51 protein-coding genes and 1 other RNA gene (2 of these 52 running past the window's edge) are annotated in these 56,890 nt (G+C 62.1%); 19 read left to right on the plus strand and 33 right to left on the minus strand.

Translation table 11 applies throughout. From position 1 onward, the window contains the following. The 17 genes from murB to C5J22_RS11345 form a co-directional block, all read right to left on the minus strand. Positions 1-782, minus strand: the 5' portion of a protein-coding gene (murB, locus tag C5J22_RS11265; RefSeq protein ID WP_105438296.1) for a UDP-N-acetylmuramate dehydrogenase. Its footprint begins 193 nt before the window's first position; only the first 782 of its 975 coding nucleotides appear in the window; its start codon is at positions 780-782; the stop codon falls past the left edge of the window. A gap of 3 nt (positions 783-785) precedes the next feature. Then, complete coding sequence (murC, locus tag C5J22_RS11270; RefSeq protein ID WP_046633525.1) at positions 786-2,195, minus strand: UDP-N-acetylmuramate--L-alanine ligase; 1,410 nt, start codon at positions 2,193-2,195, stop codon at positions 786-788. Next, positions 2,192-3,316: an undecaprenyldiphospho-muramoylpentapeptide beta-N-acetylglucosaminyltransferase gene (gene murG, locus C5J22_RS11275; protein ID WP_105438297.1), complete on the minus strand. Its 1,125-nt coding sequence runs from the start codon at positions 3,314-3,316 to the stop codon at positions 2,192-2,194. The genes murC and murG overlap by 4 nt, the downstream gene beginning before the upstream one ends. Before the next feature lie 7 nt (positions 3,317-3,323). Then, a complete protein-coding gene (gene ftsW / locus C5J22_RS11280) occupies positions 3,324-4,478 on the minus strand; it encodes a putative lipid II flippase FtsW (RefSeq protein WP_105438298.1) in 1,155 nt (384 codons plus the stop codon). 25 nt (positions 4,479-4,503) lie between these two features. Further along, on the minus strand, positions 4,504-5,901 hold the full coding sequence (gene murD, locus C5J22_RS11285; RefSeq protein ID WP_105438299.1) for a UDP-N-acetylmuramoyl-L-alanine--D-glutamate ligase: 1,398 nt from the start codon (positions 5,899-5,901) through the stop codon (positions 4,504-4,506). Between the two features lie 7 nt (positions 5,902-5,908). Then, positions 5,909-7,012, minus strand: a complete 1,104-nt coding sequence (gene mraY / locus C5J22_RS11290; RefSeq protein WP_046633517.1) for a phospho-N-acetylmuramoyl-pentapeptide-transferase — start codon at positions 7,010-7,012, stop codon at positions 5,909-5,911. A 30-nt stretch (positions 7,013-7,042) separates the two neighbouring features. Further along, positions 7,043-8,473 carry a UDP-N-acetylmuramoylalanyl-D-glutamyl-2,6-diaminopimelate--D-alanyl-D-alanine ligase gene (locus C5J22_RS11295; RefSeq protein WP_105438300.1) on the minus strand — a complete coding sequence of 477 codons (1,431 nt, stop codon included), beginning with the start codon at positions 8,471-8,473 and terminating at the stop codon, positions 7,043-7,045. Beyond that, a complete protein-coding gene (locus C5J22_RS11300) occupies positions 8,470-9,930 on the minus strand; it encodes a UDP-N-acetylmuramoyl-L-alanyl-D-glutamate--2,6-diaminopimelate ligase (protein WP_105438512.1) in 1,461 nt (486 codons plus the stop codon). Before C5J22_RS11300 ends, C5J22_RS11295 begins: the two co-directional genes overlap by 4 nt. 59 nt (positions 9,931-9,989) lie before the next feature. Then, positions 9,990-11,732 carry a penicillin-binding protein 2 gene (locus C5J22_RS11305; RefSeq protein WP_105438301.1) on the minus strand — a complete coding sequence of 581 codons (1,743 nt, stop codon included), beginning with the start codon at positions 11,730-11,732 and terminating at the stop codon, positions 9,990-9,992. Then, entirely contained in the window at positions 11,732-12,193 is a 462-nt protein-coding gene (locus C5J22_RS11310) for a hypothetical protein (RefSeq protein ID WP_105400772.1), read from the minus strand. Before C5J22_RS11310 ends, C5J22_RS11305 begins: the two co-directional genes overlap by 1 nt. A 3-nt stretch (positions 12,194-12,196) precedes the next feature. Continuing rightward, on the minus strand, positions 12,197-13,222 hold the full coding sequence (gene rsmH, locus C5J22_RS11315; protein ID WP_105438302.1) for a 16S rRNA (cytosine(1402)-N(4))-methyltransferase RsmH: 1,026 nt from the start codon (positions 13,220-13,222) through the stop codon (positions 12,197-12,199). Positions 13,223-13,236: 14 nt separating this feature from the next. Continuing rightward, complete coding sequence (gene mraZ, locus C5J22_RS11320) at positions 13,237-13,671, minus strand: division/cell wall cluster transcriptional repressor MraZ (RefSeq protein WP_245440363.1); 435 nt, start codon at positions 13,669-13,671, stop codon at positions 13,237-13,239. A gap of 448 nt (positions 13,672-14,119) precedes the next feature. After that, positions 14,120-14,554, minus strand: an RNA gene (rnpB, locus tag C5J22_RS11325) — RNase P RNA component class A. A gap of 70 nt (positions 14,555-14,624) precedes the next feature. Continuing rightward, a complete protein-coding gene (locus C5J22_RS11330; protein ID WP_105438303.1) occupies positions 14,625-15,815 on the minus strand; it encodes an FAD-binding oxidoreductase in 1,191 nt (396 codons plus the stop codon). Between the two features lie 67 nt (positions 15,816-15,882). Further along, positions 15,883-16,479, minus strand: a complete 597-nt coding sequence (locus C5J22_RS11335) for a lytic transglycosylase domain-containing protein (RefSeq protein ID WP_105438304.1) — start codon at positions 16,477-16,479, stop codon at positions 15,883-15,885. Between the two features lie 243 nt (positions 16,480-16,722). Next, a complete protein-coding gene (locus C5J22_RS11340) occupies positions 16,723-17,484 on the minus strand; it encodes an N-acetylmuramoyl-L-alanine amidase (protein ID WP_105438305.1) in 762 nt (253 codons plus the stop codon). Beyond that, positions 17,481-18,230, minus strand: a complete 750-nt coding sequence (locus C5J22_RS11345) for a DnaJ family molecular chaperone (protein WP_172724343.1) — start codon at positions 18,228-18,230, stop codon at positions 17,481-17,483. The genes C5J22_RS11340 and C5J22_RS11345 overlap by 4 nt, the downstream gene beginning before the upstream one ends. Positions 18,231-18,557: 327 nt before the next feature. Between C5J22_RS11345 and C5J22_RS11350 the strand changes: the two genes are divergently transcribed. The 3 genes from C5J22_RS11350 to C5J22_RS11360 all read left to right on the plus strand — a co-directional run bounded on the left by C5J22_RS11350 (position 18,558) and on the right by C5J22_RS11360 (position 21,671). Continuing rightward, on the plus strand, positions 18,558-19,769 hold the full coding sequence (locus C5J22_RS11350) for a pyrophosphate--fructose-6-phosphate 1-phosphotransferase (protein WP_105438306.1): 1,212 nt from the start codon (positions 18,558-18,560) through the stop codon (positions 19,767-19,769). A gap of 49 nt (positions 19,770-19,818) precedes the next feature. Next, complete coding sequence (locus tag C5J22_RS11355) at positions 19,819-20,454, plus strand: LysE family translocator (protein ID WP_105438307.1); 636 nt, start codon at positions 19,819-19,821, stop codon at positions 20,452-20,454. 101 nt (positions 20,455-20,555) lie between these two features. Further along, the gene (locus C5J22_RS11360) at positions 20,556-21,671 is read left to right on the plus strand and encodes a transglycosylase SLT domain-containing protein (protein WP_245440348.1); all 1,116 of its coding nucleotides are present in this window, start codon (positions 20,556-20,558) and stop codon (positions 21,669-21,671) included. Positions 21,672-21,713: 42 nt separating this feature from the next. Here the strand turns inward: C5J22_RS11360 and C5J22_RS11365 are convergent, their stop codons facing one another. Continuing rightward, the gene (locus C5J22_RS11365; RefSeq protein ID WP_105438514.1) at positions 21,714-23,066 is read right to left on the minus strand and encodes a serine hydrolase; all 1,353 of its coding nucleotides are present in this window, start codon (positions 23,064-23,066) and stop codon (positions 21,714-21,716) included. A 166-nt stretch (positions 23,067-23,232) separates the two neighbouring features. Between C5J22_RS11365 and C5J22_RS11370 the strand changes: the two genes are divergently transcribed. The 5 genes from C5J22_RS11370 (at position 23,233) to C5J22_RS11390 (ending at position 28,453) form a co-directional block, all read left to right on the plus strand. Next, entirely contained in the window at positions 23,233-24,480 is a 1,248-nt protein-coding gene (locus C5J22_RS11370) for a DUF3419 family protein (RefSeq protein WP_105438308.1), read from the plus strand. Positions 24,481-24,491: 11 nt separating this feature from the next. Further along, positions 24,492-25,148, plus strand: a complete 657-nt coding sequence (locus C5J22_RS11375) for a class I SAM-dependent methyltransferase (protein WP_245440349.1) — start codon at positions 24,492-24,494, stop codon at positions 25,146-25,148. Positions 25,149-25,293: 145 nt separating this feature from the next. Further along, positions 25,294-26,079, plus strand: a complete 786-nt coding sequence (locus tag C5J22_RS11380) for a GH25 family lysozyme (protein ID WP_105438515.1) — start codon at positions 25,294-25,296, stop codon at positions 26,077-26,079. Between the two features lie 142 nt (positions 26,080-26,221). After that, entirely contained in the window at positions 26,222-27,424 is a 1,203-nt protein-coding gene (locus C5J22_RS11385; RefSeq protein WP_105438310.1) for a lytic murein transglycosylase, read from the plus strand. 99 nt (positions 27,425-27,523) lie between these two features. Next, the gene (locus tag C5J22_RS11390) at positions 27,524-28,453 is read left to right on the plus strand and encodes a DMT family transporter (protein ID WP_105438311.1); all 930 of its coding nucleotides are present in this window, start codon (positions 27,524-27,526) and stop codon (positions 28,451-28,453) included. A gap of 417 nt (positions 28,454-28,870) precedes the next feature. Here C5J22_RS11390 and metF read toward each other — a convergent pair whose 3' ends face one another. From metF to ettA, 4 genes are all read right to left on the minus strand, one after another. Continuing rightward, positions 28,871-29,758, minus strand: coding sequence for a methylenetetrahydrofolate reductase [NAD(P)H] (gene metF, locus C5J22_RS11395; protein ID WP_105415616.1), 888 nt, complete (start codon positions 29,756-29,758; stop codon positions 28,871-28,873). A gap of 13 nt (positions 29,759-29,771) precedes the next feature. Next, positions 29,772-30,770, minus strand: coding sequence for a metalloregulator ArsR/SmtB family transcription factor (locus C5J22_RS11400; RefSeq protein WP_105438312.1), 999 nt, complete (start codon positions 30,768-30,770; stop codon positions 29,772-29,774). Positions 30,771-30,921: 151 nt separating this feature from the next. Then, positions 30,922-33,219, minus strand: coding sequence for a methyl-accepting chemotaxis protein (locus tag C5J22_RS11405; protein WP_105438516.1), 2,298 nt, complete (start codon positions 33,217-33,219; stop codon positions 30,922-30,924). 222 nt (positions 33,220-33,441) lie between these two features. Beyond that, positions 33,442-35,091, minus strand: coding sequence for an energy-dependent translational throttle protein EttA (gene ettA / locus C5J22_RS11410; protein WP_105438313.1), 1,650 nt, complete (start codon positions 35,089-35,091; stop codon positions 33,442-33,444). Positions 35,092-35,182: 91 nt separating this feature from the next. Here ettA and C5J22_RS11415 point away from each other — a divergent pair, with 91 nt between their 5' ends. The 4 genes from C5J22_RS11415 (at position 35,183) to C5J22_RS11430 (ending at position 40,061) form a co-directional block, all read left to right on the plus strand. Then, positions 35,183-36,121 carry an alpha/beta fold hydrolase gene (locus C5J22_RS11415; RefSeq protein ID WP_105438314.1) on the plus strand — a complete coding sequence of 313 codons (939 nt, stop codon included), beginning with the start codon at positions 35,183-35,185 and terminating at the stop codon, positions 36,119-36,121. Between the two features lie 115 nt (positions 36,122-36,236). Further along, on the plus strand, positions 36,237-37,199 hold the full coding sequence (locus tag C5J22_RS11420) for a DMT family transporter (protein ID WP_105424277.1): 963 nt from the start codon (positions 36,237-36,239) through the stop codon (positions 37,197-37,199). A 1-nt stretch (position 37,200) separates the two neighbouring features. Continuing rightward, positions 37,201-38,403 carry a CaiB/BaiF CoA-transferase family protein gene (locus C5J22_RS11425; protein WP_105438315.1) on the plus strand — a complete coding sequence of 401 codons (1,203 nt, stop codon included), beginning with the start codon at positions 37,201-37,203 and terminating at the stop codon, positions 38,401-38,403. Next, entirely contained in the window at positions 38,400-40,061 is a 1,662-nt protein-coding gene (locus tag C5J22_RS11430; protein WP_105438316.1) for a thiamine pyrophosphate-binding protein, read from the plus strand. Before C5J22_RS11425 ends, C5J22_RS11430 begins: the two co-directional genes overlap by 4 nt. An 85-nt stretch (positions 40,062-40,146) precedes the next feature. On the opposite strand, the gene C5J22_RS11435 is transcribed toward C5J22_RS11430, so the two are convergent. The 3 genes from C5J22_RS11435 to C5J22_RS11445 all read right to left on the minus strand — a co-directional run bounded on the left by C5J22_RS11435 (position 40,147) and on the right by C5J22_RS11445 (position 41,827). Continuing rightward, positions 40,147-40,488, minus strand: a complete 342-nt coding sequence (locus tag C5J22_RS11435; RefSeq protein ID WP_046625916.1) for a RidA family protein — start codon at positions 40,486-40,488, stop codon at positions 40,147-40,149. Between the two features lie 71 nt (positions 40,489-40,559). Beyond that, positions 40,560-40,898: a TIGR01244 family sulfur transferase gene (locus C5J22_RS11440; protein WP_046633474.1), complete on the minus strand. Its 339-nt coding sequence runs from the start codon at positions 40,896-40,898 to the stop codon at positions 40,560-40,562. 89 nt (positions 40,899-40,987) lie between these two features. After that, on the minus strand, positions 40,988-41,827 hold the full coding sequence (locus tag C5J22_RS11445; RefSeq protein WP_105438317.1) for a DUF4432 family protein: 840 nt from the start codon (positions 41,825-41,827) through the stop codon (positions 40,988-40,990). A gap of 193 nt (positions 41,828-42,020) precedes the next feature. Here C5J22_RS11445 and C5J22_RS11450 point away from each other — a divergent pair, with 193 nt between their 5' ends. Both C5J22_RS11450 and C5J22_RS11455 read left to right on the plus strand, forming a co-directional pair. Then, a complete protein-coding gene (locus C5J22_RS11450) occupies positions 42,021-43,415 on the plus strand; it encodes a L,D-transpeptidase (RefSeq protein ID WP_371412599.1) in 1,395 nt (464 codons plus the stop codon). Between the two features lie 105 nt (positions 43,416-43,520). Continuing rightward, on the plus strand, positions 43,521-44,144 hold the full coding sequence (locus C5J22_RS11455; RefSeq protein WP_105438318.1) for a ClpX C4-type zinc finger protein: 624 nt from the start codon (positions 43,521-43,523) through the stop codon (positions 44,142-44,144). A 35-nt stretch (positions 44,145-44,179) separates the two neighbouring features. Here the strand turns inward: C5J22_RS11455 and C5J22_RS11460 are convergent, their stop codons facing one another. The 8 genes from C5J22_RS11460 to C5J22_RS11495 all read right to left on the minus strand — a co-directional run bounded on the left by C5J22_RS11460 (position 44,180) and on the right by C5J22_RS11495 (position 52,526). After that, on the minus strand, positions 44,180-44,896 hold the full coding sequence (locus C5J22_RS11460; protein WP_105424270.1) for a ParA family protein: 717 nt from the start codon (positions 44,894-44,896) through the stop codon (positions 44,180-44,182). A 219-nt stretch (positions 44,897-45,115) separates the two neighbouring features. Continuing rightward, positions 45,116-46,261: an iron-containing alcohol dehydrogenase gene (locus C5J22_RS11465; RefSeq protein ID WP_105438319.1), complete on the minus strand. Its 1,146-nt coding sequence runs from the start codon at positions 46,259-46,261 to the stop codon at positions 45,116-45,118. Continuing rightward, positions 46,258-47,643 carry an aldehyde dehydrogenase family protein gene (locus tag C5J22_RS11470; RefSeq protein ID WP_105438320.1) on the minus strand — a complete coding sequence of 462 codons (1,386 nt, stop codon included), beginning with the start codon at positions 47,641-47,643 and terminating at the stop codon, positions 46,258-46,260. The genes C5J22_RS11465 and C5J22_RS11470 overlap by 4 nt, the downstream gene beginning before the upstream one ends. A 38-nt stretch (positions 47,644-47,681) precedes the next feature. After that, the gene (locus C5J22_RS11475; protein WP_105400750.1) at positions 47,682-48,098 is read right to left on the minus strand and encodes a type II toxin-antitoxin system VapC family toxin; all 417 of its coding nucleotides are present in this window, start codon (positions 48,096-48,098) and stop codon (positions 47,682-47,684) included. Next, entirely contained in the window at positions 48,091-48,561 is a 471-nt protein-coding gene (locus C5J22_RS11480; protein WP_105438321.1) for a helix-turn-helix transcriptional regulator, read from the minus strand. Before C5J22_RS11480 ends, C5J22_RS11475 begins: the two co-directional genes overlap by 8 nt. Before the next feature lie 78 nt (positions 48,562-48,639). Then, the gene (locus tag C5J22_RS11485) at positions 48,640-50,010 is read right to left on the minus strand and encodes a glutamine synthetase family protein (RefSeq protein WP_105438322.1); all 1,371 of its coding nucleotides are present in this window, start codon (positions 50,008-50,010) and stop codon (positions 48,640-48,642) included. A gap of 87 nt (positions 50,011-50,097) precedes the next feature. Next, on the minus strand, positions 50,098-51,648 hold the full coding sequence (locus C5J22_RS11490; protein ID WP_105438518.1) for an amino acid permease: 1,551 nt from the start codon (positions 51,646-51,648) through the stop codon (positions 50,098-50,100). A gap of 101 nt (positions 51,649-51,749) precedes the next feature. Further along, the gene (locus C5J22_RS11495; RefSeq protein WP_105438323.1) at positions 51,750-52,526 is read right to left on the minus strand and encodes an N-formylglutamate amidohydrolase; all 777 of its coding nucleotides are present in this window, start codon (positions 52,524-52,526) and stop codon (positions 51,750-51,752) included. A 170-nt stretch (positions 52,527-52,696) separates the two neighbouring features. On the opposite strand from C5J22_RS11495, the gene C5J22_RS11500 reads away from it, so the two are divergent. The 5 genes from C5J22_RS11500 to C5J22_RS11520 form a co-directional block, all read left to right on the plus strand. Continuing rightward, positions 52,697-53,587, plus strand: a complete 891-nt coding sequence (locus C5J22_RS11500; RefSeq protein WP_105438324.1) for a MurR/RpiR family transcriptional regulator — start codon at positions 52,697-52,699, stop codon at positions 53,585-53,587. Between the two features lie 141 nt (positions 53,588-53,728). Continuing rightward, positions 53,729-54,835 (plus strand): ABC transporter substrate-binding protein, encoded by a 1,107-nt coding sequence (locus C5J22_RS11505; protein ID WP_105438325.1) that lies wholly within the window; start codon positions 53,729-53,731, stop codon positions 54,833-54,835. A 72-nt stretch (positions 54,836-54,907) separates the two neighbouring features. After that, positions 54,908-55,783: an ABC transporter permease subunit gene (locus C5J22_RS11510; protein WP_046608687.1), complete on the plus strand. Its 876-nt coding sequence runs from the start codon at positions 54,908-54,910 to the stop codon at positions 55,781-55,783. Beyond that, positions 55,780-56,568 carry an ABC transporter permease gene (locus C5J22_RS11515; protein WP_105415587.1) on the plus strand — a complete coding sequence of 263 codons (789 nt, stop codon included), beginning with the start codon at positions 55,780-55,782 and terminating at the stop codon, positions 56,566-56,568. Before C5J22_RS11510 ends, C5J22_RS11515 begins: the two co-directional genes overlap by 4 nt. A gap of 9 nt (positions 56,569-56,577) precedes the next feature. Then, positions 56,578-56,890, plus strand: the 5' portion of a protein-coding gene (locus tag C5J22_RS11520; RefSeq protein ID WP_105400743.1) for an ABC transporter ATP-binding protein. 749 nt of this gene lie beyond the right edge of the window; only the first 313 of its 1,062 coding nucleotides appear in the window; it begins with the start codon at positions 56,578-56,580; the stop codon falls past the right edge of the window.

Consider the following 56,890-nt stretch of genomic DNA (forward strand, 5'->3'; position numbering starts at 1 on the left):
ATCTGTGCTCCGCCGCTGACCAGCCCGCGGCAGCCGGCCTCGTCGATCAGCTTCCACGCGGAATGGCCTTCCGGGTTCTTGAAGGTCGAGCCGCCGGTCTTTTCCTTGATCGGCTGCACCGTCTCGCGATGCTGACGCACGGCATCCATCTCGGCGCGGATCTTTGCCCGCTCCTCGGGATATCCTTCGAAGACCGCGTGGGTAAAGATCATGTCCGCCGGAACCGAGGAATGGCGATAGCTGTAGCCCATCTCGGCGGTCGAGAAGACATGCGTGCCGCCCTTGCGGTCGACGGCATGCACTTCGACGACGCGCCCGGCAGTCTCGCCGCCATTGGCGCCGGCATTCATGCGCAGCGCCCCGCCGATCGAGCCGGGGATGCCGTAATAGAAGGCGAAACCGCCGATGCCGTTGTCCATCGCCATTGCGGCAATGTGCTTGTCGGGGCAGATCGCACCGGCCTTGATACGGTTATCGCCGACGAGATCGACCCCGCCGAAACCCTTGGCCGAGAGGCGCAGAACGACGCCGGGAATTCCTCCGTCGCGGACGAGCAGGTTCGAACCGACGCCGACCACCGTCAGCGGCACGTCTTCCGGCAGGATCTGCAGGAAAGTCACGAGATCGTCGACGTCATGGGGCTGGAACATCAGTTCGGCGAGCCCGCCGGCCTGGAACCAGGTGACGCGATCCATCGGCGCGTCCGGCGTCAGCCTTCCGCGCAGTTTGTTGACGTCATCCCCCAACGACGCCAGAAGCTTTTCCCCGTTCACCTGTTTCATTTCCTACTGTCCCGATATGCTTTCCAGTTCCTTCGGCAACGCCGCGGCCCACTGTGTGATATTGCCCGCTCCCAGAAGAACCACGAAATCACCCGGCTTCGCAATGCCCGATACAATCGAAGCGAGTTCTGTCGGTGACGCCATGTATCTTGCGTCGCGATGGCCGCCCGAACGGATGCGCGAAATCAGCGTTTCAGAATTGGCACCTTCGATCGGTTCCTCGCCGGCGGCGTAGACCGGCGCCAGGATGATGCTGTCGGCATCGTTGAAGCAATTGGCAAAATCCTCGAAGAGGCTCGACAGACGCGTGTAACGGTGCGGCTGGTGCACCGCGATGATGCGGCCCTGGCACGATTCGCGGGCTGCCCGCAGCACGGCCTTGATCTCCACCGGATGGTGACCGTAGTCGTCAAAGATCGAAACGCCGTTCCAGGTCCCTGTCAATGTGAAGCGCCGCTTGACGCCGCTGAAATTGGCGAGCCCCTTGCGGATATCCTCTTCCGAGATGCCGAGCCGGTTGGCGACGGCGATCGCGGCGGTGGCGTTGGAAATGTTGTGGCGCCCGGGCATCGGCAGTGCAAGATCCTTGAATTGGAACACCCGGCCGGTGCGGCGACGGCGGATTTCCACGTCGAAGATCGACTTGGTGCCTTCCATGCGGACATTCGAGAAACGCGCATCCGCCTGGGGGTTTTCGCCATAGGTGACGATCTTGCGGTCTTCGATGCGGCCGACCAGCGCCTGCACTTCCGGATGATCCAGGCAGAGCACGCCGAACCCGTAGAACGGCACGTTCTCGACGAACTGCCGGAAGGCGGCGCGCACCGCGTCGAAATTGCCGTAATGATCGAGATGCTCGGGATCGATATTGGTGACGACGGCGACATCGGCGGGCAGCTTCAGGAAGGTGCCGTCCGATTCGTCGGCCTCGACCACCATCCACTCGCCCTCACCCATGCGGGCATTGGTGCCATAGGCGTTGATGATGCCGCCGTTGATGACGGTCGGGTCGAGGCTGCCTGCCTCCAGCAGCGCGGCGACCATCGAGGTCGTAGTGGTCTTGCCATGTGTGCCGCCGATGGCGATCGCATTGCGGAAGCGCATCAGCTCGGCGAGCATTTCGGCGCGGCGGACGATCGGCAGCGATTTTTCGCGCGCGGCCATCAGCTCCGGATTGTTCTTCTTGATCGCGGTCGAGACGACGACCACCTCGGAATCGCCGATATTCTCGGCCTGGTGGCCGACGAAGACCGGGATGCCCTTGTCGCGCAGGCGCTGGACATTGGCGCCGTCGGCCTGGTCGGATCCCTGGACCTTGTGACCGAGATTATGCAGCACCTCGGCGATACCGCTCATGCCGATACCGCCGATGCCGATGAAATGAACGAGCCCTATGGCCTTCGGCATCTTCATGCGCGCACTCCCTTGAATTCCGAAATCGATTTCCGCTCCGCGATCGCCACGACCAGATCCGCAAGCTGGCCGGTTGCATTCGGCCGTCCGGCGGACTTGGCAGCCGCTGCCATTCTTTCGAGCTTATCCGGATCCTTCATCGCACCCGAAATGATCGAGGCGAGCTTTTCCGGGGAAAGCTCCGACTGCGGCACGACTTTCGCACCGCCGGTCGCCACCAGCGCCGCGGCATTGGCCGCCTGGTCATGATCCAGAGCATGCGGGTAAGGCACGAGAATGGCCGGCCGGCCGATCACCGCAATTTCCGACACCGTCGAGGCACCGGAGCGGCAGATGACCAGATGTGCGGTCGCCAGCCGTTCGGCCATGTCGGAGAAGAACGACGAGATATCGGCGGGTGCCTTGAGCTTGGCAAAGCAGGAGCTGACCCGATCCTTGTCTTCCGGACGCGCCTGCTGGGTAACGACGACACGATCGCGCTCGATCTGGTCGAGCAGGCTGAGCGCCGTCGGCACGGCCGACGAAAAGAACTGCGCGCCCTGGCTGCCGCCAAACACGACCAGCCGGAACGGATCGTCGCCGCGAGAGGCGACATAGGGAATATTGGATGCCGCAAGCACGGCCGGACGCACCGGATTGCCCGTCGTGACGGTCTTGTCCGCATAGGGACCGCTGCCCTCCGGCAGGAACCCGCCGGCGATCGCCTGGACCTTGGCGGCCAGCGCCTTGTTGGCGCGGCCCATCACGGCGTTCTGTTCATGGATCATCGTCGGCACGCCCATGGCGGTCGAGGCCATCAGCGGCGGCACGGTCGGGTAACCGCCGAAGCCGACCACGGCAAGCGGCTTCAGGCGGCCGATCAGGCGGCGCGCGGCCCGCAGGCCCGTCCACAGCTTCCAGCCGGTGCGGGCGAGCGCGATCGGGTTCTTGGATCCGAACGTGGCGGACGGAACGACATGGATTTCGTCGGCTGGAAATGTGCCGGCGTAACGCTCGGCCCGGCTGTCGGTGACGAGGTGCACGGAATAACCGCGCGCCCTCAGTTCGTGTCCCAGCGCTTCCGCCGGAAACACATGACCGCCGGTTCCCCCGGCGGCAAGCAATATGATGCCCTTGGTCATTCGACTTTTACTCCGCGGGTACGCCCTGGGCGACCCGGAACAGGCTCCGCTCCTGCGCTCGCTTCTCCGGACGATGGCGAGTCAGCGCCAGGATGAAGCCTGCAGTGATGCAGATCGCGATCATCGAGGAGCCGCCATAGGAGATCAAGGGGAGCGTCATGCCCTTGGCCGGCATGAGTTCGAGATTAACGCCGATATTGATGAGCGACTGCATGCCGATCTGCAGCACGAGGCCAGCGACCGCGAACCGGTTGAAGTCGTTGCGCTCCTTGAAGGCGTGGTTCAGGCCGCGCAGCACGATGAAGGCGAAGATCGCCACAAGTGCCATACAGAAGATAATGCCGAATTCTTCGGCTGCAACGGAGAACACGAAGTCCGTGTGGCTGTCCGGCAGGATGCGCTTGACGATGCCCTCGCCAGGCCCCTGCCCGAACCAGCCGCCCTGCAGGATCGCTTCATGCGCGGTCTCGATCTGGAAGCGGTCACCCTCGCCGGTCAGGAACTTGTCGAAACGAGCCGTCACGTGCGGCAGCATGTAATAGGCAGTAACGATGCCACCGGCACCGACGCCGCCGAGCATGACGATCCACAGCCAGGGCATGCCGGCCATGAAGAACATGCCGCCCCAGACGACGCTGGTCAAAATCGTCTGGCCAAGGTCGGGCTGGGCGACGAGCAGTGCCGCGACGATGCCGAACAGGATGATCGCGAAGAGATTACCAGGGATTTCCGGCTGCCGCGCGTGCTCGGCAAACAGCCAGGCGCAGACGACGACGAAGGCCGGTTTCATGAATTCCGACGGCTGGATCGAGAACATGCCGACGCCGATCCAGCGCCGCGATCCCTTGACCTCGACGCCGAAGAACAGCGCCAGCACCATCAGCGTCAGCGAGATGATCAAAAGGACGATCGCGGTCCGCCGCACCTGCCGCGGCGTCAGGAAGGACAGGCCGACCATCACCACCAGCGACGGCAGCAGGAACAGCGCGTGACGCTCGACGAAGTGGAAGCTGTTGAGGCCGATACGCTCGGCGACCGCCGGCGACGCCGCGAAGGAGAGCATGAAACCGACGCCCATCAGCAAAACGAAGGCGACGAGGAAGAAACGGTCGATCGTCCAGAACCAGTCTGCGAGCGGCCCACGGTCTGCGCGGCTTACCATCTGTCGTTCCCCTTTTCCGTCTCGATCAATCTAAATCGACCAACATCGTGACGCCGTCGAGACCCGCGACATGGCCGACAAAGGCATCGCCGCGAACCTCGAAATTCTTGAACTGATCGAAGCTGGCGCAGGCCGGCGACAACATCACCGCGGACGGTGTCGTATCGGCTCCTGCATTCGCCGCGGCATGCGCGACCGCCTTTTCGAGCGTGCCCGAAATCTCGTAGGGCACCGCCTCGCCAAGCGTCGCCGCGAATGCCGGTGCGGCTTCTCCGATCAGATAGGCCTTGACGATACGCGGGAAGAGTGGAGCGAGGCTGACTATGCCGCCCTCCTTCGGCAGGCCGCCGGCAATCCAGTAGATGCGGTCGTAGCTGGAGAGCGCCGGCGCTGCGGCATCCGCATTAGTCGCCTTCGAATCGTTGACGAACACCACTTGGCCCCGGCGGCCGACCGGCTGCATCCGATGCTTCAGACCGGGGAAGGATTTCAGTCCCGCCCGGATCTCGTCCCGCGACACGCCGACCGCCAGGCAGGCGGCGATGGCCGCGGCCGCGTTCTGGGCATTGTGGCTGCCCTTGAGCGTCTGGATGCCGTCGAGATCGACAAGCACCGACGTCGCACCGCCATGCGCCTCGATGATCCGGCTGCCCTCGGCATAAAGACCGTCGGCAACGACGACCCGCTTGGAAATCCGCTTGACCGCGACACCGGCCCGCTCGACGCGGTCGGCGATGAGGGCGCAGAACGAATCGTCGACGCCGATCACGGCGGTGCCGCTGCCGGCAACCAGCCGTTCCTTGACGTCGGCATAGTGCTGCATGGTGCCGTGGCGGTCGAGATGATCAGGCGTCAGGTTGAGCAGGATGCCGGCGGTCGGGTTGAGCGTCGGCGCCAGATCGATCTGGTAGGACGAGCATTCGACGACGAAATAACGCTCCGCCTTCGGCGGATCGAGCGTCAGGATCGCGGTGCCGATATTGCCGCCGAGCTGGGTATCGCGGCCGCTCGACTTGAGGATATGGGCGATCAGCGCTGTGGTCGTCGACTTGCCGTTGGTGCCGGTAATGGCGATGAACGGGCAATCCGGCGCATGCGCCCGGCGCTCGCGCACGAAAAGCTCGACATCGCCGATGATCTCGACGCCGGCGGACCGGGCAAGGTCAACGCTCCAATGCGGTTTCGGATGGGTGAGCGGCACGCCCGGCGACAGCACGAAGGCGGCTTGGACAGACCAGTCGATGCCGCGCAGATCGGCGGTCGCGATCCCCTCGGCGGTCGCCTTGGCAACGCTGTCGGGATTGTCGTCCCAGGCGACCACCTTCGCGCCGCCGGCAACCAAGGCCCTGGCCGTGGCCAGCCCCGAGCCACCGAGGCCGAACAGTGCGACCGGCTTGTCCTTGAATGTGGTGACCGCGATCATCGCCGTGTCACCGCAGCTTGAGCGTCGACAAGCCGAGCATGGCAAGGCCGACGGCAATGATCCAGAAGCGGATCACCACCTGGCTTTCCGTCCAGCCGAGCTTTTCGAAATGGTGGTGGATCGGCGCCATCAGGAAGACGCGCCGGCCGGTCATCTTGAAGAAACCGACCTGAATGATCACCGACAGCGTCTCCATGACGAACAGGCCGCCGACGATCGCCATGACGATCTCGTGCTTCGTGGCAACCGCAACCGACCCGATCAGGCCACCGAGTGCCAGCGATCCCGTATCACCCATGAAAATGGCGGCCGGCGGGGCGTTGAACCAGAGGAATCCGAGACCCGCTCCGATCACCGCGCCGAGGATGACGGCGAGCTCGCCGGTGCCGGGCACAAAATTGATCTGCAGGTATCCCGCAAATACCGCGTTGCCGGCGAGATAGGCGATGACGCCGAAAGAGGCCGCGGCGATCATGACAGGCACGATTGCGAGCCCGTCGAGCCCGTCCGTCAGGTTCACGGCATTGCCGGCCGCCACGATGACGAAACCGCCGAACAGCACGAAGAAGACGCCGAGATTGATGAACAGGTCCTTGAAGAAAGGGAAGGCGACCGAAGTGCCGAGCGTCGGATTGCTCGACTGGCCGGTGGCGAGCGCCACCCGCATCATGAAGAAGACCGCGATGCCGGCGATCACGAACTCGATGCCGAGGCGGGCCTTGCCGGAAAAACCCTTGTCGGTCTGCTTGGTGACCTTGAGATAGTCGTCATAGAAGCCGATCGCGCCGAAACCCAGCGTGACGAGCAGGGTCGCCACCACATAGACGTTGGAAAGGTCGGCCCACAGCAGCGAGCCGCCGACGATACCGGCGAGAATCATCAGCCCGCCCATGGTCGGCGTGCCGGCCTTCTTGAAATGGGTCTGCGGCCCGTCGGCGCGGATCGGCTGTCCCTTGCCCTGACGCAGGCGAAGCGATGCGATGATCATCGGCCCGAACAGGAAGACGATCAGCGCAGACGTAAAGAGCGCAGCGCCCGTCCTGAAGGTGATGTACCGGAACAGGTTGAAAAATTGGACTTTGTCCGCCAGTTCCACAAGCCAGATCAGCATTCAGCGCCCTTTCTAGAAGCCGCGTCTCAATTAGTGGCGTTCCGTGTCGGAGAATGCCGGGTAGTTGTCAATAAGCGCGGCCACGATCTTGCCGAAACCGATGCCAAGCGAGGATTTCACCATCACCACGTCGCCGGGGATCACCGAGCGCACCACGAAATCGGCGAGATCCGCGGTTTTTTCGTAATATTGCACGTCGACGCTGTCGGGCAGCGCGTCGCGCAGCGCCGTCATTTCCGCACCCGCCAGCCAGACATGTTCGATGCCGGCGGCGAGCAGCGGACCTGCCAGCTCCTCGTGCACCTTGGCGGAAAACTCGCCCATTTCCAGCATGTCGCCAAGGACCGCGATCCGCCGGCCGGTCAGTTCCGGCATCGCCGCCGCCAGAAGCGCGATCCCCGCCCGCATCGAGGCCGGGTTGGCGTTGTAGCTCTCGTCGATCAGGGTCAGATGGCCTTCGCCAATGCCGAGGCGGTGGCGCTCGCCCCTGCCCTTGACCGGCTTCAGCGCCGCGAGCGCCGCCATGGCACCGGCCATGTCTGCGCCGACCAGCAGGCAGGCGCCGAGGACTGCCATCACGTTCTCGGCGATGTGGCGGCCGGGAGCGCCGATATGGACTTCCGAGGTCTCGCCGTTCAGCACCGCCCAGACCACCGAGTTTTCCCCGTTGCCTTCGAAATCCGCCAGCCGGAAATCCGCCTTGGCGTGCTGGCCGAAAGTGTGGACATGCGAGACGCCCGCTTCCTGCGCCTTTTTCTGCAGAAAGCCGAACTGCTTGATGTCGCGATTGAGGATCGCCGAACCGCCAGGCTCCAGGCCTTCGAAAATCTCGGCCTTGGCGCTCGCAATCTCCTCGAGGTTCTTGAAATGGCCGAGATGGGCGGCGGCGATCGTGGTGATGATCGCCACATGCGGGCGTACCATCTTGACCAGGGGGCGGATTTCGTCGGGATGGTTCATGCCGATCTCGAAGACCCCGAAATCGGTATCTGCCGGCATGCGGGCGAGTGTCAGCGGCACGCCCCAGTGATTGTTGAAGGACGCGACGGCTGCATGCACCTTCCCGGAAGGCGCAAGCGCATGGCGCAGCATCTCCTTGGTGGTGGTCTTGCCGACCGAACCGGTCACCGCGACGATACGGGCCCTGCTGCGGTCACGCGCCGCAAGCGCCAATTTGCCAAGAGCGGCGAGAACGTCCTCCACCACGATCATCGGCACCGTCAATTTGCCGAGCGCAGGCAGTTTCGCCTCGTTGACGACGATCAGCGTCGCACCGTTGGCAACCGCGAGACTTGCATAGTCATGACCGTCGACGCGATCGCCCTTGATAGCGAAAAAAGCCTCGTCCTGGCCGATGGAACGGCTGTCGATCGAGATGCCGGTGATGCCCGCCGGAAGCGCACCGATCGGCCGGCCGCCCATGGCAGACGTCAAATCCTCGGAGGTCCATAGCCAGCTCACGATTTCATCTCCTCCAGTGCCTTGCCGACTTCGACGTGATCGGAAAACGGCAGGACCGTCGTGCCGATCGTCTGGCCGTGTTCATGGCCCTTGCCCGCGACGATCAGCGTATCGCCGGCCCGCAGCATATTGACTGCCTGGCGGATCGCCTTGGCCCGGTCGCCGATCTCGATTGCGCCCGGAGCCGCCGCCATGATCTCGGAACGGATCACCTCGGGAACCTCGGAACGCGGATTGTCGTCGGTGACGATGACGATATCGGCAAGCCGCGTCGCCACGTCACCCATGATCGGCCGCTTGCCCTTGTCGCGGTCGCCGCCGCAGCCGAACACCACGATGACCCGCCCGGTCGTGAACGGGCGCACGGAGGTCAGCACGTTTTCCAGCGCGTCCGGCTTGTGGGCATAATCCACATAGGCGAGCGCGCCGGCTTTTGTCTGGCCGATCAGTTCGAGACGACCCGAGGCGCCCACCAGCTTTTCGAGCGCGGCCATGGCGACCGCGGCCGGAACTCCGGTCGACATCGCAAGTCCTGCCGCGACCAGCGCGTTCGCCACCTGGAAATCACCGGCAAGCGGAATATCGACTTCGAAAATCTGGTCGCCGATGTGGATTTCGGCCATCTGCTTGTGCCGGAAATGCTCGACGCGCTTGAGGCACAGATAATCGCCCTTTCGACCGACGGTGCGGACTTCGAGGTCAGCAGCCGTCGCCACCCGCATCGCCTCTTCCGACCAGGCGTCGTCGGCGAAGATGACGGCAGGCGAGCCTTTCGGCATCAGCGTATCGAAGAGCCGCATTTTGGTGGCCATGTAGCTTTCGATCGTCGGATGGTAGTCCATGTGGTCACGGCCGAGATTGGTGAAGCCGGCGGCGGAAAGACGCACGCCGTCGATCCGGCTCTGGTCGAGGCCATGGCTGGAAGCCTCCATGGCGGCATGGGTAACGCCTTCGGCAGCCAGTTCCGCCAGCAGCTGCTGCAAGTCGACCGGATCCGGCGTGGTCAGCGTTCCGTAGTCGTTGCGGGTGGGCGAGACGACGCCGGTCGTGCCGATCTGTGCCGCGGCATGGCCGGCATGCGCCCAGATCTGGCGGGTGAACGAGGCGACGGAGGTCTTGCCGGCGGTGCCGGTGACGGCAACCATGGTTTCCGGCTGCGCATGGTAGAAACGGGCGGCTGCCAGCGCCAGCAGCCGGCGCGGATTGGAAACGGCAAGAACCGGAATGCCCGCTTCCGCCGAATGCCCTGCGATCGCCGCGACAGCACCGCGCGTGGCGGCATCGCCGATATAGCTCGAACCGTCCGCCTTGGTGCCTGCGAGTGCCGCAAAGAGCATGCCGGGCAGAACCTTCCGGCTGTCGGACGTGAGGCCGGCCACATCGAGATCGCCTGCCGGTCCTGCCATCAGGTCGGCTATTTCCGGGAAATCCTGTCCAGCGAGTTCTCGCAATTTCATCGATTGATCGTCCATTCTGAGCGTCGTCCCCACGAATCGTCCGCTCAAGTTGTTATCGCTCAATAAGACACAAGCAGGGCAGAACCGTCATTGCCGAATTTCGGTTTCACACCCAGAATGGGCGCGGCGCGGGTGATGATCTCCTTGACCATCGGCGCGGCAGAAGTTGCGGCAAGCGCTGCGCCGTTGCCCTTGTCGGTCTTGGGTTCGTCGCAGAACGTCAAGACGACGTATTGCGGATTGTCCATCGGGAAGGCCGCGAGGAAGGCGTTGAAGTTCTTGTCATGGGCGTAACGTCCGTTGACGACCTTGTCTGCCGTGCCCGTCTTGCCGCCGACGTTGAAGCCTGCGACGCGGGCATTCCTGCCCGATCCGTTGGCGCCGTTCCATTCGAACAGGAAACGCATGTCCTTGCTGGTCGACGGCTTGAGCACCTGGGTAGCGACCTTGTCGGCTTCTGCTCGGTTGCGCGGCAGGAAGGTCGGCGGGATATATTTTCCGCCGTTGACGAGCGCTGCACCGGCAACCGCCGTCTGCAACGGCGTCGTCGAGACACCGTGGCCGAAGGAAATGGTGACCGAATTGATCTTCTTCCATTCGCGCGGCTGGCTCGGAGAGGCGACTTCCGGAAGCTCCGTCCGCATTTTCGTCAGCAGGCCGAGCTTGGTCAGGAAATCCTTGTGACCTTCGATTCCGACCGTATCGGCAATCTTGGCGGTGCCGATGTTGGACGAATACTGGAAGATTTCAGGCACGCTCAGCACGCGACCCTTGCCGTGGAAATCCTTGATCGTGAAGCCGCCGATGCGGATCGGGAACCGGGCGTCGAACGTGCTCTGAAGGTTCACCTTGCCGGAATCGAGGCCCATGGCGATCGTGAAGGACTTGAAGGTCGAGCCCATTTCGAACGTGCCGTTCGACATGCGGTTGAACCATCCCTCCTCGCCGCCTTCGGCCGGATTGTTGGGATCGAAATCGGGCGCGGACGCCATGGCGACGATTTCGCCGGTATGGACATCGAGAACGACCGCGCCGGCGCCGATGGACCGGTACTTGCTGATCGCCTCGGACACGACATCACGGACGATCGACTGGACACGCAGGTCGATGGACAGCTTGACCGGCTCCAGCGGCTGGCTGGAAGTCATGCCGACGGCCGCAAGATCGGCAAGCCCCTGATTGTCGACGTAACGCTCCATGCCGGCAACGCCGCGGTTGTCGATATTGACATAACCGACGACATGCGCGGCGGTGGGGCCGCCCGGGTAGAAACGGCGTTTCTCGGGCCGAAAACCGATGCCCGGAATGCCGAGCGCCAGGATCTGGCTCTGCTGCTTCGGCGTCAACTGGCGGCGCAGCCACTGGAAACGCGAGTTCGAGGTCAGCTTCGAATAGGTGCCCTTGACGTCGAGGTCGTTCAGAACCGTCGAGAGCTTCTCGATCACCTCGTCGGCATCGACGATCTTGTTGGGCTCGGCAAACAGCGAAACGGTGCGGATGTCGGTCGCCAGAACCGCGCCGTTGCGGTCGACGAGGTCGGGGCGCGACGCCAAAAGGCGGTCCGCCGGCAGGATGCTCGACGTCGTCAGCGGCTGCGCGACGCCATATTGCATCAGCCGGCCGCCGACGACGCAGTAGAAGACCGTGAAACCGGCGATCAGCAGGCCGACGCGGTTTTTCGCCTGGGCGGACTTGCGCTTGCGGGTCCCCTCGAAGGAGGCCTTCTCGGAGCCGCGGCCACGGCTGCCGGAGGAGAAATGCGCGCGGCTCTTGACGATCATGATGCGGGACAGGAAAGACATCAGCGTTTCACCGATCCTGTGGAAATGACTTCGATGGGACCGCGCCGCTGCGGCACGGGAATTTTGGCGGCAGGCTTGGCCTTGGCGGCGGCAACCCCCTTCAGCGCGGCGGCAACCTCGCTGTTCTTTCCGGCGATGATGTCCTCGATCGTGGTCTCGGGTTGCGGAAGCCGGGCCTTGGGCATCGGCAGTTCCTTCGGCATCGCAAGCTGCGTCGTCTCCGTGGGAGCCAGTGCCAGCTCGGAACTGTAGACGTTGATCAGCCGGTGCAGGCGGTTTGGCTGGGTCAGCAGGGCCCAGTCCGCCTTCAGGAGATCGATCGTATCTTTCTCCAGCTTGATTTCCGATTCGAGCCGGCGAACCTCGCTGAGTTTTTCATCGGCGCGGTGCTTGATCGAATAGGTGACGACGGCTGCTGCCGTCATCACGCCGATCAGGACAAGATCGAAGCTACGCAGCATGTATCAGGCTCCCATCTTTGCAAGGCTGGCGAGATCGGGCAGATCGAAAATGGACATGTCGGCCGACCGCGGCGGGGCTTCCGTCCGCACCCCGGCGCGAAGCTTGGCGGAACGGGCGCGCGGATTGAGTTCCGCCTCCTCGTCGCTCGCCGAGATCATCGACTTGCCGAGCGGTTCGAAGATCGCAGGCTTGGCCTCGACCATCGGCAGGTGGCGCGAGCCGGAGGCCTTGCCGGAACGATCGGCGAAGAACTGCTTGACGATCCGGTCTTCCAGCGAATGGAAGGTGACGACGACCAGCCGGCCGCCGGGCTTCAGCGCCCGCTCGGCGGCAAACAGCGCCTGCGCGAGCTCGCCGAGCTCGTCGTTGACGAAGACACGCAGCGCCTGGAAGACGCGGGTTGCCGGATGGATCTTGTCCTTGGCCTTGCGCGGATTGACCGTCTCGATGAGGTTGGCGAGTTCACGCGTCGTGGTGAAGGGTTCAGTCAGGCGACGCTTCTCGATGGCGCGGGCGATACGGCCCGAATGCTTTTCCTCACCGAGGAAACCGAAGATGCGCGTGAGGTCGCCGACCTTGGCGCGATTGACGACATCCGCGGCCGAGACGCCGCTCGCCGACATGCGCATGTCGAGCGGCCCATTTCGCTGGAAGGAAAAGCCGCGATCGGCCTCGTCGATTTGCATCGAGGAGACGCCGATATCGAGCACGATGCCATCGAGCCCGCCTTCCGGCGCGTGGTCGGCAAGGCTGGAGAACTGCGACTGAATGAGGTGGAGGCGACCCTTATGGGCATCTGCAAGCGCCTTGCCGGCGGCAATCGCATTCGGGTCGCGATCGAGCGCGATCACCTCGGCATCAGCGGCAAGGATCGCGGATGTATAACCGCCCGCCCCGAACGTACCGTCGAGAATGACCTTGCCAGCCCGAGGCTCGAGCGCCTCCAGAACTTCTTTCAGAAGAACCGGAATGTGACGAACCGGTCCGCCTTCGGGCTCGGTTGTTCCGTCGCCTGGATTCGCCGCCATTCCGTTCCCCTGTCTTACGCGGGACGCGAACCGAAGCGCCCCTCTCTCGCCGCCGCCTGCGCCTCGTGAAACGCCTGCGGCTGCCAAAGTTGAAAATGATCCGAGCGCCCAACGAAGGTAACATCCGAGCTGATTCCCGTGAAGTCGCGGATGAAATCCGTGACCATCAGCCGGCCCTCCGCATCGAGCCTCATGAAGACGCCGCCACCGTGTACGAGCAGCGACATCCGGTTCGCTTCCGGCGAAAACGGATCGACGGAGGCGATCTGCCGCTCGTAACGATCGAGCAGATCCGGCCCGCCGACGCTGATCGCCGGATAGGTGAAATCCTGGAGGCAATAAAGCTCCTGGATCCCGCGCTCCGAAAGAACCGAACGAAAACTCGCCGGAACGGAGACCCGTCCCTTCGCATCGATCCTGTTCGTCGCATTCGACAGGAAGCGGCTCATCACGCCAAACATCCGCTCCGTTATGGTTCAGGACGGAAGCCCGTCCACCCGTTGACACAACACCAAACACAGCTTCGCCGCCCGGATGGGCGGATAACCGCCCGGCCGTAGGACGACCGAAACTCAGGGGTTGGCGGGCGCTCATTCGCCCTTGTGCAGTGCGATTTTGGGATACCATGGGACCATATGGGCGTCAATGGGAGAAGCCCCGCTAGCCACTCCCAGATGGGATTTATTTATAAGCTGTTAAGTTTAACAAAGAGTTATCGGAGGGAGTGAAGAAACCGCCTCGGCAGTGTCCGACAAGTGAACTGTGGACACTTGTTAAGCTCCGACAAACAAAGGAGCTTTCGAAACTCCTGATATAACTCTGCACCGCAAAAAGCGGCCGCAGGACGTCTCTCCCTCGCCAAGGGCGCAGACAGAATCGCGACGGCGAGAGGAGGTAAACGCCAGTTGGCCTGTAAGCCGGGTTCTGTATGGCCCCGGTGCAAGCACCGGAACGTGGCAGCCATTCATCTGGGACGACATTTGCATGTCGCCTCACGCAACCCACCCGGATGACTGGCCCGGAAACAGGCTGTAGCCACGCTTTCACGCGGCCCGCGTCATCCCTATTCGGTCTTGCTCCCGGTGGGGTTTACCTTGCCGCCGCTGTTACCAGAAGCGCGGTGGGCTCTTACCCCACCCTTTCACCCTTACCCCGCTAGCTCTGCCGCTTTGTCGAAAGCGGTACAGCAAGCGGGGCGGTTTCCTTTCTGTGGCACTTTCCCTAGGGTCGCCCCCGCCGGACGTTATCCGGCACCGTGTTTCCGTGGAGCCCGGACTTTCCTCACCTTACCGCCTTTCGGCATTGGTAAAGCGCGGCTGCCCGGCCAACTGGCAGGCGGTCCATAACCGAGATGGAGAGCGAAAGCCATAGGCGAAAGGCAATCAGGCCGGAGATAATCGGCTTAGAGATAATCCGCCCGGAAATCCGTCGAATAGGCTTCATCCCGGATTTTCCCATGGAAGATCAGCTCGGCGCCGAGCCGGCCGATCTCGTCGGAACTCTTGGCCGCCGCCCCGCAGCCGCCGCTGAGGATGCCGATTCGGGAAGCTTGCGTCATGGCGATTGCCGGATATCCGGTCGGCGTGAACGAGGTGACGCAGGCCGCCATCGACGAGCGGGAGAGATCGAGTTCCGGCATCAGCCGCGTCATGATCTCGGCGAGCCGCGCCCTGGTGCTTTCCCGCCCGCCCGAGCGGAACCAGGCGCGGATGTCCGGCTCGGTCGGCAGCAGCAGATCGTCCGGATCGCCGCCGATCTTCAGATAGATCTTGCCATCGGGATACCGCACCGGCGGAAGGAGATAGATGCCGTCCTCGCCCTCGCGCCATTTCCAGATCAGCGAAGGCACCCTGCCCCAGATATCCATGGTGGCCTCGTCGACCTCGAAGAAGGCGACGGTGCGGGCATAGACGCTCAGGTCGAGGCGTGCGCCGAGCAGCCGTTCGTTGATCGAGAAACCTCCGGCTGCGACGAGCACTTTTTCGGCAACATAGCTGTTGCCCTCGCTGGTCGTGACGGTGACCTGATCGCCATCCTGTCGCACCGAGGAAACCGTTTCCGGAATGATTGCCGTGCCCTGGCGTTCGGCGATCAGAGCCTGGGCCTTCACCAGCCGGCGCGGATTGATGTGCCCGGCATTCCTAGGCTCCCAGACCCCCTCGCTCGCCTGCGGGAACGAGAAGAAACCGAACCGATCGGCAAGATCGAGATCCGACAGCGTCTCGGTCGAAACGCCGAGCTTGTCTGCCGCATCGAGGACGTTCGCGACATAAGAAGGTCCCTCGCCCCGCTTAGGGCCGACCAGCAAGCAGCCAGACTCGGAATAGAAATCCAAGCCGCTTTCGCGGGCGATCTCGCCGTAACGTTCGATCGAACGGTTGGCGAGGCGCGCCCACACGGGATCGGGATCGATCGTCCGGGTGATGCGCGCCTCGTCGTAGTGGCTGGCAAAGACGCCTTCATGGCGCCCGTAGTCCGCCGGCTCACCGGGACCGACCAACGCAATACCGTCGGTCCATTTCGAGAGGTAGCGGGCAGCCGCAGCGCCCATCATGCCCCTCCCGATCACGATAAATCTGAACCGCTCCGTCATGCCCTCGCCTTTCAATTCCACCGGCCGAAATGTCTTCTGTCAGAAGCACTTCTAGCCGTTTTCGGAATCAAAATGCCACAGGCGAAAGCGACGCAGTCTGTTCGGCCGTCTGCTCAGCGGTCTCGATCACCGCCTGCACCCTGCTGCAATAGCGCTTGGAAACCGGGTTCATGCGCTTGGCACCGTGGCCGGCATTGTATTTGAGAATGGTGCCGCAGATCTTGCCGCCGCCGAGTTCGTGCGCGCCGGCCAGGTATTTCATACCGTAGCGGATATTGGTCTCGGGATCGTAGAGGCCGTAGTCCGGCCCGCGGTAACCCATCAGCCTCGCCGTCGCCGGCTTGATCTGCATCAGCCCGATCTCGCCTGCACTGCCCTTGACGGTCGGACGGAAATTGCTCTCGATCTGTACCACCGCCAGCGCAAGCTCTTCAGGAACATCGTATTCGTCCGCATATTTCGAGATCAGTTGGGTATAATGAAGCTGCCGAACCAGGCGCCTGGCTTCGTCGGTGGGCGCGGCAAAACCGGTTTCGCGCGTTTCCCATGGAATGATGAGCGCCTTGGTGTAGGTGGTGACGGCGTCGTCCTCAGCACGCACGAGTTCGGTTCCCGCGACCAGCATGGCAAGGCCCGCCGCGGCAGCAACAATCATAATATTCATGTAGGTGAAGTGTCTCCGGACCAACAGGAACCGCGGGTGTCGTTACGCAAACACCCTCTCAGCGCGTCGCCGGATTGACGGCGCGATGTTTTCACGAATCCTGGTCGTTTATCTCTGCAACCCCCGTCCAACATGGCGGCTGCCGTTAGCGGGTCCTTTAGACCGGGCTAATAAGGAGATGATGTGGCACTGCAAAATTTTGCGATTTCGACGCGGTCCCGAACGACCGGTGCGGCGCCCGCATTAATTGAATTTTGGCAAGGACTTGAGCAGGCGATGAAGTGTGTCGATCGTCGAAAAATCGGCGATCCCGTCGACCAACTGCGGCCTGAAATGACGCTGGAACGCCTCGACCACGCCCTTCGTGCGCTCGCAGAAATTTCCCGTGATTTCAATTCCGTAGCCGTAGAGCGACAGCATCGACTGCAATGCCTCGATAGGCTGGCCGCTCTCGCCGAACTGGAAAAACCGTCCGCCACGGATTTGCGCTGGATCGATCCAATGACCTATCCCGTCAAGGTACAGCTTTTCCCAGGGGAAATTTTCGCCCGGATCGACCTTGCGGATAGGGGCGACATCGGAATGTCCAAGCACCCTTTCCGGTCGGATTTGCCACCTTTGGCCGCAATCGCGACACAATTCGACGACGGCTTGGATCTGCGCGGACGGATAGTCCGGCAGGCCGCCGGGATGGCCTGGATTGGCGATCTCGATGCCGATCGAACAGGAATTGATGTCGGCCTCGCCCGCCCAGGAGCTCTTGCCGGCATGCCAGGCACGGCGATCCTCCGGCACGAGTTGCACCACGCCCCCGTCCTCGTGGACGAAATAGTGGCTCGAGACCTGGCTTTCCTCATTGCAGAGCCAGGAGAGCGCCTGGTCGCCGCTCGGCATGCCCGTGTAATGCAGGATGACCATGTCGGGCCTGCGCCCGCCGGCGCGCTCGCCGTGATTGGGGGAAGGCCTTACCGTCGCGCCGGCATAGTCGGCGTAAAACGGCATCATGCGGCGCGGCGCTCTTTCTCGATCGCCGCATAGGCGGCATTGAGCGCGGCCATGCGCTCATTGGCAGCGGCATGCAGCGAAGCCGGAACGCCGCGAGCGATCAGACGGTCCGGATGATGTTCGGACACCAGCGAGCGGTACTGCTTGCGGATCTTTGCGAAATCGTCTTCCGGCGAAACGCCGAGCACAAGATAGGGGTCTCGTCCGTCGAGATGCACGTGCCGCGCCATGATGCGGCGGAAATGCCCCTCGTCGATGCGGAAGATTTCGGCGATGCGGAAAAGGAAGGCAAGCTCCGCCTCGTGCACCAGGCCGTCCGCCTTGGCGATGTGGAACAGCCCGTCGACGACGTTTTCGAGCATCGGGCAGTTCGCAGCCTTGCCCGCGCCCGGGCTGCACAAGCCGGCGAGCTTGGTCGCATAGGCTTCGTAACCCGCGACATCCTGGCGCGCGAGGTTATAGAGGCGCGCGACGTTGCGGGCTTCCTCGTCGGGAAAATCGAATATCTGCTGAAAGGCCTTGACCTCGGCCTCGCTGACGATACCGTCAGCCTTCGCCATCTTGGCCGACAGCGCAATGATGGCGACCGAGAAAGACACCTGCCGGCGTGTTTCCGGATCACCCTCGAACGTCGTGCGGATCGCCTCGATGACACGGCCGAGCGCGTTCCCGGCCGCGTCGCCCATGGCGCCGAGAAGCCGTTCCCAAAGGGAGGAAAAGTGAAGGCAGGCAAAATCCCAGATCATGAGTGCAGTGGACCAGATTATAGTTGGGATTGCAAGGCGACCTACGGTCCGTCTTAGATTAAACTATGTTCATGTTTTCCGAACAATCACCGGCGCTCACAGACAGGTGACCCTGCACTTCGGGACAATTGCGAAGCCTCCGAATCTCTTTTTCCACAAGCGCGATCGAGGGGCCGCGGCAGTTGAATCGATTATATTAGGCTCTCCTGCGCCAAGAAGTCGAAGCTGCGGTTTTTCTTGAGAAATTCACTTTACAGGGGCTTGTCTCTGTCGCATCCATTCCAGCGGTTTTGAACTGTACGCGAGCATGCGCGTCAAGGAGGATCGATGGCCAAACAGAAAGTAGCAATGCTGACCGCAGGGGGCCTTGCGCCTTGCCTGTCTTCCGCCGTTGGCGGCCTGATCGAGCGCTACAACGACGTCGCGCCGGATATCGAGATGGTCGCCTACCGTTCCGGTTATCAGGGCGTCCTGCTCGGCGACCGCATCGAAATCACCACCGACATGCGCGAAAAGGCCCATCTGCTGCACCGCTACGGCGGCTCCCCGATCGGCAACAGCCGCGTCAAGCTCACCAATGCCGCAGACTGCGTCAAGCGCGGCCTCGTCAAGGAAGGTGAGAACCCGCTTCGCGTCGCCGCCGAGCGGTTGGCGGCCGATGGGATCACCATCCTCCACACGATTGGCGGCGACGACACCAACACCACGGCCGCCGACCTCGCAGCCTATCTCGGCGCCAATGGCTACGACCTGACCGTCGTCGGCCTGCCGAAGACCGTCGACAACGATATCGTGCCGATCCGCCAGTCGCTCGGCGCCTGGACGGCTGCCGAAGTCGGCGCCTCCTTCTTCGACAACGTTTCGAACGAGCAAAGTGCCGCTCCTCGCACATTTGTGATTCACGAAGTGATGGGACGTCACTGCGGCTGGCTTACCGCCGCGACTGCGCGGGCCTATATTCAGAAGACCAAAGGCAACGAATATGTCGAGGGCTTCATGATGAACAGCGCGATGAAGAACATCGATGGTGTCTACCTGCCCGAGATGGCCTTCGACCTCGACAAGGAGGCCGCGCGCCTCAAGGACGTCATGGACCAGCGCGGTTTCGTGACCTTGTTCGTTTCGGAAGGTGCCGGCCTCGATACGATCGTCGCCGAACGGGAAGCGGCAGGCGAAGCGATCAAGCGCGACGCGTTCGGCCATGTGAAGATCGACACGATCAATGTCGGCGGCTGGTTCCAGAAGCAGTTCGCGGCGCTGATCGGCGCCGATCGCTCGATGGTGCAGAAATCCGGCTACTTCGCCCGCTCGGCGCCGGCAAATGGCCAGGACCTGCGGCTCATCCAGGGCATGGTCGATCTCGCCGTCGAAAACGCATTGAACAAGGTCTCGGGCGTTACCGGCCACGACGAGGATCAGGGCGGAAAACTGCGCACGATCGAATTTCCCAGAATCAAGGGTGGAAAACATTTCGATCTGACTGCAAAATGGTTCGGCGAAGTGATGGATCATATCGGCCAGCCCTTCGAAGCGGCTTGAGACAGGAAATTAGCGGGCGCCGCTCAACAAGCGTCCGGGAGGAAATGGAATGACGGCTGACATCTGGCTCGCTTTTGCTGCGACCGCGATCTTTCTCGCCCTCCTTCCGAGCCCTATCGCTTGTCTGACTGCCAGTTTCTCTCTCCAGCGCGGTCGCCGCACGGCGATCGCGACGGTCCCAGGGCTTGCCGTCGGAATGTCGGCGGCCCTGATCGTGGCGATGATCCCCATGGCCCTGATCGCCGTCTATCTTCCCAAGCTCATCGACGTGATCTCCTGGGCAGGGCTCGGTTATCTGATGCTCTATGTGATCTGGTCCTACCAGGACCCGCGAATCTCCGGCCCGATTGCCGATAACGACAATCTTCCCGAATGTCGGGCAGCGCGAATCTTCGGATGCCTGTTCGGCAAGTCCGCCTTCCGGGCGCGTTATGCGATCGTCCTTGCAGCCGTGCTCGCCCAGTTCGTCGATCCCGACCGCTCCCTCCTGCCCCAGCTTCTCGAAATGCAGGCGACCTTCCTTGTCTGCGCTGCGCTTGGAGCCGGAATTCACGTGCTTTTTCCGCGCCGAGTACTCAACCGCCGGCGGCGGCCCGCCAACTTCAACTCCGCCTCACGCAAGCCCCAGACGCGCTTCATTTCGCGGCGCGCGGTCACAGCCGGCTATCGCCGGATCGCCGCCTGACGCTCGCCATCTTGTCGGACGCTGCCCAATAGGTTAATCAAAACACTCTTTTGGTGGCGTTTGGGCGGACTGGGGTAACCATTTTTCATGAAAGCGACCCAATGGCGATAATCCGATTCCTCGGCCGCGGGACGGCTGTGGCGTGCGCCGTTTCTTCGGTTTTGGCCGGATGTTCGAGCGTCGAGCGCGAGCAAAAGCTTGCAGCGACACAGACCGTTGCCCCGACCAGCGGCCAGGCGACCGGACCTGTCCAGACGGCCTCCGCGGATGGCCAGACGACTATCCAGTACAAATCCGATCTCCCGGTAAACGGGCAGGCCCAGACTGCAGGCCAGATGACCCCTCCGGGTGTTCAGGTCGCCTCGGCCGTCCAGACCGTCGGCACGCAGCCAACCGTGGCACTCGCCAAGACCGCAAGACTTCCCGTGCCGGTGCCCGCCGCCGCTGATGCGATGTCCGTTCAATCCGCCGCAATGGCATCGCCCACCATGGCGCCGCTCGTCGCTTTCGCCCCCGCGCCCGGCCCGGCGATGATGCCGCCGCCCGTTGCTCGCACCACATCGACAATTCTCGCGTCGGCCCAGCCGGCGAACCTTGCGGCGCCAAAGGGCGGACGCCTGGTGTCGCCGCCCATCGCGCCAGCGGTCAGCGAAGGCAAGATCCAGCCGGCGGCAGCTTCGGCGATCGCGCTGGACGAACGGGAACTGACACCGGACATGGTCGCGCTTCAGACCGTCGTGCCGACCCCACGCCCGGACACTGCGACGCTCGCCTATGCAGCGCAGCCGAGAGCCGTTGCCGCCTTGTCCGCCGTGGAATTCCCGCCGGCTCCCGGCGAGCCGATGCCGTCCACGGCCACCGGTGCGCCGCCGGAATTGAGCAAGCTCATCAAGCGCTATGCGGGCATGTACGGCGTGCCGGAATCGCTGGTGCACCGCGTCGTGCATCGGGAAAGCAAATACGATCCCAAGGCCTATCACAAGAACGGCTACTGGGGCCTCATGCAGATCAAGTATTCGACCGCCAAGTCCATGGGCTACGAAGGCCCACCGGCCGGCCTGCTCGATGCCGAGACCAACCTCAAATACGCGATCAAATATCTGCGCGGCGCCTGGCTTGTCGCCGACAACAGAAACGACAATGCCATCAAGCTTTATGCGCGCGGCTATTATTACGACGCCAAACGCAAGAACATGCTGGACGTCCTGGAGAAATAGCCGGGCTGAAAGTGCCTTGATTGAAAATGTTTCAACGGCGCCTCAGGGCGCCGTTGTTGTTTTCACCACTTCTGCGACCAGCCGGGTCGGATCGTAACGGTTCCAGCTCGGCGTCAGCCCGAGCCGCACCACCACCAGATCGAGCGACGGAATGACCGTGATGGTCTGCCCATCATGCCCCTGCAGGAAAAACGCATCCGCCGGAATGTCTGGATTATTCTTGCCCGGCAGCCACGTCTGCATTTTCGAATAACGGCCGTTCGACGTGGCGTTGGCCTGGTGCATCAGGGTGACGAAACCTTGCGGCAGGATCCGGTTGCCGTTCCAGACGCCGTCCCGCGCAAGCAGGAGCCCCATCCGCGCCCAGTCGCGCGCGGTCGCATACATATAGGAGCTGCCGACGAAGGTGCCTGCCGCATCGGCCTCCATGACGGCGCTTTCCATGCCGAGCGGGCCGAACAGCGCGTTGCGGGGATAGGACATCGCTGCGGCCCTGTCGCCGATCCGGTCCATCCAGATTTTCGAGAGCATCACGGCCGTGCCGGAAGAATAGCCGAACCGCGTGCCGGGATCGGCCTCGAGCGGCTGGTCGGCCGCAAAGCTCGCCATGTCCGGCTCGAGATAGAGCATGCGGGTCACATCCGCCACCGCGCCGTAATTCTCGTTGAAGGCGAGCCCGCTTTCCATGGCGGCCAGGTCGGCAATCCGGATATCGCCGCGCTGGTTGCCCTGCCATTGCGGGAACAGGCCCTTGTCGTCCAGCGAAAGCTTTCCGTCTCGAATGAGCGTGCCGAGGATAGCAGCGTTCACGGTCTTGGTCATCGACCAGCCGAGCAGCGGCGTATCCTTGGAAAAGCCGGTCGAATAGGTCTCGCCGACGATCCGTCCCCGCTTGACCACGACCACCGCCCGAAGGCCCGGACCGGCAAGGACCGCATCTGAAAGAAGCCGCACAACCGACGGATTAGATTCGACTTTTCCGCCTTCCGGCCAAAGCATCGACGAATCAGCTGACGTAACGGCAGGCGCCGGAACGCCGGCAACAGCAGCCGGTGCCCCATCGGGCACGACGGCGCAGCCGAGCCCTTCGCGATAGACCGCGTCATTGCCGGCTAAAATGCCGAGCAGCGCGGCATGAACCCGCTTTTCCGTTCGATCGACGGAGACCCGCATCAATCTCAGAAGCGGGTGACCCGGAGCCTGCACGTCGACGGCGAGGACCTCGCTGCTGTCGCGGCCGGCAAGGAAGACGTTCGAGCAGATCATCTTGGCCGAATAGCCGCTTCCGACCCTCAGCAATTCCGGCGGCGATGTATAGAGCCAGATCCCGAGCCCGATCAGGCCGACGACGATGACGCCGCCGAGGATTTTTAAGAATCGCACCAACAACCGCATGCCTGCCTCCATTGCAAGGGCCGCATGCAATCAGGATTCTCGACGCCAAGGAAGGGGGTGCTCGGCCGCGTGGGGCCGATCGGGGGACTGGCCACAGGCGGCGTCATCAATCTGTAGCATGACAGGTTTACACGCGCTGAAACTCTGGACAAAGCGGGACTCGACCATGGCGGATATTGCACAGGAAGCCGGTTTTCTGAAAAACCAGAAGCTGAAGGACGCCCTTCTGCAGCATAAAGCTCTATCCCGGCAGGGTTTCTCAGAAAGGCTTTTCGGCCTCCTGTTCTCCGGTCTCGTCTATCCTCAGATCTGGGAAGACCCGGAAGTCGACATGACCGCCATGGAGCTTTCCGGCGAGCATTCGATCGTCACCATCGGTTCCGGCGGCTGCAACATGCTCGCCTATCTGTCCCGCTCGCCGAAGAAGATCGACGTCGTCGACCTCAACCCGCATCACGTCGCGCTGAACCGCCTGAAGCTCGCAGCCTTCCGCCACCTGCCCGGCCATGGCGATGTCGTGCGCCACTTCGGCATGGACGGCATCCGCACCAACAGCAAGAGCTACGACGCGTTCATCGCGCCGAATCTCGATGCCGCGACCCGCGCCTACTGGGACAAGCGCTCGCTCGCCGGCCGCCGTCGGATCGAAGTGTTCGACCGCAATATCTACAAGACCGGCCTGCTCGGCCGCTTCATCGGCGCCGGCCACCTGATCGCCCGCCTGCATGGCATCGACCTCACCCAAATGGCCGATGCCAAATCGTTGCGCGAACAACGCCAGTTCTTCGACGACCGCATCGCTCCGCTGTTCGACAGGCCGCTGATCCGCTGGATCACCAGCCGCAAGAGTTCGCTGTTCGGCCTCGGCATTCCGCCGCAGCAATATGACGAGCTGGCGAGCCTCGCCTCGGACGGATCGATCGCGCCGGTCCTGCGCCAGCGCCTCGAAAAGCTCGCCTGCCACTTCCCGCTGCGCGACAACTATTTCGCCTGGCAGGCCTTTATGCGCCGTTATCCAAAGCCGGAGGAAGGCACGCTGCCGACCTATCTCAAGGCTGAAAACTACCGCGCGATCCGCGACAATGCCGAGCGCGTCACGGTCCACCATGCCAGCTTCACGGAACTGCTGGCCCAGAAGTCCGCCGGTTCGGTCGATCGCTACGTCCTGCTCGACGCGCAGGATTGGATGACGGACGAGCAGTTGAACGACGTCTGGTCGGAAATCAGCCGCACGGCCGCTCCCGGCGCCCGCGTGATCTTCCGCACCGCCGCCGAAAAGAGCGTGCTCGACGGTCGCCTTTCCCCGGCCCTTTTCGACCAGTGGTCCTATCTGGAAGAGCGCTCCAACGAACTCAACCTGGAAGACCGGTCGGCAATTTACGGCGGTTTCCACATCTATGTGAAAAAAGCCTGATGGCGACGGATATGGCGAGTAACTCCCTGCCGACTGGCCACGCCGAGCGCATGGACCGGATGTACCGGTATCAGCGCCATATCTACGACATCACCCGCAAATATTACCTCTTCGGCCGCGACCGGGCGATTGCGGGATTGAATGTCCCGCCGAATGCCTCGCTGCTCGAAGTCGGCTGCGGCACGGGCCGCAACCTCGCCCTCGCCCACCGGCAATATCCGGCGGCCAGGCTCTATGGCCTCGATATTTCCGCCGAGATGCTGGAAAGCGCCAGGGCCAATTTCCGCGGCAAGCCGATCATCCCGGAATTTCGCGTCGCCGACGCCACCAATTTCAAGGCGGAAGAGTTCGGTGCGACCGGCTTCGATCGCATCCTGATTTCCTACGCCTTGTCGATGATTCCGGACTGGGAAAAGGCGATCGATGCCGCGCTTGCGGCCTTGGCGCCGCATGGCTCCCTCCATATCGTCGATTTCGGCCAGCAGGAACGGCTGCCAAGCTGGTTCGGGCGGTTCCTGAAGGCCTGGCTCATGCGTTTCCACGTCACGCCGCGGCCAAACCTGCACGAAGTGCTGGAAAGCAAGCTGACTGCGGCCGATGCCGACATGATCTTCGAGGAGATCGGCCGGGGTTATGCCTGGCATGCTGTCATCCGCCGCCGCGGCTGAAGCGTTGGGTTCCCGCATCTCCGGCATGAAATCCTCTTGCCCTAACCGATTTTTTACGACGTTATGGCGAATATGGAGTTCATGCCTCCCTGTGTTGCGTCGAACGGGGCAAGAGGCTTCCACGTCGACACCACACGGGATGTTCATGCCTCGGCTCCTTCTGGCCCTCCTTGCCACCGCGCTCCTTGCCACGGGATGCACATCCTCAAGCTATGACCTGATGGAAACGTCATCGGTCAAGAAGATGCGGTTCAAGGACAGTGACCCGCAGGATTTCGGCAAAACGCACCCTGGGCTCCACGAGGTCCACGGCATCGACGTCTCCAAGTGGAACGGCACCGATATCGACTGGCCCGCCGTGAAAAAATCCGGCATCGCCTTCGTCTTCATCAAGGCGACGGAAGGCAAGGATCGCATCGATTCGACCTTCGAGCTGAACTGGCGGGGCGCCGCATCGGCCGGCATTCCTTATGCCCCCTACCACTTCTATTATTTCTGCTCGACAGCCGACGAACAGGCCGACTGGTTCATCAACAACGTGCCCAGGGACGCGGTGAAGCTGCCGCCGGTCCTCGACATGGAATGGAACCAGTCCTCGCCGACCTGCAAGACCCGTCCCGATCCCGAGACCGTTCGTGCGTCGATGCAGCGCTTCATGGACCGTCTCGAGGCCTATTACGGCAAGCGTCCGATCATCTACACGTCAGTGGATTTCCACCGGGACAATCTGGTCGGTGCCTTCAGCAACCACCACTTCTGGCTCCGCGCCGTGGCGCAGCATCCGACCAAGATCTACCCCGATCGCCGCTGGGCTTTCTGGCAGTATACCTCGACGGGCGTCGTGCCGGGCATCAAGGGCGAGATGGATATCAACGTCTTTGCGGGCACGTCCAAGAACTGGCACAACTGGGTTGCGGCAGTCTCAAAGTAAGCCCCGTGCACCCGACGAAACAGGTGTCTGGCAATGTGTGAGCAGTTGCGATAAAAACTGCGCCAACACGGCTGCCGTCCACGTTTCGGTCACAAAATTTTCCGAGATCGGACGGCGCTTACTCAGATTCTAGGAACGCCGAATGTCCGCTCGCTTTGCCCGCCGCCTCGCCCTTGCCTCCGTCATCACCAGTTGCCTTGCCTCCACCGCTCTCGCCCAGGCCCCGGCTACCACCTGCGGCGGCGATCTCGGCGCTTTCCTCGACGGCGTCAAGGCGGAAGCCATTTCCAAGGGCGCCTCGGCAAGCGCGGTAGACGAAGCGCTCGCCGGCGCCCAGATCGACCAGAAAGTCCTGTCCCGCGACCGGGCTCAGGGCGTCTTCCGCCAGACCTTCCTAGAGTTTTCGCAGCGCACCGTCAGCCAGGCGCGCCTCGACATCGGCCGCCAGAAAATCAAGCAGTATGCGGAGGTCTTCGCCCGAGCTGAGAAGGAATTCGGCGTGGCGCCCGGCGTCATCACCGCCTTCTGGGGAATGGAGACCGATTTCGGCGCCGTGCAGGGTGATTTCAACACCCGCAATGCACTGGTGACGCTCGCGCATGACTGCCGTCGCCCGCAGCTTTTCCGCCCGCAGCTGATCGCCCTGATCGAGATGGTCCAGCACGGCGACCTCAATCCTTCGACCAACACGGGCGCATGGGCCGGCGAGATCGGCCAGGTGCAGATGCTCCCCGAGGATATTATCGCGCACGGCGTCGATGGTGACGGCGATGGCCATATCAACGTCAAGGCCAGTTCCCCGGACGCTATCCTCACGGCCGCAAAATTCATCCAGAGCATGGGTTTCAAGCCTGGCCAGCCGTGGATCCAGGAAGTGACGCTGCCGGAGAACCTCCCCTGGGACAGGTCCGGCCTCGGCAACGAGATCCCGGCCAGCGAATGGTTCAAGCTCGGCGTCACCCCGCGCGACGGCGCCACCAACTTCGGCAACCTGCCCGCAGCCCTCATCCTGCCGCAGGGTCGCAAGGGACCGGCCTTCCTGACCTATCCGAACTTCAGCATCTACCTGGAATGGAACCAGTCGTTCATCTACACGACCTCGGCCGCCTATTTCGCAACCCGGCTTTCCGGTGCTCCGACCTATCTGAAGGGCACGCCGGACCAGGGCCTGGACGACACCGGCATGAAGGCGCTGCAGACCAAGCTGGAAGCGCTCGGCCACAATATCGGCAAGGTCGACGGCATCCTGGGGTCGGGCACGCGCCAGGCCGTCCAGAAGGAACAGGCACGCCTTGGCCAGCCAGCCGACGGCTGGCCGACCCAGACCCTGCTCTCCGCGCTCTGAAATACAATCTCTGAATACAATCGCCGCCCGACCGAAATCGGGTGGCGGTTCGTGGAACAAAGAGATATCCCCTGACCTTGACTGTGAGGGGGATTTTGCATGACAACCGCCGCCATTCCGAAGCCCAGTGCCACCGCCTGGGCCCTGATCCTGCTGCTCGGGCTGATCTGGGGCGGATCGTTCTTCTTCGCGCGCGTCGCAGTCGTGGAAGTGCCGCCCTTCACCCTCGTCTTCCTGCGCCTGTTCCTGGCAGCGGCGGCGCTGCACATCTATCTGCACGGCCGGTTCGGGCTTTATGCGACGCTTAGAACCCACTGGCGGTCCTTCCTGGTCATGGGCTTCATCAACAACGCCCTTCCCCATACGCTGATCTTCTTCGGCCAGACCGAGATCGGCGCCGGTCTCGCTTCGATCCTCAACGCGACCACGCCGATCTGGACGGTGCTGATCGCCAACCGCTGGACGGCCGACGAAAAACTGACGCCGGCAAAAATCGCCGGCTGCCTTGCGGGTCTTGCCGGGACGGCCGTGCTGATCGGTCCAGGCGTCACGGCGGCCGCGTCCGCGCCGCTCTGGGCGCTGATCCTGCCGATCCTTGCGGCAATCTCCTACGGAGTGGCCGGCACCTACGGCAAACGTTTCCGCGGCCTGCCAGCGCCGGTCAGCGCCACCGGACAACTCACGGCCTCCAGCCTGATGATGCTGCCCGTGTCGCTGCTCGCCGACCAGCCCTGGGCGCTGCCCGCCCCATCGACGCATGCCGTCCTTGCGATCCTCGCCCTGGCGCTTTTGTCGACGGCGTTCGCCTATCTCCTCTATTTCCGTATCCTTGGGATGGCCGGAGCGACGAATGCCTCTCTGGTTACGCTCGTCGTGCCCCCGAGCGCGATCCTTCTCGGCGCGCTTTTCCTCGGCGAAAGATTGGAGGCGACCGACCTCATCGGCATGCTGCTGATCGGTTTCGGCCTGGTCCTGCTCGACGGAAGGCTCCTTCGCAGGCGCAACAATTCGCCGTCCGGCGCGTCGTAACGGATCGAAACCATCACGGAATATGTCAGAAGTTAACAGCCGTACACGGCTTTTTAACTCTGCGGAAATTAAGATTAACGGATGCTTTACCGATAAAAATCAGCGACTTACGAGATCCGTGCAGGGATAAGGTGAACAGGCGAACGGCGCTGCAGCATAGAAATACGCTTCCCAACCGGCACAAAACCGACATAAAGTCTGCCCGTCAACGCAAGGAGGCAGACATGGGACGTACATACTCTCTCAATGTCTTGGTAGTCAGTGCAGCGTTTGTGTTTGTGGCATCCATGCTCTTCATTTGAGCGCCACCAGTTCCACTACCAGTTCAAGATATCGCATCCAAGACCGTTTGATAATCAGCACTTCCGGTGAAAACGCATGCTCCTTTCGTAGGAGCATGCGTTTTTTTCATTGCGCTCAGGCCGCGGCGATCCGCGGTGTGCGGATCTGCCGGCGGCCAAGCCGCTGAAGGACGGCGGAGACGAGCGGTGCGCGGTTCATCGTGTAGATATGGAAGTCGCCAAGGCCGCGGCGGATCAGATCCTCGATCTGTTCGGCGGCGATGTCGGCAGCCACGCTGGCGCGATCCTCGGGCTTGTCGTCCAGCCCTTCGAAACGGGCATCCAGGAAAGACGGAACCGAGGAACCGCAGCGTCCGGCGAAACGCTTGAGCTGGGTCAGGTTCTGGATCGGCATGATGCCCGGCACGATCGGGATCGCGATGCCTGCGGCGCGGACCTTTTCGAGGTAACGTTCAAAAACGTCATTGTCGAAGAAGAACTGGGTCAGTGCCCGGGCGGCGCCGGCATCCGCCTTGCGCTTGAGCATTTCGATGTCTGCGCCAAGATCGGCGCTTTCCGGATGTTTTTCGGGATAGGCGGAGACGGAAATGTCGAAGCCGCCGAGTTCCGTCAGGCCGCGCACCAGCTCCGCTGCATTGGCATAACCCTGCGGATGCGGGCGATAGTCCGTGCCGACACCGCTCGCCGGATCGCCGCGCAGGGCAACGATGTGGCGGATGCCGGCGGCGCGATACTCGCCGACGACGGAATGGGTTTCTTCGCGCGTGGCATCGACGCAGGTCAGATGTGCGGCGGTTGCAAGCGAGGTTTCGCCGACCAGGCGGCGCACCGTGTTGATCGTCGGCGCCTTGGTCGAACCGCCCGCACCATAGGTGACCGAAACGAACCTCGGATCCCAGAGCGCCAGTTCATCGACCGTATCCCAGAGCTGGCCTTCCATCTCTTCCGACTTCGGCGGAAAGAATTCGAAGGAAACGCTGAAAGTTTCGCTATCGGCGGTCATTGGTTCAGCTCCCTTAAAGGACGGTTTGCGATTGGGCGGATGCATGATGGGCGGCGATCAGCAGGCGGCGGTCGCGGGCGAGCCAGACAGTGGCCGTGAGCCCGCCTTCCTTGCCGGAACCAAGATCGAGCGCCTGCTCGACTTCGAGGCCGACCTTCTCGAGCCACTCCGCCATCACCTGATGGGAGAAGCCGAGACGCACATGGGCATGGTCGTTGCGCAGGTATTCGAGCGTATGGGGCGCGAGATCGACGATCAGCAGGCGGCCGCCCGGACGCAGCACGCGGGCTGCCTCGGCGATCGCCAATTCCGGCTGGTCGAGGAAGTGCAGTACCTGGTGAACGGTGATCAGGTCGAAATCCTGGCCTTCGAGCGGCAGGTTGAGAATGTCGCCATGCCGGACGGATGCCTTGACGATACCGGCCTTGTCGAGATTGGACCGAGCGACCGAGAGCATGTCACGGCTCGCGTCGATGCCAACGGCACGACGGTAGATGTTGGACAGAAGCTGGAGGATCCAGCCGGTGCCGGTGCCGAGATCGAGAAGCGCGTCGACGGGCGTCGGGCCAATCAGCTTGAGCAACGCCGATTCGACTGCCGCGTCGCTGATATGCAGGCGGCGAAGCTCGTCCCATTCGGATGCGTTGCGCGTGAAATAGGCCTGGGCGCGTTCGGCACGCAGGCGTTTGACCGTCGTCAGCCGCTCGCTGTCCCGAAGCAGGACCGGATCCTCCTCCGAGGAGGCGGCAAGCAGCGTCCTCACCAGCGTTGCCGCCTTGCCTTCCTGCTTCAGCCGGAAATAGGCCCAGGCGCCTTCCTGATAGCGATCGATCAGCGCCTCTTCGGCAAGCAGCTTCAGGTGCCGCGAAATGCGCGGCTGCGATTGGCCCAGGATTTCGGTAAGATCGGTGACGGTGAGATCCCCGGCAGCGAGAAGCGCAAGCAGGCGGAAGCGCGTCGGCTCGCCGGCTGTTTTCAGTACGTCCACCAGGGTGTCGAGCGCCAATCCCATTCAGCCGCATCCTTACGCAATCAAGATATAAAGATATGTTTATATCGTTTTGCCGTTCTATGCAAGCGGCAACTGATGGATCCGAGGAGGTCGCCTGAAACGCAGAAGGCGGCTGAAGCCGCCCTCTCAAGTTCTGTTTGTGCCGGGAAGATCAGAATTCTTCCCACTCGTCGGCCGATTGCGCGAGGGCCGTATTTCCGCGGGAAACCGGAGCGCGCGCCGGCATCGGACGGCTCGGCGCGGCGGCGACCGGGCGCGGGGCCGGAGCCGGCGGCGCGCGCATGCGGCTCGCCGTCTCGCGAAGCTGGCCCGAGGCGCTGCTGCCGAGCTGGAAGTGCGAGAGGAGATCGCTGAGCTTGCCGCTCTCCTGGGCAAGACCGGCGCCTGCGGCGTTCATCTCTTCGACCATCGCGGCATTCTGCTGGGTCGACTGGTCCATGTGGTTGACAGCGGTGTTGACCTGCGCAAGGCCGACCGACTGTTCCTGTGCCGCGATTGCGATCGCATCCATGTGACCGTTGACGGTCTGAACCAGTTGCTCGATGACGCTGAGCCCCTCGCCCGTCTCGCTGACGAGCTTGACGCCTTCGCTGACGGCAACCGCCGAGTTGGAGATCAGCGACTTGATTTCCTTGGCGGCGTTTGCCGAGCGCTGGGCGAGTTCGCGGACCTCCTGCGCGACGACCGCAAAGCCCTTGCCGGCTTCACCGGCACGCGCCGCTTCCACGCCGGCGTTCAGTGCCAGCAGGTTGGTCTGGAAAGCGATCTCGTCGATGACGCCGATGATGTTGGAAATCTGGCTGGACGATTTCTCGATCCGCTCCATGGCAGCAACCGCGTTGCGGACGACCTGGCCCGACTGGTCCGCGCGGGTCCGCGCGTCGCGGACGACGTCGCGGGCCTCGCCGGTGCGCTTCGAGGTCGAAACGACGTTGGCGGTGATCTCTTCGAGTGCTGCCGCCGTTTCTTCCAGCGAAGCAGCCTGCTGCTCGGTGCGCTTCGACAGGTTGTCGGACGCGTCGGAGATTTCCCTCGAACCGCTGGTGACGGTCGAAACCGAATTGCCGACGCTGAGCAGCGCGTCGCGCAGCTGGCGGACCGAGGTATTGAAGTCGTGGCGCAGGCCTTCGAACTGCGGCGCCAAGGCTTCGTTCACTTCGCAAAGCATGTCGCCGGCGGCAAGACGGCGAAGGTTGGCGGCGAGCGCACCGGTCGCCTGGGTCAGCTTCGCCTCGGTATCCGCCTCGCTCTGGCGCTGCATTTCGATGCGCTCGGCTTCCGAGCGGCGGCGGGTGGCCTCTGCTTCGGCTTCCAGGTCAAGATTGCGGATCGCGGCTTCGCGGAAAACTTCGACCGAGCGGGCCATGGCGCCGATCTCGTCCTTGCGGTCAGCGTAGGGGATAGCCTCCTCGGTATTGCCGGAGGCAAGGCTTGCCATACGGTCGCCGACCCGACGAATTGATTTGGATAGCTGGCGAGCGATCACGACTGACAGGGCAATGGCGGCGATGACAAACGCGCCAAGCAGCGTCAGCGACGTCACCAATGAATTGTAGGAATTGCCAAGCTTGGACGTGGCTTGCGCGTGGACGCTCGCTGCGGTTTCAACCAACAACTGACCAACGAAGTCGCGACGCGATGCCATTGCCCTGGTCCAGTTGTCCAGATCGGCAGGAGCAGGCGTGAAGGCCGTATTCTTCGCCATTTCCTCGATCCTTTGCTGAACCACTCGACCTGGGGCCGACTGCATGAATGTGTCCAGCTGGGAAACAATCGTAGGATTTACGAACTCGCGCACGAGCTGACCGTAGATGCGGATCTGGGTCGTTGCAGCACCGAAGCGAGCAAACTCTTCAAGTGAAAGCGTACCGTTCTTGGTATATTGCATACCGATCCGGTTAAGAACGAGAAAACCTTCATTATACTGCAGCAGGGCGCCGTAGCCGGTTACTCCCTGCTGGAGATCGCGATCCTCCATGATATTGCCGGTTCGCGCGGTCAGCTGAATGGAGGATGCGGAAAGCGGCTGCAGATAGAGAAGCGGCACCATCGCATCGATAGGTCCGGCGTCCACCTTACCGCGGAATTCCGAAATCTTGGCATATCGCTCGTCGAGAGTGCGCTTGATGTCGGTCAAGAGCGCGTCGGCATAGCCGGCACTGACCACTTCGTTATAGCCTGCAACGATTGCCTTATAGGCCTCATCGGTTTTCTGGCGCATCTGGCTGCGCTGATCGGGCGAAGCTGCACTTTCAACCGGCAAGGCAAGCATCAGCCGTCCACTCGCCCCAGCCAGACGCTCGAGGGCCGCCGCGCCGGAGAGTTTTTGATAAGCGCCGTAGCTATTCAACGTGACGAAAGCGCCGAGCCCAATCACGGCCAGGAGCGGAACGGCAGCAAGAAGCGTCAACGATGTACGGAAAGGCAGACGTTCGATCAAACGCAGCATGAAAAACCCTTTGAAGCGGGCCGTCATCATGACAGCGTCAAGACCCAGGCGGACATGGTCTCCCGGCCCGAAAATGCGCCGCCAATCTTTGCGATTGTCTTTATCGGGCTACGTCAGAAATACCCATAATTTTGGGGGTTCGAATTTTAGCTTTTATTAATCTTGCATAAAACGAAAACCCCGGCAGAGCCGGGGTTTTGAATTAGGTGAAGCTAAAAAAGATTAACGCGTCAGACGCTTGTGGGCCTGGCTGCCCGGGTTGAGGGCGTCGGGGCCGAGTCGGCGAACCTTGTCCTGCTCATAATCCTCGAAGTTGCCTTCAAACCATTCCACATGGCCGTCGCCTTCGAAGGCAAGGATATGCGTCGCCAGGCGGTCGAGGAACATGCGATCGTGGCTGATGATGATGGCGCAGCCGGCAAAGTTTTCCAGCGCGCTTTCCAGCGCCCCCAGCGTTTCCGTATCCAGGTCGTTGGTCGGTTCGTCGAGGAGGAGAACGTTGCCGCCGGCCTTCAGCATCTTGGCAAGGTGAACGCGGTTGCGCTGACCGCCCGAGAGGTTGCCGACCTTCTGCTGCTGATCGCCGCCCTTGAAGTTGAAGGCGCCGCAATAGGCACGGGAGTTCATGTCGAACTTGCCGAGCTTGATGATTTCGGCGCCGCCCGAGATTTCTTCCCAGACGGTCTTGTTGCCGTCCAGCGCATCGCGGCTCTGGTCGACATAACCGAGGTGGACAGTCTCGCCGACCCGGATCGAACCTGCATCCGGGGTTTCCTGGCCGGTGATCATCCGGAACAGCGTGGTCTTGCCGGCGCCGTTCGGACCGATAATGCCGACGATGCCGCCCGGCGGCAGCTTGATCGACAGGTTGTTGATCAGCGTGCGGCCTTCAAAGCCCTTGGTGATGCCTTCCATCTCGATGACCACCTGGCCGAGACGCTCGCTGACCGGGATGATGATCTGCGCGTCGCCGGGACGCTGCTTTTCGGCGGCGTCGACCAGCTGTTCGTAGGACTTGATACGCGCCTTGGACTTAGCCTGGCGCGCCTTCGGGCTGGATGCGATCCATTCCTGTTCGCGGCTGATCGCCTTCTGGCGGCCGGCTTCTTCGCGGTTTTCCTGCAGCATGCGCTTGGCCTTGGCGAGCAGGTAGGCCGAGTAATTGCCTTCGTACGGAATGCCGCGGCCACGGTCGAGCTCGAGGATCCAGCCGGTGACGTTGTCGAGGAAGTAGCGATCGTGGGTGATCATCATCACGGCGCCCGGATAGTCGCGCAGGTGCTTTTCGAGCCAGGCGATGGTTTCGGCGTCCAGATGGTTGGTCGGTTCGTCGAGCAGCAGCAGGTCCGGCTGCGACAGCAGGAGACGGCAGAGAGCGACGCGGCGGCGTTCACCGCCCGACAGGCTGGTGACTTCCGAATCGCGCGGCGGGCAGCGTAGTGCCTCCATCGCCATCTCGACCTGGCTTTCCAGATCCCACAGGTTCTGGCTGTCGATGACGTCCTGAAGCTTGGCGCCCTCGTCCGCGGTCTCGTCGGAATAGTTCATCATCAGTTCGTTGTAACGGTCGAGGACGGCCGTTTTCTTGGCGACGCCTTCCATGACGTTCTCGAAAACGGTCTTGGACTCGTCGAGATGCGGTTCCTGTTCGAGATAGCCGACGGTCGCGCCTTCTGCGAGCCAGGCTTCGCCGGTATATTCCTTGTCCTGACCGGCAATGATGCGCAGCACGGTCGACTTACCGGCGCCGTTCGGACCGAGGATACCGATCTTGGCGTCCGGGTAGAAAGACAGATTGACGTTCTCAAGGATTTTCTTGGCGCCGTAGGACTTGTTGAGTCCCGACATGTGATAGATGAACTGACGTGCCATGGATAAAAGTGCTCCGGGGGGAATTTCGGTTTGCCGCTATGTAGGCGAATTGGTGGCCGGGAGCAATGCGCGAACGGTCGAGGGAGCGAGGATGTTCGACGAAACGAGGCGGTTTAAGAGCCCGACGGGCGCAAACCTTGCCTACCATTACCAACCGGCGGCAGAGCCGGGCCTCGCCATCCTGCTGATCTCTCATGGGCTTGCCGAGCATTCCAGGCGCTACAGGGCTTTCGCCGAGGCCATGGCCGGCCACGGCTTCCACGTCTATGCTTTCGACCATCGTGGTCACGGCGAGACGACGGTTCCGGACGCACCGATCGGCCGCTTTGCCCGGCACGACGGCGTCGGCCTGGTGCTCGCGGACGTCAAAGCCATGCGCGACATGGCGGCAGATGCCCATCCCGGCCTGCCGGTCCTGCTCTTCGGCCATTCCATGGGCGGCCTGATCGCCCTCAATGCCACTGTCGACCATCCCGACAGCTTTAATGCCGTCGCGGTCTGGAATTCCAATTTCCATCCAGGCCCGGCTGGCCGCGCCGCGCAGGTGATCCTGCGCATCGAAAAGGCCCTGAAAGGTTCGGATGTTCCAAGCGGGCTTCTGCCGAAACTCACATTCGGAGCCTGGGGCAAGTCTATCCCCGGCCACCGTACGGAATTCGACTGGCTGAGCCATGACCGGGATGTCGTCGACGCCTATATCGCCGATCCCTTGTGCGGTTTCGATGCCAGCGTCTCGCTGTGGCTCGATCTTTTCGAACTCACTTTTCGCGCGCCAAAACTCATTGATCGGCTGGCGAAGAACCTGCCGATCCATCTGATCGGCGGCGCCGAGGACCCGGCGACCAATGGCGGCCGCGAAATCCTGTGGCTGTCCGAGCATTTCAAGCGCAACGGCTTTTCCGACGTCACCACCAAGATCTGGCCGGGCACCCGCCACGAAACGCTGAACGATACGGTGCGGGCACGCGCCACCGCCGAATTCGCCGCCTGGGCCCGCACCGCCCTGCCCGTCCCGGCGCCGGCGATCTGAATCGACAGTCCATATAAAACGGCCCTGCATATCAAACGGCCCCGCATATCAAACGGAATGAGTTCATGACATTTAATCAAGTGCTTCCGGAACCGGTCCCGGCTATAGGAAATCCATGAATTCGTCGCCCGCAAGCCTTGTCGCATCAGCCCCGAACCGGATCGTCAACGGCCTCGGCCTGATGATCGTCGCGATGCTGATCGCGCCGTTTATCGACATCTTTTCCAAGCTTGCGACCGATACCGCATCGCCCACCTTCATCACCGCCGCCCGCTTCGTTTTCCAGGCACTCTGCATGCTGCCGATCGTGCTCTGGAATGGATACTGGCGGACGTTCTCCTGGCGGCTCAGCGTCTTCCATGCGATCCGCGCGAGCCTCATCACGGTCTCCATGGTCTGCTTCGTGGCGACGCTTGCGGTCATGGAAGTGGCCGATGCGATCGCCATCTTCTTCGTCGAGCCGATCATCCTGACGGTGCTTTCCAGCATCTTCCTCAAGGAGACCATCGGCTGGCGGCGTTATACCGCCTGCGCGGCCGGCTTCGTCGGCGCCATGATCGTCATCCGCCCGAGTTTCCAGGAGATCGGCTTCGTGGCGCTACTGCCGATCGTCACCGCCTTCTGCGTGGCGATCTTCGCGATCCTGACCCGGGCGCTGGCGCATCGTGAAGATCCCTGGTCGATGCAGTTCCAGATGGCGCTGTGGGGAATTCCGATCTCGGCCATATTGCTCTTTGTCGGCGACCGGACCGGCATCGCCTTCCTGGCGCCCTCCATGCCGGACTGGACGACCCTGCTGTGGCTCGCGGGCGTCGGCGCCTTCGCGGCCCTGTCGGGCATCCTGGCCGTCTATGCCTATCGGGCCGCGCCCGCATCCGTGATCGCACCGCTGCAATATTTCGAGATCGTCTCGGCGACGCTGTTCGGCTGGCTGGTCTTCGGAGACTTCCCCGACCCGGTCAAATGGCTCGGCATTTCGATCATCATCGGCTCCGGCCTCTACATCATCTGGCGGGAACGCCGCGTTGCCTCCATGAAGCCGGTAACCAGCGCCGCCAAATCAACCGTGACCCCGTGACATGACCCAGACCCCTAAAAAACCGCCGCTTACCGGCATCCGCGTCATCGAACTCGCCCGCGTGCTTGCCGGTCCCTGGGCCGGGCAGATGCTGGCGGACATGGGCGCCGACGTCATCAAGGTTGAAAATCCCGATGGCGGCGACGATACCCGCGCTTGGGGGCCGCCCTTCGTCGAAGGCAAGGACGGCGAAAACCTGTCGGCCGCCTACTACCACTCCACCAATCGCGGCAAACGCTCGATCGCCGTCGACCTGAAGACGGAGGAAGGCCAGGACATCGTCCGCCGGCTGGCCGCGACCGCCGACGTGCTGATCGAGAATTTCAAGCTCGGCGGCCTCGTCAAATACGGGCTCGACTACGAGAGCCTGAAAAAGATCAATCCGAAGCTGATCTATTGCTCGATCACCGGTTTCGGCCAGAACGGCCCCTACGCCAATCTCGCCGGCTACGACTACATCGTCCAGGGCATGTCGGGCTTCATGTCGATCACCGGCGAGCCGGATGGCCAGCCGATGAAGGCGGGCGTCGCGATCGCCGACATCTTCACAGGCATCTACGCGGTGACCGCCATCCAGGGCGCGCTGATCCATGCGATGAAGACCGGCGAAGGCCAGCATGTCGACATGGCGCTGCTCGACGTCCAGGCCGGCATCCTCGCCAACCAGAACATGAACTACCTGGTTTCCGGCGAAGCACCGGTGCGGCTTGGCAATGCTCATCCGAACATCAGCCCCTATGAGGTCCTGGCCACCGAGGACGGTTACCTCATCCTTGCCGTCGGCAATGACGGCCAGTTCCGCCGCCTCTGCCGCATCCTCGGCATCGACGGGATGGCCGACGACGAGCGTTTCGCCACCAACAAGGCGCGCGTCGCCAACCGCGTCGAAGTGCGCCGGCTGATCCTCGCGCAGACGTCGAAATGGAAGAAGGCCGAGCTGCTCGCCGCCTGCGGTGACAATGCGGTGCCGGCGGGGCCGATCAATTCAATCGCCGAAATGTTCGACGATCCGCAGGTCAAGGAGCGCGGGCTCCGGATCGATCTGGAAGCGGCCGACGGCACGGTCATTCCCGGCGTGCGCAGCCCGATCGTGCTGTCGGAAACGCCGCTTGTCTATCACCGGCCGAGCCCGGCGCTCGGCGAACATACCGCAGACGTGCTGGCGCAACTCGATCAAATCGAAAAAGAGGGGAGAGAAAAATGAACACCGTCATGAAGACCGGAGGGCAGCTCATCGTCGAGGCGCTGAAGGCGAACGGCGTCAAGCGCATCTCCTGCGTACCCGGGGAAAGTTATCTCGCCGTACTCGACGCGCTGTATGAAAGCGGCATCGAGATCCTCGTCTGCCGCCAGGAAGGCGGTGCCGCGATGATGGCCGACAGCTGGGGGCGCCTCAGCGGCGAACCGGGCATCTGCATGGTCACCCGCGGCCCCGGCGCCACTAACGCGTCGGCCGGCCTGCACATCGCCAGGCAGGATTCCATTCCGATGATCCTTTTCGTCGGCCAGATCGGCCGCGAGATGAAGGAGCGCGAGGCCTTCCAGGAGGTCGAATACCGCCGCGCCTTCACCGAATTCGCCAAATGGGTCGGCGAGATCGACGACGCCCGCCGCATTCCGGAATTCGTCACCCGCGCCTTTGCCGTCGCCACCTCCGGCCGCCCCGGCCCGGTCGTGCTGACGCTGCCGGAAGACATGCTGGTCGAAGAGGTCGAGGCGCCCGAAGCCCGTGCCTACATGCCGGTCGAAAGCCATCCCGGCAAAAGCCAGATCGCCGCATTCGAAACCATGCTGAAGAATGCCGAGCGGCCGATGTTCATCCTCGGCGGCACCCGCTGGAGCGAGCAGGCGGTTGCCGATTTCCAGGATTTCGCCAGCCGCTTCAAGGTACCCGTAGGCTGCTCCTTCCGCCGCCAGATGCTCTTCGATCACCTGCACCCGTCATACGCGGGCGATGTCGGCATCGGCATCAATCCGGCGCTCGCCAAGGCGGTCAAGGAGGCCGACCTGCTGGTGCTGATCGGCAGCCGCATGTCGGAAATGCCCTCCTCCAGCTACACGCTGATCAATATCCCCTATCCGAAGCAGAAGCTCGTCCATGTCTTTCCGGATCCGGAAGAACTCGGCCGCATGTATCGGCCCGACCTTCCGGTCTGCGCTGCTCCTGCAGAATTCGTCGCTGCGCTGAAGGACCTCGACCCGCCGGCCGCCCCGCTCTGGGCCGAACGTAAATCGACGCTGCACGACTCCTACCTCAAGTGGTCGACGCCGCCGGAGTCCGGCCCCGGCCCGGTCAGGATGGGACCGATCATGCAGTGGATCGAGGAGAACGTGCCCGACGACGCGATCTTCACCAACGGCGCCGGCAATTACGCCACCTGGCTGCACCGTTTCCACCGCTTCCGCAAATACAACACCCAGTCCGCCCCGACCTCCGGCTCGATGGGTTACGGCCTGCCCGCCGCGGTTGCCGCTAAGCAGCTGTTTCCCGAACGCGAAGTCGTCTGCTTTGCCGGCGACGGCTGCTTCATGATGCACGGCCAGGAATTCATCACCGCCGTCCGCTACGGATTGCCGATCATCACCGTGCTGGTCAACAACGGCATCTACGGCACGATCCGCATGCACCAGGAGCGTGAATATCCGGGCCGCGTCAGCGCTACCGACCTCGTCAATCCGGATTTCGTTGCCTATGCCAAGGCCTTCGGCGGACACGGGGAACTGGTCGAGAAGACGGAAGAGTTCGGCCCTGCCTATGAGCGGGCGCGCGCCAGCGGCAAACCCTCGATCATCGAGGTCAGGCTCGACCCGGAAGCGATCACGCCGGCCAGGACGCTGACCCAGATCCGCGAAAAGGCATGAATAAAAAAGCCGGCCTATCAGAAACATGAATAAAAAAGCCGGCCTATCAGAAAATAGGCCGGCTTTTGAATCGGATTAGCAGCAATCAGATCGCAGCCGTGACGATGAACTCGACCTTGTACTTCGGTGCAGCGAGCTTGGCTTCGCTGGTGGCGCGGGCCGGCGGGTTGGCCGGGTCGATCCAGGCTTCCCAGACAGCGTTCATTTCGCCGAAATAGGCGATGTCGGACAGATAGATGATGGTCTGCAGGATCTTCGACTTGTCGGAACCGACGGCTGCCAGCAGGCGGTCGACTTCGGCGAGCGCGTCCTTGCACTGGTCGGTGACACTCTCGCCTTCGCCGACCTGACCGGCCAGATAGACGGTATTGCCGTGGACGACGGCGCCGCTCATGCGGGCGCCCGGCTCGATGCGCTGGATGCTCATGGAATTCTCCTCAAAAAAATTGAGCTTCGGGAAAAGACCCCGCGCAAAAGGCACGAGGCCGCGGAAAATCTTCAGCCGCGCAGATGCTGGCTCTTTTCGTAAATCGCCGTCGAACGGGCACCGGACCGGCAGAAACCGAGCATCGGGCGCGGGAATTCGTCGAGTGCATCGACCATCGCCTTGACGCCCTGTTCGTCGACGCCCATGCGGCCGACCGGGATGTGGCTGATGTCGAGGCCGAGTTCCTTGGCGCGAGCTTCGATCTCGGCGAAATGCGGCTGGCCCGGCTCTTCGTCGTCAGGACGATGGCAGACGACCGACTTGAACCCCATGGCCTTGATCTGATCGAGGTCCTCGACGGTGATCTGGCCGGTGACGGAATACTCGTCGTTGATCTGGCGGATATCCATGGCTTGAGCCCTCCGTTCTGATTGAGGCGCCAGCATTACGACGGTGCCGCCCGGGCGTCAATCGGGCGACGGCCGCCGGACGGCAGGTCTCAGACGAAGCAGAAGCGCAGTCCGTATTCGACGCTTTCGCCGGGTCTGACGAAGCCGAGTTCTCCGTTTGCCGCCAGTTCCTGGCGGCTTGCCAGGCGATGTGAAACCGGCTCTATCCCAAGCACATGCGCCGGCGCCTTCTGGTTTCGCCAGACCTGCAGATGCGGAAGCGTATCGGTCCTGAATTTCACCTTCAGCGTCAGTCCGCCGATTGCCGCGATCGGGCCGAGCGCGATCTCGGCCCACTGCTCACCCTCGACGGCCGCCGGGACGCAGAATATGCCGCCGGTCTCGCCTCCGAAGGTCCAGGGGAAACCGCCGTTGTCGAGCATCGCACCGCTCAGCCGGACCCGGTCGTCGAACAGCCAGGCGCCGATATTCATGTGGTACATATGCACCCGCGCAAACGGCTTCGAGCCGGTATTGGTGACCTTGTCCGACAGGCTCACCTCCCCCGTCGCCCCGTCGATCCGCCAATGGCGTTCGAGGAGGGCCGTCTCGCCGGTCGCAAGGGTCAGCGGCACGCGGGCACGGCACTCCGCATCCGGCCCCTGCGCATCCCAGAACAGGATTTCGGCGGGGTGGGAGGAGAAGGATCCATGCAGCGGAAATTTCCGGCCGTCGGAGGCGCCTTCGATGGCCTCGGGGTGACGAATATGGTCCGGCCCGCAGGTGAAGAGAAAGCCTTCGAGCGAGTGATCGATTCGCGGATCTCCGTCGTCCGGAATGGCCCGGCCCGGAGCAAGGTCCACATCGCCGACAAAACAGCCTCCGATATCGAGAACGGAGCTCTGGTCCAGGAAAATCCTCGGTCCGTTGGCGGCGGAAAAAGCCTTCATAATCATTCCCTTCACGGTTTCGTCAAAACTTCTAACCGATCGTGAAGTGAATTTAACGGTGTGTTCATGACGAATTCACTTTTTCCACACTACGGTCAAAATTAACTTGTCTGTGGCGACAGGCGAACGGGCGGGAACCAATGTCCGATTTCCCGATTACGTTTAAGTAGGAAACAAGGAAGTCGGTGACATCGTGAAGCGGCTATTTTTTGCATGCGCAAGTCTGGTGATCTTGACCGCGGCACAGGGAATTCCCTCCGCCGAGGCGCAGAACCGCTACGGCCGCTATCCCTCGGAAACAATGCTCGTCGCCCCTGACGGCTCGATCCTGGACTACGTGCCCGACCGCGGCGATGTCATCATCAGCCGCGACGGCATGGGGCGCCGCGTCCTCATCGACCATTTCGGCAATGTCGTCGCGACCGAAATCCGTGGGGAAACCTATCGCCCCAACCGGAGGCAGGAATATCCGCCGGTGCCGGGCGGTTACCGGTCGCTGCGCGATTCGGGCGGTTACCAGCAGGGTGCAGGCGGTTATCGCGACTACCGCGAGTATCGGCCGGGCGAACCAGGCGCCGTTACCGGCGGGATTCCGGGGCCAGGCTCGGTCAGCCGCATGCCACTGGATGATCAGGCCCTCCCCGACGCCGATTTGGGCTATCCGCAGGAGGCTTCGATCGAACCGGACCAGCGGCCGGCGGAGACGCTTCTGCCGCAGAAGCCGATCATTACCGTCACCAAGAAGCCGCAGGCCCAGATCGCAGCACTTCAGGTCTTCCTGGACCGCGAAGGCATCTCGCCCGGCGTGATCGACGGCCATCTCGGCGACAACGTCAACAAGGCGATCGCCGCCTGGCAGGAAATGACCGGTGAGACGCTCGATCCGAACAATTCCGAAGACATCATGCAGCGGCTGACCTATTCGGGCGGCCTGCCGATCGTCGACTACACGATCACCCCGGCCGACGCCGCCGGTCCCTATGTCGCGTCGATCCCGGAAGACTATGCCCACAAGTCGCAGCTGCCGGCCATGTCCTATATGTCCGTGACGGAGAAGCTCGCCGAGCAGTTCCACATGGACGAGAACTATCTGAAGGCGCTCAATCCCGGCGCCGATTTCACCATCCCCGGCTCGACCATCAAGGTGATCAATCCCGGCCAGCCGAAGGCCGGTCAGGTCACCCGCATTCTCGCCGACAAGGCCAGAAAACAGGTCTTCGCCTACGGCGCGGACGGGCGCCTGGTCGCCGCCTATCCGGCCACCATCGGCTCCACCGACACGCCTTCGCCGACCGGAACCCACACGGTCGAACGTATCGCGCTCGATCCCGGTTACACCTACAATCCGAAGATCAATTTCAAGCAGGGCAATAACGACCAGATCCTGCAGATCCCGCCGGGCCCGAACGGCCCGGTCGGTACGGTGTGGATCGCCCTCTCGAAGCCCACATACGGCATCCACGGCACGCCGGAACCTTCCAAGATCGGCAAGACCAACAGCCACGGCTGCGTCCGCCTGACCAACTGGGACGCAAGGGAACTTGCCAAGATGGTCAAGCCAGGCACGACGGTAGAATTCACCGAGTAAGATCCCGGCACAACCTATCAGCCGTCGGCACCCGCTGCCGACGGCTTTTTGTTTGCCTGGCAATCTGGCTTCAGCCAAAAGAAGCCCTAGTTTTCCGCGAGAAAAATGTACACGGCGGTGGATGGAATGAACTTCCCAACGAGACTCAAAGGCGCCCTGTCCCTCCTCTTCGGACGCGGCGACGACGGAGCTGTCTGCTCCTTTTGCGGTGAAAACCGCCGCAGTGTCGAGATGATCATTGCCGGTCCGGCAGCCACGGCGATCTGCAATCGTTGCATCTTCGTCTGCAACCAGGTCATGCTTGAAAACTCCGGCCCGCCTGGTTTCCGTCGCCATGCCGAAAAAGGTCATGAGAAATCGATCGCAATACCGCTCGCCCATGACGAAGTCCTGCTGGGCGCTCCCGAACGTATCGCGCTCGAGCAGATGCTGCACGTCCTCGTCGCGTCGCTTCCGCAAAGCATACTGATCGGCTGGAGCTATATGCATTCGGAAGATCGATTCGACCTGCTGACAGTCGAGATTCTGACGACGTCCGGAATGCAGCCGAATGAAATCAGCAGCCTCGCCCAGCGGGACTGGCGTCAGATGCGCGACCGTTTCGTCGCCGCGCGCAGCGTTCCGGCCAATCTGGAAGAGCCCGCACTGATCGGAACCGCAGCCGCAGCTACCCAAGCGGCCAGTGCATATGCAAAGGCGGTCGGCTCTTTCGAACCAACCGCCTCTTAATCCACATCTTGGAATGAACAGACGTCCAATGGTGATCAGGCCGCGTAGCGGCTCAATCCGAAGAGGCGCGACGCGACGGACCGGGTGATCTTGACGGGCATGAGCCGCATGACTTCCTGCGCATAGGACCGGGCATTTTCCTTCGCCTTGTCGAGATTGCTGACCTTGGCCTGATCGAGCGTGTGGAGCGTGCCGCCAGTCTCGAACAGTTCCTTGAAGGCGATGCGTTCGCCGATCGGCGTATCGAGGACATGCACGCCGCGGGCTGCCAGAAGCCCTTTGATGGTCAGCAGCGCCTTGGTGGTGACCATGGACGTCACCCGCGTCAGCACCACCGAATGCGGGATCACCAGACCGGCCTTCTCCTTCATGTAGGACAGCAAGTCGAGGATCTGCGCCGCACCCTTCGCGTCCATGGCTGAACCCTGGACGGGGATCATCACGTGATCGGAAAGGCCGATCGCCGTGGTGACCAGCGCATCACGGGCGCCGGCGAGGTCGATGATGAAATAGTCGGTGCGCGATGCCATTTCCCGCAGGTGACACTGCAGCGATGCGAGTGTGACTTCCGATACCACCTCGATGTTGCGCACCGCGCGAGAGGTCTCGAACCATTGGCTGATCCAGCGCTGCGGATCGGCATCGATGACGGTGACGCGAAAACCCTGATGGGCAAGTTCGGTGGCGAGCAGGAGTGCCGCGGTCGTTTTTCCGGCTCCACCCTTGGCATTGGCAAAGGAAATTACTGGCATTTTCGGTCCTCGAACAAGTCTTGAGCCACATCGCTCACGAGGACACCGGGAAGCATGGTGTCATAAGCACATCCTTTCCAAACATGGTTAACGAATTGCAAATTTAGCCACCATTAATATCACTCAGGAGATTTAGCTTTTGGCTGTAAAATGCGGAAAAGCCCGAAGGTTTTGGCCTCCGGGCTTCGTTGACGCCGGTCTTCCTGTGGTCTGGAAGTCTTAAAAGCAGGCGAGGAAAAGCGCCTTGGTATTCTCCATCGTCATGGTGACGGGGTTGCCGCCGCAGCTGGGGTCCTCCATCGCCATGGCCGTCAGCTCATCGATTCGGTCGGGCTTGATCCCCATCGCGGTGAGATTTTCGGGCACGCCGAGTTCCGAGCGCAACGACAGGACATAATCGTAGAACCCGTCGAACCCGCCGGCGATGCCGAGATAGGCCGCGGCGCGGGCGATCTTCTCCTCGATCGCCGGCCGATTGAAGCGCAGCACCGGCGGCATGACGACCGCATTGGTCATGCCGTGGTGGGTGTTGTAGACCGCGCCGATCGGATGCGACAGCGAATGGATGGCGCCGAGCCCCTTCTGAAAGGCGACCGCCCCCATGGCTGCGGCCGACATCATGTTGGTGCGGGCTTCGAGATCCGCCCCGTCCCTGTAGGCGCGCGGCAGGAACTCCTTGACCAGCCGCATCCCTTCGAGCGCGATCCCGCCCGACATCGGGTGGTAGAAGGGCGAGGAATAGGCTTCCAGGCAATGGGCAAAGGCATCCATGCCGGTGCCGACGGTGATCGCCTTCGGCATGCCCATCGTCAGTTCCGGATCGCAGATCACGACGCCCGGCAGCAGTTTCGGGTGGAAAATGATCTTCTTCACATGGGTGGTGGAATTGGTGAGCACCCCTGCCCGGCCGACTTCCGAACCGGTCCCGGCCGTAGTCGGCACGGCGACGATCGGCGCGATCTTCGAAGCGTCGGCGCGGGTCCACCAGTCGCCGATATCCTCGAAATCCCAGACCGGCCGCGTCTGGCCGGCCATGAAGGCGATCAGCTTGCCGAGATCGAGGCCCGAACCGCCGCCGAAGGCAACGACGCCGTCATGACCGCCGTCTCTGTAGGCTCTGACGCCGGCGTCAAGGTTGTTCTCGTTCGGGTTCGGATCGACATCGGCAAAGATCGCCCGGCCGAGGCCAGCCTCTTCGAGCACGTCGAGCGCGTGGCCGGTGATCGCCATCGAAGCCAGTCCCCGGTCGGTGACCAGGAGCGGCTTGCTGAGGCCGAGCGTCTTGCAGGCGTCCGCCAGTTCCTTGATGCGTCCGCGGCCCAGCTTGACGGCGGTCGGATAGCTCCAGTTCGCGACGATATTCATTTCGTGACCTTCTTCAGGTGGTAGGATTTCGGGCGGGTCAGGTTGTGGAAACCGAGGACGGAGAGCGAACCGCCTCGCCCGGTTTCCTTGACGCCGGTCCAGACAAGCGCCGGATCGAGATAGTCGGCGCGATTCATGAACACCGTGCCGGTTTCGAGCTGACCGCCGATCCGGTTGGCCCGGTCGACATCCGGCGTCCACAGCGACGCCGTCAGCCCGTAGCGACTATCGTTCATGTAACCGATCGCCTCGTCGTCACTCTTCACCTTCATGATGCCGACAGCCGGGCCGAACGTCTCTTCCCGCATGATCTCCATGGAATGATCGACGTCAACCAATACTTGCGGCGCAAGATAGGCGCCACCGTCGTCGGCCGGGAAAAGCTTCGGATCGATCAGCGCCCTGGCGCCGCTGGCCATCGCGTCGGCGATCTGCTGGCGCACCACCTTGGCAAAGCGCTTGTTGGCCATCGGCCCCAGCGTCGTTTCCTTGTCGAGCGGGTTGCCAAGCTTATAGTTCGACACCCAGGCGACCGACTTCTCGACGAAAGCGTCGTAGAGCGATTCGTGCACATAGATGCGCTCAATGCCGCAGCAGCACTGGCCGGAATTATAGGTCGCGCCATCCATCAGCGTATCGACGGCTGCATCCAGATCGGCATCCTCCATCACATAACCGGGGTCCTTGCCGCCGAGTTCGAGGCCAATGCCGGTAAAGGTACCGGCAGCGGCCCGTTCGATCGACCGTCCGCCCTCGACCGAGCCCGTGAAATTGATGAAGTTGAACATGCCCTCGGAAATCAGCTTGGCCGATGTCGCGTGGTCGAGGAAGATATTCTGGAAGACGTCTTCCGGAACGCCGGCCTCGATAAAGGCGCGCACCATGCGCTCACCGACGAGCAGCGTCTGGGAGGCATGTTTGATGACAACCGCGTTGCCGGCCATCAGCGCCGGAGCGACGGTGTTGATCGCCGTCATATAGGGATAATTCCACGGCGCGATGACGAACACGACCCCATGCGGCTCCCGTTCGATGCGACGTTCGAACGTGGCGCTGTCCTCGACGCGCAGCGGAGCGAGCGCATCGGCGGCGATCGAGGCGACGTAATTGGAGCGCTCGTTGAACCCCTTGAACTCGCCGCCGTAGCGCACCGGCCGGCCCATCATCCAGGCAAGCTCGGGCACCACTTCCTCGACCATCTCGTTGAGACGCGCGACGCCTTTCAGCACGAGCTGGACACGCTCCTCGAGCGGCCGATTCGCCCAGACCTTCTGCGCATGCCGTGCGCGCCCGATAGCTTCGGCGGCCGCTTCCGCCGACATGGCCGGACGCTCGGCATAGACCGAACCGTCGACCGGCGAGATACATTGGATCATTGTCATTGATATAGGCTCCAGAAATTCAGCAGGCCCCCGAGGGGTTAACAGGCGAGCGTGCGGACATAGCCCGCAGCGCCATAGGATAGAATAGCGCGGTCGCGCGTGATGATGGTCAGGTCGTGTTCGCGAGCGGTGGCGATCAGGATTCGGTCGATCGGGTCCTTGTGGATGGGTTGGGGCAGGAAGCAAGCGGTAACGAAGATCGTAGAGGTTACCGGATGCTCAACAAAGCCCCCATCTCGCAGATAGTCGCGATACCATTGCTCGGCATCCCGGGTTTCACGAATACGCCCTTTCGAAAGCAGCATGCCCATCTCCCACGCTGTCACGGAAGATACGAAAACCGGAATTTTCTGGGCCTTGCTTTCAGCCAGCGACTCCAATGCCATCGGCGCCAACGCCTCATTCTGCGACATCCAGATCACGAAGCACGTATCGAGCAGAAAGCGGCTACTCATTATAAAGCTTCTCGCCCCATTCCTCATCCCAATCCATCGGTGCGGTGAGATCGACGCCCGGCATGACAGTGACCGTTCCCGCCATGCAGCCGTAGGCGGGATGCAACTCTATGAGCGTCCCGTCCTCTTTTTCCATCCAACGCTTGCCATCCTTGTAGATGATATCGTCTTTCGTGAACATTTTGGCTGGCTGAGTGTCCAAGTAGCCGGTGGCGTCATAGCTGCCTTGCTTCGTCTCCTCAAATCCGAACACCTTGCCCCGCCGGTGCGCGGCCACCTCCTCGAGATTTATCCCGAGGAAGACGGCGATATCGTCCTGCTCATCTGCGCTCATCTTCCGTTCGCCCTTCAGCATCCGCGATACGGCACTGGGATCGAGCGACATGAAGCGAGCCAAATCGCGCAAGGATTTCTGTCCTTGATCAAGTTTCTGATAAAACCATTCACTGTCTATAGGGCTCATGACCATTCCCGCAGGTTGTGGAAACAGCTTAACATAATGCCATAATGACAACAAGCGCACCTCAGAGTTGCGATTATCTCAAGCCCTCTCGAAACCGCGTGCCACTTCCCAGTCCGTCACGCGGCGATCGTATTCCTCCTGCTCCCATTGGCCAGCGCGGACATAGTGGTCGATGACGTCGTTGCCGAAGGCGGAGCGCAGCAGTTCCGAGCCGTCCATGAGCTCGATCGCGTCACGCAGCGTTCGCGGGATTTCTCGAACACCCTTGCCGCCATAGGCGTCGCCGACGAAGGCAGGCTCGAGCGTCATCTTCTTCTCGATCCCGTCGATGCCCGCCGCAATCAGTGCCGCCATGGCGAGATACGGGTTCAGGTCGGAACCGCCGACGCGGCATTCGATGCGGATTCCCTTGGACGCCTCGCCGCAGAGACGGTAGCCCGCGGTGCGGTTGTCCTTCGACCAGACGGCCTTGGTCGGCGCGAACGTGCCGGCCATGAAGCGCTTGTAGGAATTGATGTAGGGTGCCAGGAAATAAGTGATCTCGCTCGCGTGGGCGAGCAGCCCGGCGATATAGTGTTTCATCAGTTCCGACATGCCGTGCTCGTTGTCCTTGTCGAAGAACAGCGGCGTCTTGCCGTCGGCGCTCCACAGGGACTGGTGGATGTGCGACGAGCTGCCGGCGGCCGAATAGTTCCACTTGGCGAGGAAGGTGATAGCCTTGCCCTTGCCCCAGGCGATCTCCTTGCACGCATTCTTGATGATCACGTGCCGGTCGGCCATGGTCAGCGCATCGGCGTAACGAACGTTGATTTCCTCCTGGCCGGCCGAAGCCTCGCCCTTGGAATTCTCGACCGGAATGCCGGCGCCCTGCAGGCCGGTGCGGATCGCCCGCATCACCTCCTCTTCCTTGGTGGTCTGGAAGATGTGGTAATCCTCGTTGTAGCCGCTCGCCAGCTTGAGATTGCGGTAACCGCTTTCGCGGGCCTGGTCGTAGGTCTGGTCGAACAGGAAAAATTCGAGTTCGGTCGCCATGAAGGCGGACATGCCCATGTCTGCGAGCCGCTGGACCTGTCTCTTGAGGACCGCCCGCGGCGAATGCGGCACGTCCGCATGGGTGTGGTGATCGAGCACATCGCAGAGGACCAGTGCGGTGCCTTCGAGCCAGGGCAGTTTTCTGAGCGTCGCAAGATCCGGCTTCATCGTATAATCGCCGTATCCCTGCTCCCAGCTGGTCGCCTTGTAGCCGGAAATGGTCTCCATCTCGATATCGGTCGCAAGCAGGTAATTGCAGCTATGCGTTTCCTGATAGGCGCTCTCGACGAAATATTCCGCCTGGAACCGCTTGCCCATCAGGCGGCCCTGCATGTCCACCTGGGCGGCGATGATCGTATCGATGCGACCGTCGGCGACATCGCGTTTCAGATCGTCGAAGGAGTAAATCGGGGTCATGCCTCACATCCGTTTCAAAAGGGTGAACCGCCACAACCTCTCGAGTGTCGTGGCGGCGGGATCATAGGGGCGTCAGCCCGGTCGCGCTTACTTTTCTCCGACAGCCGCTTCCGCAGCAGCGATCTCGGCCTGCCGCTTGGCGATGGCGTCGCCGATCGGCGGTCCCATGAAGCGCCGGTTCTCGAAGGCGAACCAGACGATTCCGGTCAGCACCAGGAAGCCGACGGTGATTTCGAGCGCCCAGTCGTTCGGCGGCTGGATGCCGATGAAGAAGATGACGATCATCGAGATGATCGCCAGGACTGCAACCAGCCTGTAGACCGGAATACCCATGTTCCAGGGTCCCATTTTCGGCCATTTCGCCGTGCCGATCGTGAACAGCCCGAGCGCGATCGGCAGGACGAAGGACAGGAACAGGAAGATGACCGTGCAGGAGACGACGATCGAATAGGCCGGCGTGCCGGCAATGGTGATCGCCGAGGTAAACCAGACGAACAGGACGGCGAGGATGGAGCCGGTCCAGATCGCCGCGACGGGCGAACGGTGTTTTGGGCTGACCTTGGCGAGCACCGACGACGCAGGCAGGCCCTTGTCGCGCGAGAAGGCGAAGATCATCCGCGATAGCGAGGTGACGGTAGCCAGTCCGCAAAGCAGCTGCGAGATGAAGATCAGGAAATACAGGATGCTCTTCACGGCCGGGTTCATCTGCGCGTCCATCGCCCAGAAGAACACGTTCCAACCCTGCTTGGCCGCATCGTCCATGTTGGGGATCATCAGTACGAACGCGCACAGCATGATGTAGCCGAACAGGGCGGACCACAGGACGGCCGAGACCATGCCGCGCGGCACGGATTCCGCCGCCTTGACGGTTTCCTCGGATGTGTGGGCCGAGGCATCATAACCGGTGATCGTGTAGATCGGCAGGAGCAGGCCGAGAAGGAATGCCATCAAACCGGAAACGCTCGTCGGCCAGACGAGCGCCGCCCCCTCCGTGCCGGTATAGTTGGCGAAAGTGAAGAGCCGCGCGAAATCGAAGCCGGGGGCTGCGATAAGGCATGCGATTGTGAGGAGAATCGCGGTCGCAAAGATCAGATAGCCGGAAAAGTCGGTGAGTTTCGCGGTCAAACCTATGCCGAAATGATTGATGCCGGCCTGTAGCCCGGTGATGATGGCAACGAAAACCACGCGGTGCGTCAGCGTATCCTCGATGCCGAAAGTCGGCCCGAAGGCGCCGAAGAAGAAATAGAACGTCCCGACATTGATGGCGCCGAGCACGGTGACGAGGCCGAGCAGGTTGAGCCAGGCGGAAAGCCAGCCGGTAAAGCGGTTGCCGAGGATCGATCCCCAGTGATAGAGGCCGCCCGCCGTCGGATAGGCCGATCCGATCTGCGCGAGCCCGAGCGCGAAGATCCCGGAAATCAGGCAGCCGAGCGGCCAGCCGATGCCGATCGCCGCGCCGCCGGCGCCGGCAGTCGCCTGGCCCAGCGAATTGATGCCGCCGGAGAGAATGCAAATGATGGAAAACGAAATTGCGAAGTTGGAAAACGAACTCATGCGGCGCTCGAGTTCCTGCGCATAGCCCATGGAATGCAGGATATGGATATCCTGCTTTTTATCGCCTTCGGTATAATCGGACATGACTTCCCCCTGTTGGCAGAAAGACCGCGCCATCGCGGCCATCCGGTTTGTCCTTCCCGCGGCGATCGACCGCGGGCATGCGAGCTGCTACTCCCCGGGTCTTATCTTTGGATGTCTGCGAGGCTTTCCCGCAGCAATCCTGTCAAGAAATCGGCCACGACCCCCTGGCCGGTTTCGTCTGTTATGAGATCGTTCCTGATTTCGATCATGACGTTGAGAAGCCCCGCCGGCAGGGCGTGGACTTCCAGCGTATGGGTTACGCCGTCCGCCGGCCCGTAAGGCTCGTTGCGCTCGACGCGATAGAGGTGCGTGTCGGATGCGGCCTGCAGCATCCGGTCGGCAAGCCGACTGTCGGTGTCGTGAAGCACGCCGATCTCGACGGGCCGCTCCTTGCCGAAATAGACCGGCGTAAAGCTGTGAATGGTGACGAGCACCGTCTGCAGCCCCCTTGCCCGCCGCGCCGCGATCTCCTCGCGGATACGGCCGTGAAACGGCAGGTAGAGTGCCGTGGTCCGGCGCGATTTCTCTGCCTCCGACAGGTTCTCGTTGCCGGGGATCCGGAAGATCTCGGACACGTCACGCATGGCTGCAGGCGAATCCGGCGGCCGGTTGCAGTCGTAGATGAGGCGCGAAAACCGCTGGTGGATCAGCGTCGCGCCGAGGCTCTTCGACATCAGCTGGGAGACGGCAAGCGCTCCCGGATCCCAGGCGATATGCGAGGCGAGCGCATCCGCGGAAAGCCCGAGATCGCCGTAGCGTTCCGGCAGGCGCCGCGAGGCATGCTCGCAGACGAGAAGCACCTCTCCCCGGCCGCCTGCATTGTCCACGGCAACGGGCTCGCCATCCGCCTCCGAGAAGAATTCCGACTGGACCAGCATGAACGCGTTCCGGGAAAAATCGTTTAAATTGGATTAAGAAGAGAATTCTTCACTTTCCGGCCGCCGTCAACGTGATTCTGAAAATTTCTCTTCAAACGCACCGTTGACTTCTCTGCAGAAACGATTGTTAATCTTCCGACAACCGGCGAAGACCGGAGGGAACAGCTTTAGTGCCACCAACTGCACGCACCGTATCGGATGTCATTCGTGTTCGTTACGACAGCCTGACGCGCGCGGAAAAACAGTTGGCGGACAGCCTATTGGAGAACTATCCGGTGTCAGGGCTCGGCAGCATCACTGTGATCGCGGAGAACGCGGGCGTTTCCACGCCGACGGTCGCGCGCATGGTGCAGAAGCTCGGCTACAAGGGCTACCCGGAATTCCAGTCGCGTCTGCACCAAGAACTCGAGGCGACGCTCTCCAACCCGATCGCCAAGCATGACCGCTGGGCGTCCAATGCGCCGGGCACGCATATCCTCAACCGTTTCGCCGACGCGATCACCGCCAATCTGCGCGACACGCTTTCGGCTCTCGACACCACGACCTTTGAGGGTGCGGCAGCACTTCTGCGTGATCGCGACCGCAGCATCTATTTCGTCGGCGGCCGCATCACCGGGGCGCTGGCCGAATACTTCTTCACGCATATGCAGGTCATCCGTCCCAGGACGACGCTGATCTCCACCAATTCCAGTTCCTGGCCGCAGCATGTTCTCAACATGAGCGCCGGCGACGTGTTGGTGATCTTTGACATCCGCCGCTACGAGCAGGAGATGGCGACGCTGGCGGAGGCCGCACGGGCCAACGGCGTCGTCATCATCTTGCTGACCGACGTCTGGGCCTCGCCCGTTGCCAAACATGCGCAGCATACGTTCAAGGTGCGGATCGAGGCACCCTCGGCCTGGGACAGCTCCGTTATTACTCTCTTCGTCGTCGAGGCGCTGATCGAGGCGGTCCAGAGCGCGACATGGGAGGAGACCCGCGAACGCATGAACTCTCTGGAAGGTCTTTTCGAGCGGACGATGCTGTTCCGCCGGCCGGGCCGCCAGAGCCGTCCCGACTGATTGTCGGGTCAAGAAATATGCCGGCAATCCGGGGGTTTATGAGCAAATGCTCATCCTCCGGGCTGTCACATACGATACATGAACTGGCTCTACGAGTCGCGCCGAAACGATCCGGACTACCTGAACCCCTAGGAGGATACCTTGCTCAACAAGACCCAACGTCTTCTTTCCCTGACGACCGCCATCGTCATCGCCTCCACCGCCATTGCCGCCGCCGAGCCGAGCGCCGAGCTGATCGCAGCCGCCAAGAAGGAAGGCACGCTGACCACGATCGCCCTGCCCCATAGCTGGTGCGGTTACGGCGACGTCATCGCCGGCTTCAAGGCGAAGTACGGCCTCGAAGTCAACGAACTGAACCCTGATGCCGGTTCGGGCGACGAAATCGAAGCGATCAAGGCCAACAAGGGCAACAAGGGCCCGCAGGCTCCCGACGTCATCGACGTCGGCCTTTCGTTCGGCCCGTCTGCCAAGACTGAAGGCCTGATCCAGCCCTACAAGGTCTCCACCTGGGATTCGATCCCGGCCGACGCCAAGGATGCAGACGGCTACTGGTACGGCGACTACTACGGCGTTCTGGCTTTCCTGGTGAACAAGGACCTCGTCAAGACGTCGCCGAAGGACTGGCCTGATCTCCTGAGGTCCGACTACGCCAATGCCGTCGCGCTCGCCGGCGATCCGCGCAGCGCCAACCAGGCCGTCCAGGGCGTTTTCGCTGCCGGCCTTTCCGGCGCCAAGGGCGACTCCGCCAAGGCCGGCGACGAAGGCCTGAAGTTCTTCGCCGAACTCAACAAGAAGGGCAACTTCGTTCCGGTGACCGGCAAGGCCGCGCCGTTCGCGCAGGGCACCACGCCGATCATCATCGCCTGGGACTATAATGCCCTGTCCTGGGGCCAGAGCCTGAAGGGCAACCCGCCCTTCGAAGTCGTGGTTCCGGCAACCGGCGTCGTAGCAGGTGTCTACGTCCAGGCGATCTCCGCTTTCGCTCCGCATCCGAACGCTGCGAAGCTGTGGATGGAATACCTCTATTCCGACGAAGGACAGCTCGGCTGGCTGAAGGGATATTGCCACCCGATCCGCTTCAACGATCTTGCCAAGAACAACAAGATCCCGAAGAACCTGCTCGACGCCCTGCCCCCGGCAGCGGCCTATGAGAAGGCCGTATTCCCGACGCTCGCCCAGCAGGCTGCCGCCAAGGAAACCATTACCAAGAAATGGGATAGCGTAGTCGGCGCCAACGTCGCAAAGTAATCGGAACAAGACTGAGCTCCCGCGCCGCCCGGCGTGGGAGCTTTCCCGTTTCCCCCTGGATGGCCAGCATTCATGACCACCGCTTCCACGTCATTCATCGATCGCCGGACAGTCATCGACTGGCTCGGCATCGTGCCGTTCATGGTATTCGCGCTTGCCTTCCTGATCGTTCCGACGCTCTACCTGATCGTCGGCGCCTTCTTCAATCCGGCCGGCGAATTCACGTTTCAGAACATTGTCGATCTCTTTTCGCCTTCCATCCTGAGCGCCTACTGGATCAGCATCCGGGTATCCGTCGCCTCGGCGCTGGGTGGCGCGTTGATCGGCTTTTTCCTCGCCTGGGCAGTCGTGCTCGGCGGCGTGCCGTCCTGGATCCGCTCCAGCCTGCTGACCTTTTCGGGCGTTGCCTCGAACTTCGCCGGCGTGCCGCTCGCCTTCGCCTTCCTGGCGACACTTGGCCGGACCGGGTTGGTCACGATCTTCATGCGGGACTGGTTCGGCTTCAATCTCTATTCGACGGGCTTCAACCTCCTCTCCTTCTTCGGCCTGACGATTACCTACATGTTCTTCCAGATCCCGCTGATGGTGCTGATCCTGACGCCGGCGCTGGACGGATTGAAGAAGGAGTGGCGCGAGGCGTCCGAAATCCTCGGCGCATCCACGTGGCAATACTGGCGCATGGTCGTGCTGCCGATCCTCTGGCCGAGCCTGATGGGCGCCACGCTCCTCCTTTTCGCCAACGCCTTCGGCGCGATTGCGACCGCCTTTGCGCTGACCGGTGCCTCGCTCAACATCGTGCCGATCCTGCTCTACGCCCAGATCCGCGGCGACGTGCTGCATAATCCCAATCTCGGCTATGCCCTGGCCCTCGGCATGATCGTCATCACCGGCATTTCCAACATCCTCTATATCTGGCTGCGCAGCCGCGCCGAACGGTGGCAGAAATGAAGGCGCACAAGATCTTCGCCTGGATCGCGATCGCCATCGGCGCCATCTATTTCCTCGTGCCGCTGATCGGCACGTTCGAGTTCTCGCTGCGCATGCGGCGCGGCGTCTATTCCTTCGATGCCTACCAGTCGGTGTTTACGGACGCTCAGTTCCGCGCCACCTTCGGCTTCTCAATGCTGATGGCGCTGGTGACGATCGTCGTCGGCATGTTCCTCATCGTGCCGACCGCCTATTGGGTCCGGCTGCGCCTGCCGCAGATGCGGCCGGTCGTCGAATTCATCACGCTCCTGCCGCTCGTCATTCCGGCGATCGTCATCGTGTTCGGCTACCTGCGTCTCTACAATTCCTCGTCCTGGATCCCGTTCACCGGCTCGACGCAGGGCACCAACATCCTGCTGACCTTCTCCTACGTGACCCTGGCACTTCCCTACATGTACCGTTCGGTCGATACCGCGATGCGGACCATCGACGTACGGACGCTGACGGAGGCGGCCGAAATTCTCGGCGCCAAATGGCCGACGATCATGTTCCGCTGCATTTTCCCGAACGTCATGTCGGGCGTGCTCTCGGGCGCCTTCATCACGTTTGCGATCGTCATGGGCGAATTCACCATGGCGGCCCTCCTCAACCGTCCGGCCTTCGGTCCCTATCTCCAGCTCGTCGGCGCCAACAAGGCTTACGAGCCTTCTGCGCTGGCGGTCATTGCGTTTGCGATCACCTGGCTCTCGATGGGTCTGATCCAGCTCGTTTCCCGCTTCGGCAAATTGTCGCCGGCCAGGCCTTAAGGAATTTTGATGTCGTTCCTCGTTCTCGAAAGTATCAAGAAGAGTTTCGGCCCGACGCAGGTCGTCAAGGACTTCAACATGTCCATCGAGAAGGGCGAGTTCGTCTCCTTTCTCGGACCCTCGGGCTGCGGCAAGACGACCGTGCTGCGCATGATCGCCGGGTTCGAAAGCCCGAGCGACGGTGCGATCTCGATCAACGGCCGGAACCAGAACGCGCTGAAGACCAATCAGCGCAATATCGGCATGGTATTCCAGGCCTATGCGCTGTTTCCGAACATGAACGTCTTCGACAACGTCGCCTTCGGTTTGAAGGTCGCCGGCA

The sequence above is a fragment of the Neorhizobium sp. T25_13 genome (genome assembly GCF_002968675.1).
Lineage (GTDB): Bacteria > Pseudomonadota > Alphaproteobacteria > Rhizobiales > Rhizobiaceae > Neorhizobium > Neorhizobium tomejilense.

What these genes read in the sequence shown, in the direction of transcription:
- murC (WP_046633525.1), bottom strand. Translation starts at nt 2,195, where the DNA reads ATGAAGATGCCGAAGGCCATAGGGCTCGTTCATTTCATCGGCATCGGC.
- C5J22_RS11430 (WP_105438316.1), top strand. Translation starts at nt 38,400, where the DNA reads ATGAACACCGTCATGAAGACCGGAGGGCAGCTCATCGTCGAGGCGCTG.
- C5J22_RS11370 (WP_105438308.1), top strand. Translation starts at nt 23,233, where the DNA reads ATGGCGGATATTGCACAGGAAGCCGGTTTTCTGAAAAACCAGAAGCTG.
- C5J22_RS11445 (WP_105438317.1), bottom strand. Translation starts at nt 41,827, where the DNA reads ATGAAGGCTTTTTCCGCCGCCAACGGACCGAGGATTTTCCTGGACCAG.
- C5J22_RS11335 (WP_105438304.1), bottom strand. Translation starts at nt 16,479, where the DNA reads ATGAATATTATGATTGTTGCTGCCGCGGCGGGCCTTGCCATGCTGGTC.
- C5J22_RS11475 (WP_105400750.1), bottom strand. Translation starts at nt 48,098, where the DNA reads ATGAGTAGCCGCTTTCTGCTCGATACGTGCTTCGTGATCTGGATGTCG.
- C5J22_RS11455 (WP_105438318.1), top strand. Translation starts at nt 43,521, where the DNA reads ATGTACACGGCGGTGGATGGAATGAACTTCCCAACGAGACTCAAAGGC.
- C5J22_RS11330 (WP_105438303.1), bottom strand. Translation starts at nt 15,815, where the DNA reads ATGACGGAGCGGTTCAGATTTATCGTGATCGGGAGGGGCATGATGGGC.
- C5J22_RS11470 (WP_105438320.1), bottom strand. Translation starts at nt 47,643, where the DNA reads ATGACAATGATCCAATGTATCTCGCCGGTCGACGGTTCGGTCTATGCC.
- metF (WP_105415616.1), bottom strand. Translation starts at nt 29,758, where the DNA reads ATGACCGCCGATAGCGAAACTTTCAGCGTTTCCTTCGAATTCTTTCCG.
- C5J22_RS11380 (WP_105438515.1), top strand. Translation starts at nt 25,294, where the DNA reads ATGCCTCGGCTCCTTCTGGCCCTCCTTGCCACCGCGCTCCTTGCCACG.
- C5J22_RS11385 (WP_105438310.1), top strand. Translation starts at nt 26,222, where the DNA reads ATGTCCGCTCGCTTTGCCCGCCGCCTCGCCCTTGCCTCCGTCATCACC.
- C5J22_RS11460 (WP_105424270.1), bottom strand. Translation starts at nt 44,896, where the DNA reads ATGCCAGTAATTTCCTTTGCCAATGCCAAGGGTGGAGCCGGAAAAACG.
- C5J22_RS11495 (WP_105438323.1), bottom strand. Translation starts at nt 52,526, where the DNA reads ATGCTGGTCCAGTCGGAATTCTTCTCGGAGGCGGATGGCGAGCCCGTT.
- C5J22_RS11485 (WP_105438322.1), bottom strand. Translation starts at nt 50,010, where the DNA reads ATGACCCCGATTTACTCCTTCGACGATCTGAAACGCGATGTCGCCGAC.
- C5J22_RS11490 (WP_105438518.1), bottom strand. Translation starts at nt 51,648, where the DNA reads ATGTCCGATTATACCGAAGGCGATAAAAAGCAGGATATCCATATCCTG.
- C5J22_RS11375 (WP_245440349.1), top strand. Translation starts at nt 24,492, where the DNA reads ATGGCGAGTAACTCCCTGCCGACTGGCCACGCCGAGCGCATGGACCGG.
- C5J22_RS11390 (WP_105438311.1), top strand. Translation starts at nt 27,524, where the DNA reads ATGACAACCGCCGCCATTCCGAAGCCCAGTGCCACCGCCTGGGCCCTG.
- ftsW (WP_105438298.1), bottom strand. Translation starts at nt 4,478, where the DNA reads ATGGTAAGCCGCGCAGACCGTGGGCCGCTCGCAGACTGGTTCTGGACG.
- ettA (WP_105438313.1), bottom strand. Translation starts at nt 35,091, where the DNA reads ATGGCACGTCAGTTCATCTATCACATGTCGGGACTCAACAAGTCCTAC.
- C5J22_RS11300 (WP_105438512.1), bottom strand. Translation starts at nt 9,930, where the DNA reads ATGAAATTGCGAGAACTCGCTGGACAGGATTTCCCGGAAATAGCCGAC.
- mraZ (WP_245440363.1), bottom strand. Translation starts at nt 13,671, where the DNA reads ATGAGCCGCTTCCTGTCGAATGCGACGAACAGGATCGATGCGAAGGGA.
- mraY (WP_046633517.1), bottom strand. Translation starts at nt 7,012, where the DNA reads ATGCTGATCTGGCTTGTGGAACTGGCGGACAAAGTCCAATTTTTCAAC.
- C5J22_RS11435 (WP_046625916.1), bottom strand. Translation starts at nt 40,488, where the DNA reads ATGAGCATCCAGCGCATCGAGCCGGGCGCCCGCATGAGCGGCGCCGTC.
- C5J22_RS11305 (WP_105438301.1), bottom strand. Translation starts at nt 11,732, where the DNA reads ATGTCTTTCCTGTCCCGCATCATGATCGTCAAGAGCCGCGCGCATTTC.
- C5J22_RS11350 (WP_105438306.1), top strand. Translation starts at nt 18,558, where the DNA reads ATGGCCAAACAGAAAGTAGCAATGCTGACCGCAGGGGGCCTTGCGCCT.
- C5J22_RS11425 (WP_105438315.1), top strand. Translation starts at nt 37,201, where the DNA reads ATGACCCAGACCCCTAAAAAACCGCCGCTTACCGGCATCCGCGTCATC.
- C5J22_RS11340 (WP_105438305.1), bottom strand. Translation starts at nt 17,484, where the DNA reads ATGATGCCGTTTTACGCCGACTATGCCGGCGCGACGGTAAGGCCTTCC.
- C5J22_RS11345 (WP_172724343.1), bottom strand. Translation starts at nt 18,230, where the DNA reads ATGATCTGGGATTTTGCCTGCCTTCACTTTTCCTCCCTTTGGGAACGG.
- C5J22_RS11420 (WP_105424277.1), top strand. Translation starts at nt 36,237, where the DNA reads ATGAATTCGTCGCCCGCAAGCCTTGTCGCATCAGCCCCGAACCGGATC.
- C5J22_RS11310 (WP_105400772.1), bottom strand. Translation starts at nt 12,193, where the DNA reads ATGCTGCGTAGCTTCGATCTTGTCCTGATCGGCGTGATGACGGCAGCA.
- C5J22_RS11480 (WP_105438321.1), bottom strand. Translation starts at nt 48,561, where the DNA reads ATGAGCCCTATAGACAGTGAATGGTTTTATCAGAAACTTGATCAAGGA.
- C5J22_RS11510 (WP_046608687.1), top strand. Translation starts at nt 54,908, where the DNA reads ATGACCACCGCTTCCACGTCATTCATCGATCGCCGGACAGTCATCGAC.
- rsmH (WP_105438302.1), bottom strand. Translation starts at nt 13,222, where the DNA reads ATGGCGGCGAATCCAGGCGACGGAACAACCGAGCCCGAAGGCGGACCG.
- murG (WP_105438297.1), bottom strand. Translation starts at nt 3,316, where the DNA reads ATGACCAAGGGCATCATATTGCTTGCCGCCGGGGGAACCGGCGGTCAT.
- murD (WP_105438299.1), bottom strand. Translation starts at nt 5,901, where the DNA reads ATGATCGCGGTCACCACATTCAAGGACAAGCCGGTCGCACTGTTCGGC.
- C5J22_RS11465 (WP_105438319.1), bottom strand. Translation starts at nt 46,261, where the DNA reads ATGAATATCGTCGCGAACTGGAGCTATCCGACCGCCGTCAAGCTGGGC.
- C5J22_RS11515 (WP_105415587.1), top strand. Translation starts at nt 55,780, where the DNA reads ATGAAGGCGCACAAGATCTTCGCCTGGATCGCGATCGCCATCGGCGCC.
- C5J22_RS11400 (WP_105438312.1), bottom strand. Translation starts at nt 30,770, where the DNA reads ATGGGATTGGCGCTCGACACCCTGGTGGACGTACTGAAAACAGCCGGC.
- C5J22_RS11365 (WP_105438514.1), bottom strand. Translation starts at nt 23,066, where the DNA reads ATGCGGTTGTTGGTGCGATTCTTAAAAATCCTCGGCGGCGTCATCGTC.
- C5J22_RS11415 (WP_105438314.1), top strand. Translation starts at nt 35,183, where the DNA reads ATGTTCGACGAAACGAGGCGGTTTAAGAGCCCGACGGGCGCAAACCTT.
- C5J22_RS11440 (WP_046633474.1), bottom strand. Translation starts at nt 40,898, where the DNA reads ATGGATATCCGCCAGATCAACGACGAGTATTCCGTCACCGGCCAGATC.
- C5J22_RS11405 (WP_105438516.1), bottom strand. Translation starts at nt 33,219, where the DNA reads ATGCTGCGTTTGATCGAACGTCTGCCTTTCCGTACATCGTTGACGCTT.
- C5J22_RS11355 (WP_105438307.1), top strand. Translation starts at nt 19,819, where the DNA reads ATGACGGCTGACATCTGGCTCGCTTTTGCTGCGACCGCGATCTTTCTC.
- C5J22_RS11360 (WP_245440348.1), top strand. Translation starts at nt 20,556, where the DNA reads ATGGCGATAATCCGATTCCTCGGCCGCGGGACGGCTGTGGCGTGCGCC.